This window comes from Streptosporangium sp. NPDC049248, from assembly GCF_040678965.1.
Classification (GTDB): domain Bacteria; phylum Actinomycetota; class Actinomycetes; order Streptosporangiales; family Streptosporangiaceae; genus Streptosporangium; species Streptosporangium fukuiense.
Genome location: NZ_JBFAQY010000029.1, coordinates 1 through 57,671 on the forward strand (window position 1 = coordinate 1; position 57,671 = coordinate 57,671).

At 69.4% G+C, this 57,671-nt stretch carries 47 protein-coding genes (1 of these 47 running past the window's edge); 20 read left to right on the forward strand and 27 right to left on the reverse strand.

What is annotated here, in order from left to right; genetic code table 11:
* Positions 1-482: 482 nt before the first annotated feature.
* The 4 genes from AB0K21_RS35775 to AB0K21_RS35790 form a co-directional block, all read right to left on the reverse strand.
* Positions 483-1,655 (reverse strand): hypothetical protein, encoded by a 1,173-nt coding sequence (locus AB0K21_RS35775; protein WP_364156215.1) that lies wholly within the window; start codon positions 1,653-1,655, stop codon positions 483-485.
* 129 nt (positions 1,656-1,784) lie between these two features.
* The gene (locus tag AB0K21_RS35780) at positions 1,785-3,020 is read right to left on the reverse strand and encodes a serine protease (protein ID WP_343973286.1); all 1,236 of its coding nucleotides are present in this window, start codon (positions 3,018-3,020) and stop codon (positions 1,785-1,787) included.
* A gap of 216 nt (positions 3,021-3,236) precedes the next feature.
* Positions 3,237-4,796, reverse strand: coding sequence for a hypothetical protein (locus tag AB0K21_RS35785; protein ID WP_364156218.1), 1,560 nt, complete (start codon positions 4,794-4,796; stop codon positions 3,237-3,239).
* A gap of 380 nt (positions 4,797-5,176) precedes the next feature.
* Positions 5,177-6,292, reverse strand: a complete 1,116-nt coding sequence (locus AB0K21_RS35790) for a serine protease (protein WP_364156221.1) — start codon at positions 6,290-6,292, stop codon at positions 5,177-5,179.
* 318 nt (positions 6,293-6,610) lie between these two features.
* Between AB0K21_RS35790 and AB0K21_RS35795 the strand changes: the two genes are divergently transcribed.
* From AB0K21_RS35795 to AB0K21_RS35810, 4 genes are all read left to right on the forward strand, one after another.
* Positions 6,611-8,071, forward strand: a complete 1,461-nt coding sequence (locus AB0K21_RS35795) for an acetyl-CoA synthetase (protein WP_343973278.1) — start codon at positions 6,611-6,613, stop codon at positions 8,069-8,071.
* Positions 8,072-8,175: 104 nt separating this feature from the next.
* Positions 8,176-9,063, forward strand: a complete 888-nt coding sequence (locus AB0K21_RS35800) for a hypothetical protein (protein WP_343973276.1) — start codon at positions 8,176-8,178, stop codon at positions 9,061-9,063.
* Positions 9,064-9,072: 9 nt separating this feature from the next.
* Complete coding sequence (locus AB0K21_RS35805) at positions 9,073-10,035, forward strand: zinc-binding dehydrogenase (protein ID WP_364156225.1); 963 nt, start codon at positions 9,073-9,075, stop codon at positions 10,033-10,035.
* A gap of 118 nt (positions 10,036-10,153) precedes the next feature.
* A complete protein-coding gene (locus AB0K21_RS35810; protein WP_343973272.1) occupies positions 10,154-11,143 on the forward strand; it encodes an oxygenase MpaB family protein in 990 nt (329 codons plus the stop codon).
* A gap of 84 nt (positions 11,144-11,227) precedes the next feature.
* Here the strand turns inward: AB0K21_RS35810 and AB0K21_RS35815 are convergent, their stop codons facing one another.
* The 9 genes from AB0K21_RS35815 to AB0K21_RS35855 form a co-directional block, all read right to left on the reverse strand.
* A complete protein-coding gene (locus AB0K21_RS35815; RefSeq protein WP_343973269.1) occupies positions 11,228-11,938 on the reverse strand; it encodes a helix-turn-helix transcriptional regulator in 711 nt (236 codons plus the stop codon).
* Complete coding sequence (locus AB0K21_RS35820) at positions 11,935-12,732, reverse strand: DUF4097 family beta strand repeat-containing protein (protein WP_343973266.1); 798 nt, start codon at positions 12,730-12,732, stop codon at positions 11,935-11,937. The genes AB0K21_RS35815 and AB0K21_RS35820 overlap by 4 nt, the downstream gene beginning before the upstream one ends.
* A gap of 69 nt (positions 12,733-12,801) precedes the next feature.
* Entirely contained in the window at positions 12,802-12,978 is a 177-nt protein-coding gene (locus AB0K21_RS35825; RefSeq protein WP_343973263.1) for a DUF6104 family protein, read from the reverse strand.
* A 113-nt stretch (positions 12,979-13,091) separates the two neighbouring features.
* Positions 13,092-16,799: a multifunctional oxoglutarate decarboxylase/oxoglutarate dehydrogenase thiamine pyrophosphate-binding subunit/dihydrolipoyllysine-residue succinyltransferase subunit gene (locus tag AB0K21_RS35830; protein WP_343973260.1), complete on the reverse strand. Its 3,708-nt coding sequence runs from the start codon at positions 16,797-16,799 to the stop codon at positions 13,092-13,094.
* 194 nt (positions 16,800-16,993) lie between these two features.
* Positions 16,994-17,659, reverse strand: coding sequence for a phenylalanine--tRNA ligase beta subunit-related protein (locus AB0K21_RS35835; RefSeq protein WP_343973257.1), 666 nt, complete (start codon positions 17,657-17,659; stop codon positions 16,994-16,996).
* A gap of 129 nt (positions 17,660-17,788) precedes the next feature.
* Positions 17,789-18,067: a helix-turn-helix domain-containing protein gene (locus tag AB0K21_RS35840; RefSeq protein WP_364156232.1), complete on the reverse strand. Its 279-nt coding sequence runs from the start codon at positions 18,065-18,067 to the stop codon at positions 17,789-17,791.
* 7 nt (positions 18,068-18,074) lie between these two features.
* The gene (locus tag AB0K21_RS35845; RefSeq protein ID WP_343973251.1) at positions 18,075-18,461 is read right to left on the reverse strand and encodes a type II toxin-antitoxin system RelE/ParE family toxin; all 387 of its coding nucleotides are present in this window, start codon (positions 18,459-18,461) and stop codon (positions 18,075-18,077) included.
* A gap of 105 nt (positions 18,462-18,566) precedes the next feature.
* Entirely contained in the window at positions 18,567-21,116 is a 2,550-nt protein-coding gene (locus AB0K21_RS35850) for a glycoside hydrolase family 9 protein (protein WP_343973248.1), read from the reverse strand.
* Positions 21,117-21,320: 204 nt separating this feature from the next.
* Positions 21,321-22,214 carry a glutathione S-transferase C-terminal domain-containing protein gene (locus AB0K21_RS35855; protein WP_364156236.1) on the reverse strand — a complete coding sequence of 298 codons (894 nt, stop codon included), beginning with the start codon at positions 22,212-22,214 and terminating at the stop codon, positions 21,321-21,323.
* Positions 22,215-22,395: 181 nt separating this feature from the next.
* On the opposite strand from AB0K21_RS35855, the gene AB0K21_RS35860 reads away from it, so the two are divergent.
* Together AB0K21_RS35860 and AB0K21_RS35865 are read left to right on the forward strand one after the other, a co-directional pair.
* Positions 22,396-22,917, forward strand: a complete 522-nt coding sequence (locus AB0K21_RS35860) for an NADPH-dependent FMN reductase (protein ID WP_343973242.1) — start codon at positions 22,396-22,398, stop codon at positions 22,915-22,917.
* Between the two features lie 119 nt (positions 22,918-23,036).
* The gene (locus AB0K21_RS35865) at positions 23,037-23,543 is read left to right on the forward strand and encodes a flavin reductase family protein (RefSeq protein WP_343973239.1); all 507 of its coding nucleotides are present in this window, start codon (positions 23,037-23,039) and stop codon (positions 23,541-23,543) included.
* Between the two features lie 261 nt (positions 23,544-23,804).
* Here AB0K21_RS35865 and AB0K21_RS35870 read toward each other — a convergent pair whose 3' ends face one another.
* Positions 23,805-24,863: a dihydrodipicolinate reductase gene (locus AB0K21_RS35870; protein ID WP_343973236.1), complete on the reverse strand. Its 1,059-nt coding sequence runs from the start codon at positions 24,861-24,863 to the stop codon at positions 23,805-23,807.
* A gap of 298 nt (positions 24,864-25,161) precedes the next feature.
* On the opposite strand from AB0K21_RS35870, the gene AB0K21_RS35875 reads away from it, so the two are divergent.
* The 6 genes from AB0K21_RS35875 (at position 25,162) to AB0K21_RS35900 (ending at position 32,609) form a co-directional block, all read left to right on the forward strand.
* Positions 25,162-26,058 (forward strand): SDR family oxidoreductase, encoded by an 897-nt coding sequence (locus AB0K21_RS35875; RefSeq protein WP_343973233.1) that lies wholly within the window; start codon positions 25,162-25,164, stop codon positions 26,056-26,058.
* Positions 26,059-26,403: 345 nt separating this feature from the next.
* Positions 26,404-27,912: a sugar ABC transporter ATP-binding protein gene (locus AB0K21_RS35880; protein WP_343973230.1), complete on the forward strand. Its 1,509-nt coding sequence runs from the start codon at positions 26,404-26,406 to the stop codon at positions 27,910-27,912.
* 100 nt (positions 27,913-28,012) lie between these two features.
* Positions 28,013-29,020: an ABC transporter permease gene (locus AB0K21_RS35885; RefSeq protein ID WP_343973227.1), complete on the forward strand. Its 1,008-nt coding sequence runs from the start codon at positions 28,013-28,015 to the stop codon at positions 29,018-29,020.
* Positions 29,021-29,225: 205 nt separating this feature from the next.
* On the forward strand, positions 29,226-30,290 hold the full coding sequence (locus AB0K21_RS35890; protein ID WP_364156243.1) for an ABC transporter substrate-binding protein: 1,065 nt from the start codon (positions 29,226-29,228) through the stop codon (positions 30,288-30,290).
* Complete coding sequence (locus AB0K21_RS35895) at positions 30,290-31,537, forward strand: Gfo/Idh/MocA family oxidoreductase (RefSeq protein WP_364156246.1); 1,248 nt, start codon at positions 30,290-30,292, stop codon at positions 31,535-31,537. The genes AB0K21_RS35890 and AB0K21_RS35895 overlap by 1 nt, the downstream gene beginning before the upstream one ends.
* 64 nt (positions 31,538-31,601) lie before the next feature.
* On the forward strand, positions 31,602-32,609 hold the full coding sequence (locus AB0K21_RS35900; RefSeq protein WP_343973218.1) for a sugar phosphate isomerase/epimerase family protein: 1,008 nt from the start codon (positions 31,602-31,604) through the stop codon (positions 32,607-32,609).
* A gap of 105 nt (positions 32,610-32,714) precedes the next feature.
* Here AB0K21_RS35900 and AB0K21_RS35905 read toward each other — a convergent pair whose 3' ends face one another.
* The 3 genes from AB0K21_RS35905 to AB0K21_RS35915 are packed head-to-tail and all read right to left on the reverse strand — an operon-like array spanning position 32,715 to position 34,479.
* Positions 32,715-33,800 carry a Zn-dependent alcohol dehydrogenase gene (locus tag AB0K21_RS35905; protein ID WP_343973215.1) on the reverse strand — a complete coding sequence of 362 codons (1,086 nt, stop codon included), beginning with the start codon at positions 33,798-33,800 and terminating at the stop codon, positions 32,715-32,717.
* Positions 33,801-33,810: 10 nt separating this feature from the next.
* Positions 33,811-34,005 (reverse strand): ferredoxin, encoded by a 195-nt coding sequence (locus tag AB0K21_RS35910; protein ID WP_030913934.1) that lies wholly within the window; start codon positions 34,003-34,005, stop codon positions 33,811-33,813.
* A gap of 9 nt (positions 34,006-34,014) precedes the next feature.
* Positions 34,015-34,479 carry a pyridoxamine 5'-phosphate oxidase family protein gene (locus AB0K21_RS35915; RefSeq protein WP_364156251.1) on the reverse strand — a complete coding sequence of 155 codons (465 nt, stop codon included), beginning with the start codon at positions 34,477-34,479 and terminating at the stop codon, positions 34,015-34,017.
* Between the two features lie 77 nt (positions 34,480-34,556).
* Between AB0K21_RS35915 and AB0K21_RS35920 the strand changes: the two genes are divergently transcribed.
* A complete protein-coding gene (locus tag AB0K21_RS35920) occupies positions 34,557-35,204 on the forward strand; it encodes a class I SAM-dependent methyltransferase (protein WP_343973210.1) in 648 nt (215 codons plus the stop codon).
* Here AB0K21_RS35920 and AB0K21_RS35925 read toward each other — a convergent pair.
* The 6 genes from AB0K21_RS35925 to AB0K21_RS35950 form a co-directional block, all read right to left on the reverse strand.
* Entirely contained in the window at positions 35,111-36,079 is a 969-nt protein-coding gene (locus AB0K21_RS35925; RefSeq protein WP_343973207.1) for an enediyne biosynthesis protein UnbU, read from the reverse strand. The two genes, AB0K21_RS35920 and AB0K21_RS35925, sit on opposite strands and share 94 nt — an antisense overlap.
* Positions 36,080-36,192: 113 nt before the next feature.
* On the reverse strand, positions 36,193-38,196 hold the full coding sequence (locus AB0K21_RS35930) for a CRTAC1 family protein (RefSeq protein ID WP_364156256.1): 2,004 nt from the start codon (positions 38,194-38,196) through the stop codon (positions 36,193-36,195).
* A gap of 85 nt (positions 38,197-38,281) precedes the next feature.
* Positions 38,282-39,202, reverse strand: coding sequence for a DUF1702 family protein (locus tag AB0K21_RS35935; RefSeq protein ID WP_343973201.1), 921 nt, complete (start codon positions 39,200-39,202; stop codon positions 38,282-38,284).
* A 378-nt stretch (positions 39,203-39,580) separates the two neighbouring features.
* Complete coding sequence (locus AB0K21_RS35940) at positions 39,581-40,624, reverse strand: prenyltransferase (RefSeq protein WP_364156260.1); 1,044 nt, start codon at positions 40,622-40,624, stop codon at positions 39,581-39,583.
* Positions 40,621-41,334 (reverse strand): methyltransferase domain-containing protein, encoded by a 714-nt coding sequence (locus AB0K21_RS35945; RefSeq protein ID WP_343973195.1) that lies wholly within the window; start codon positions 41,332-41,334, stop codon positions 40,621-40,623. The genes AB0K21_RS35940 and AB0K21_RS35945 overlap by 4 nt, the downstream gene beginning before the upstream one ends.
* 40 nt (positions 41,335-41,374) lie before the next feature.
* Positions 41,375-42,619, reverse strand: coding sequence for a glycosyltransferase family 4 protein (locus AB0K21_RS35950; RefSeq protein WP_343973192.1), 1,245 nt, complete (start codon positions 42,617-42,619; stop codon positions 41,375-41,377).
* Between the two features lie 291 nt (positions 42,620-42,910).
* Between AB0K21_RS35950 and AB0K21_RS35955 the strand changes: the two genes are divergently transcribed.
* Positions 42,911-43,939: a GDP-mannose 4,6-dehydratase gene (locus tag AB0K21_RS35955; RefSeq protein WP_343973189.1), complete on the forward strand. Its 1,029-nt coding sequence runs from the start codon at positions 42,911-42,913 to the stop codon at positions 43,937-43,939.
* A 110-nt stretch (positions 43,940-44,049) separates the two neighbouring features.
* A complete protein-coding gene (locus AB0K21_RS35960; protein WP_364156265.1) occupies positions 44,050-46,137 on the forward strand; it encodes a serine/threonine-protein kinase in 2,088 nt (695 codons plus the stop codon).
* A gap of 121 nt (positions 46,138-46,258) precedes the next feature.
* On the opposite strand, the gene AB0K21_RS35965 is transcribed toward AB0K21_RS35960, so the two are convergent.
* From AB0K21_RS35965 to AB0K21_RS35980, 4 genes are all read right to left on the reverse strand, one after another.
* Positions 46,259-47,545: an MFS transporter gene (locus AB0K21_RS35965; RefSeq protein ID WP_364156268.1), complete on the reverse strand. Its 1,287-nt coding sequence runs from the start codon at positions 47,543-47,545 to the stop codon at positions 46,259-46,261.
* A gap of 398 nt (positions 47,546-47,943) precedes the next feature.
* Positions 47,944-48,420 (reverse strand): DNA-binding protein, encoded by a 477-nt coding sequence (locus AB0K21_RS35970; RefSeq protein ID WP_364156271.1) that lies wholly within the window; start codon positions 48,418-48,420, stop codon positions 47,944-47,946.
* A 117-nt stretch (positions 48,421-48,537) separates the two neighbouring features.
* Positions 48,538-49,743, reverse strand: a complete 1,206-nt coding sequence (locus tag AB0K21_RS35975; RefSeq protein WP_364156274.1) for a cytochrome P450 — start codon at positions 49,741-49,743, stop codon at positions 48,538-48,540.
* Positions 49,744-49,965: 222 nt separating this feature from the next.
* Entirely contained in the window at positions 49,966-52,311 is a 2,346-nt protein-coding gene (locus AB0K21_RS35980) for a glycoside hydrolase family 95 protein (protein ID WP_364156277.1), read from the reverse strand.
* A 439-nt stretch (positions 52,312-52,750) separates the two neighbouring features.
* Here AB0K21_RS35980 and AB0K21_RS35985 point away from each other — a divergent pair, with 439 nt between their 5' ends.
* The 5 genes from AB0K21_RS35985 to AB0K21_RS36005 all read left to right on the forward strand — a co-directional run.
* On the forward strand, positions 52,751-53,596 hold the full coding sequence (locus AB0K21_RS35985) for a fumarylacetoacetate hydrolase family protein (RefSeq protein ID WP_364156280.1): 846 nt from the start codon (positions 52,751-52,753) through the stop codon (positions 53,594-53,596).
* Positions 53,593-54,900 (forward strand): L-fuconate dehydratase, encoded by a 1,308-nt coding sequence (locus tag AB0K21_RS35990; RefSeq protein WP_364156283.1) that lies wholly within the window; start codon positions 53,593-53,595, stop codon positions 54,898-54,900. Before AB0K21_RS35985 ends, AB0K21_RS35990 begins: the two co-directional genes overlap by 4 nt.
* Positions 54,893-55,639 (forward strand): SDR family oxidoreductase, encoded by a 747-nt coding sequence (locus AB0K21_RS35995; protein WP_343973167.1) that lies wholly within the window; start codon positions 54,893-54,895, stop codon positions 55,637-55,639. The genes AB0K21_RS35990 and AB0K21_RS35995 overlap by 8 nt, the downstream gene beginning before the upstream one ends.
* 125 nt (positions 55,640-55,764) lie before the next feature.
* Positions 55,765-56,823 (forward strand): sugar ABC transporter substrate-binding protein, encoded by a 1,059-nt coding sequence (locus AB0K21_RS36000; protein WP_343973164.1) that lies wholly within the window; start codon positions 55,765-55,767, stop codon positions 56,821-56,823.
* Positions 56,823-57,671: the 5' portion of a sugar ABC transporter ATP-binding protein gene (locus AB0K21_RS36005; protein WP_343973161.1), read on the forward strand. 645 nt of this gene lie beyond the right edge of the window; only the first 849 of its 1,494 coding nucleotides appear in the window; its start codon is at positions 56,823-56,825; its stop codon lies off the right edge, out of view. Before AB0K21_RS36000 ends, AB0K21_RS36005 begins: the two co-directional genes overlap by 1 nt.

Genomic DNA, 57,671 nt, shown 5'->3' on the forward strand with positions numbered 1-57,671 from the left:
CGCTTCAAGGGGAACTCCTTGGTCTGATGTGGAACGCTTCTTGCGTCCCATGCGTCAGTAAAGGGAATGCCAGAAACATACAGCGTCGATCTTGAAGACCGGAAGCCGCTTTGAGGGGGAAGAGGCGGATCTGGAGTGCCGAGATCGTTTCGTGATGTTTAAGTGGTCCTGATGCCGATGCTGTAACCAAAACTTGCTCAAGGTGTTTACGCAGCTAGACATGATGTTGGGATGAAGGTGGCGAATGTGACGTGAGTGCCCACTTACTGTGAGCCACCATCCCCCTGTGACATAGATCACATCAATTTGATGGCACCGATTCCGCCGTGGGCACGTCTAACGTCTCCTTCAGGGGCCGATCCGGCTTTCGCGTCAACTCGCAACCCGGCTTCCGGCCCCTCCGAGCCGAGCTCTTCCCGCCCCGGAAACGGGTGCGGGACCCGGCGCGTGGCGCCGGGTCCCGCTGTTCGAAGGTGTGCGAACTACTTGTAGAGCTCCCCGTTCGGGCCGACGATCCTGCCGGACCACACGTTGGCGGCCTTGCGGTAGATGTCGGCCGTCTCACCGTCGAAGTACGGCGAGGTGATCAGGTCGTAGCGGTCGTTCTGGTCCTGGTCGCCGAGGAGGCTGGTGACGCCGTTGACGTAGCCCAGACGCTGGGCACTGCTGTACTGCGTCAACCACGGGCCACCGTCGGAGCCGGGGGTGAAGGCGCCCTTGAGGCCGACGTGCTCCTCGACCTTGTGCGCCGCGGAGACGTACTCCTTGCCTGACGGCTTGCCGTACAGGTACTTGGGGGTCACGCCGCTGTAGGGCCGGTCGCCGTCGGGGTGCGGGGCGGCGGGGTAACCGAAGACATAGACGGGCTTGCCGGTCCTCTGGTTCCAGGTGAAGCCCTGGCCGCCGACGTTGTCACCCAGGCGGCCGACATCCTTGGAGAGCAGGATGTAGTAGTGCGAGCCACGCGACCACTTGGGGCCGCTGAACCCCGCGTACTCGGCCTTGGTGACCTGCTTGACGCCGTTGAAGGCGACTCCGTTGTAGACGGTGACGAAGGCGTAGTCCTTGTCGTAGTCCTCGTAGTTGGCGAAGTCGTAGTGCGTCCACGCCGACTTGCCGACGTAGATGCCCCACGGGGTCTTGCCCTGGTAGTAGCCGGGGACGAAGACCCACTTGTCGAGGGTGTCGCTGTTGCTGTCGGGGTCGTAGACGCAGTGGCCGGCCGTGGCGACCAGGTTGCGGTACTTGCCCTGGATCGAGGTGGCCGAGCACCACCGGTACTGCCCGTTGACGACGAAGAACACCTTGCCGATGGTCTTGGGCAGGTTGACGTTCTTGGCGAGTGAGGGGGTGGGCTTCTGCGAGCCGGTCGGGCCGACGGTACCGGGCCTGCCGTCGGGGGAGAAACCGCCACCGACCTTCATCTTCGGGGCGCCGGGGTCCACGTTGTAGACGGTCGCCTTCTTGAGGGCGGCGAAGTTCGAGGCTGCCCAGAAGTTGATGACCGAGACCGCCGAGGAGTTGTTCCTGGCCATCGGGTCGGTCGCCCAGTCGGGGGCGGCCTGGGCGGTGCCCGCCAGGGGGCCGACCAGGGTGGTGGCCAGCAGGGCGGTGGCGGCTGCGGAGCCACCGAGGGAAAGACGAGAGTGCTTCAAAAGACGAGCTCCTTGCGCTGCAACGTTCCCGGACATCCGGGAACTGCGGGACGACAAGCTACGAACCTATGCAGGGATCGCCGGGCCAAACGTCGACTAAGGCTCTCTTAAGGCTCTCTTAAGGTGTCGTTATGTTCGGGGCGCCTGCTGGGTGGCCGCCCAGTGATAGGCGACGTAGGTCGACGCGATGAAGTACGGGGAGGAGATCCGGTCGTATCTGCGGTCGGTGTCGGTGTCCCAGGCGAAGCTGTTGACGCCGTTGAGGTAGCCGAGCGCGGTCCTGTTGTCGTAGGAGATCAGCCAGGGGCCGCCGCTCGCGCCGGTGGTGAACCCGCAGGTCAGGGCGATACCCTGCTCGACCAGACGAGCGGGGGCCTTCACCTTTTCTGTGCGCCCGTCGCACGACTTCAGCCGCTGGCCGTCGTAGGGCCTGCTGCCGTCGGGATGCGGGGCGGCGGGGTAGCCGAAGGCGAGGGTGAACAGGCCGGTGCCCCGGTTGGTCGCCAGGCCCTGTCCGCCGACGTTGTCCTCCAGGCTTCCGACACTTTCCATCTCGTAGCTGCCGGCGGTCTTGCCCGCCTTCCACCTGAAGCCGTCGTGCACGGTGACGAACGCGTAGTCGTAGTCGTAGTCACCCCTGCCGACGAAGTCCTCATGCAGGTTGAGCGAGTGACCGACATAGATCCCGTACGGGGTGTCGCCCTTGTTGTAGCCGGGGATGAAGATCCAGTACTCGGCCTGGCTGCCCGTCTTGGCGTCGTAGGCGCAGTGTCCGGCCGTCGCGACCAGGTTGCGGTTGGCCGCCGCCACCGAGGAGGCGGAGCACCAGTAGTCCTTGTTGCCGATCCGGAAGAACACCTTGCCGACGGTCAGCGGGGAGCCGCCGGAGCCAGGAGCCCGCTTCTTCGGGAGGGTGGGCCTGACCAGGGGGGCGGTCCCCTTGGGCTTGGCGGAGTTCTTCCCGCCGCTGGTCGTGGCGGTGGTCTCCTCGGTCCTGGCTGTCGCGTCGCCTGTCTCCCCGGCGGCGGCGGCCGTGGCGTTTCCGGTGGTGGTGCTTCCGGCCGTGGCGCTTCCGGCACTGGGGGACGGCGAGGTGGTGGTGCCGGATTTCCCACTGGGTGCCGCCGGTACCCCGGGTGTCGCGGGCACATTGTCCATGGCCTGCTTGAGCCTGGCCGGGCTCCAGTACTCCGCGATCCGTCTCATGTCGGCGGCGCTCTTGGTCAGCGGGATCGAGGTGATACCGCTGGGCACCGTGTTCAGCGGACCCGCCGCGGCGCTCCCGGCGAATGCCGACGTCACGGTCACACAGGCGGCGACCAGCGTCCCGAGTGTGGCCGTGAGCCGCCGTACGCGGGAGGACATGAGGAAGATTCCTTTCGGGAGGCCGGAGTTTCAGGGGACTACCAGGGATGCAAGGGGTGATTTTTCCAGATCAACTTGGTTTTGGGCAGTTCGCTGGACCGATCCGCTCATACTCCGTTATCTGGCCAGTGTGCCCGAGGGTGTATAAGCACCCCGTGAAGGTACGGAAAGGGCCCGGTGCGTACCGGGCCCTTCCTGGTTCACGCGAACTGCGTCCTAGGCCGGGAGCTTCCCGGTCCAGAGGTTGGCCGCGTGCTTGTAGATGCCGTACGTCTCACCGTTGAAGTACGGGGTGGTGACGCGGTCGTAGCGGCCGTTCTTGTCGCTGTCGACGGTCAGGCTCACCACGCCGTTGAGGTAGCCGGTCCGCTTGCTGTTCTTGTACTGCAGCAGGAAGGGGCCACCGCTGGCGCCGGGGGTGAAGGCGCACTTGATCGCCTGGTGCTCCTCGGCCTTGTAGGCCGCGACGACGGGCGCGGCGACGGTCGTGCCGTAGCACCACTTCTGGGTGTGACCGGAGTACGGCTTGTCGCCGTCCAGGTGGGCCGAGGTCGGGTAGCCGAACGTGAAGACCTTCTTGCCCAGCTTCTGGTTCCAGCTGAAGCCCTGGCCACCGACATTGTCGCCGAGGCGGCCGGCGTCGGCCACCGTCGAGATGTAGTGGCGGAAGATCACATACTTCACCGACGCGGTCTTCTTGATGTACTTCACCACGTAGTAGTGGGTGATGGTGTAGTTGCCCTTGTCGTCGACCTTCTTATAGCCCGGACCCTTGTATGCGTCGTAGTCGGCCTTGGTGACGTTCTCGACACGGCTCTCGAGCTTGGAGCCGGCCTTGGGCCAGTCGCCCTGCGGCAGATCCTTGCCCTTGAGCGTGACCTTGTCGTTCTTCAGGCCGTAGACCTCACCGGTGACCTTCTCCCAGGCCCACTTGTCCGTCTCCGACGCGACGGCGAGGGCGCCCTTGTACTGGGGGCCGACCTCGTCCTCGGAGGAGATGTTCTCGACCTTGCCGATGCCACCCTTCTGGGTCCACCTGTCGTAGGTCTCGAAGTCGACGGTCTTGGCGTCCTCGCGGCCAACCCCGCCCTTGTCGACGTGCGCCTTGAAGGTCTTGTAGTCGACCTCCTTCTCCGGCTGCTGCTTGACGCCGTTGTAGACGTTGACGAAGGCGTAGTCGTAGTCGTAGTCCTCGTAGACCGTGAAGTCGTCGTGGGTGTTGACCTTGGCGCCGACGTAGATGCCCCAGGGCGCCTTGCCCTGGTAGTAGCCGGGGATGAACACGAAGTTGTCGAACGGCTTGTTCGTGTCGGTGTCGTAGACGCAGTGGCCGGCGGTGGCGACCAGGTTGCGGTACTTCGACTGCACGGAGCTGCCGGAGCACCAGCGCTCCTGCCCCTTGTTGTCGACGAAGAAGACCTTGCCGACGGTGATCGGGAGGTTCACGTTCCGCGACTTGCCGGCGGACTTGCCGCCCTCACCGGTGGGGGCGACAACGCCGGGCTTGCCGTCGGCGGCCGCCCTGGCGGCGCCGGTCTTCTTCAGCTTCGCCGAGACGGTGGAGTCGGAGAGGTAGGTCTTCGCCGACTTCAGCTTCGAGGCGGTCCAGTAGCCCGCGATGGCCTTCGCGTTACCGGAGGGGGTGAGCGCCGCCGACTTGATGTCGGGGTCGGCGGTGCTCGCCTGTGCGGTGGCGGGGAGGGAGGCGCCGATCATCGCGGCCGCCGCGAGGGCACCGCCGAGGGGAAGGATCAGACGCTTGGCTCGGGGGTTCAATGAAGCTCCTTCTTTGTCATGGACCACTCGGGACGCGATCCACGCATGCGTAAAGAGACAAGAGGTGACCGTACTCGGCAAAGATGGGTTAAAGAGCTACAAAACGGGCAGAGGCTTGGACCGATATGATTTCGTTACCAAATCCATGGAACCGGAAATCGGTCCTGCCCGTCTGATCTTGCCTTGTTGGGCCGAGGAGCCTCGTACGGCCTTTTTTGGCGTGTGAACTGCGGAAACCCGTTGCCTCGGCGGCGGGCGTCCGCTTGTCCTTGGAACGCTCCGGGACAGGGCGATGACCGTCGACGCGAGCAGGGACCCGGTCCTGAGACCGGGCCCCTCCTCATCCGGCAGGTCGAACCCTCACGGGACGGTCGCGCGGGTCAGTCGGTCCAGCGGTTGGCCGCGGCCTTGTAGACCTTGTAGGTGTCGCTGTTGAAGTACGGCGAGGAGATCTTGTCGTACCGGTCGTTCTTGTCGGTGTCCCAGGCGACGCTGTTGACGCCGATCAGGTAGCCGGTCCGGCTGGAGCTCTTGTACTTGTAGAGCCACGGGCCGCCGCTCGCGCCCGCGGTGAAGGCGCACTTGAAGCCGATGTGCTCCTGGACGTTGTACTTCGGCGCGGCCGGCATGGCGCCGGTCTTGCCGTAGCACCACTTCATCGTGCGGCCGGAGAAGGGCTTGTCGCCGTCGGGGTGCAGTCCGGCCGGGTAGCCGAAGGCGAAGACCGTGTTCTTGATCTTCTGGTTCCAGGCGAAGCCCTGGCCGCCGACGTTGTCGCCGAGCCGTCCGACCTTCTTGATGATCGGCTGCCACTTGCCCTCCTTGTCCTTCTCCCAGTTCACCTTGAACCCGGAGTGGACGTTGACGAAGGCGTAGTCGTAGTCGTAGTCCTCCTTCACCACGAAGTCGTCGTGCGCGTTGAACCACTTGGCCGCGTAGATGCCGTAGGGGTTCTTGCCGTCCCACGCCTGGTCGCCGTCCCAGTAGGACGGAATGAAGATCCAGTTGTCGTAGAACTGGTTGGTCTTCACGTCGTAGACGCAGTGCGCGGAGGTGGCGACCACGTTGCGGTACTTGCCCTGGACGGAGCTGCCGGAGCAGTACTTCCAGCTCTTCGGGTCCGCCGGGTTGGCGCCGGGCAGGGTGAAGAAGACGCGGCCGACGGTGTTGGGCAGGTTGACGTGCTTGCTCTTGGCGGACTTGGCGCCCTCCTCGCCGATCGGCGGGACCGCTCCGCCGGGGCCGTCGGGGCCCGCGGCGCCGGAGGCCTTGCCGCCCTTGATGCTCAGGTCGAGGTCGCCGGTGGCGTCCGTGGCCTTGCGCATGCGCTCGGGCGACCAGAAGGAGGTGGCCTCCGTGGCCGTCTCCGAGGCCGGGGAACTGACCACGTCGCTGGGGGCTTGAGCGGCGTTGGCGCCTGTGGTGGCGCCGATCACTCCGGCGATCATGAGAACGCCGGTGAGGGGGATCGTGAGGCGCCGTGCTCGGGAATTCATGGAGCTCCTTTCACGCTCGGCGTGGAGACGGGACCTCTCCTCGCCGGGAAAACGATCGGAACGTTACTGACTGAATCGAGCGGTCGGCGAGGAATTGACGGGAAAAAGCATCGAATGGTTCCAGGCGATGCAATCCCGTTATTTAAATAGCGATTTGTTATGGTTTAACGAATAGGCATCTTTGCAGGTCATAGCGGGTTCTGTGGGCCTCTGTGGACATCTGTGGCACCATCGGTAACAGCGATTACCGAAGGTTTCTCAAGTAACTCCGGCACCCCCGGCCTATTAAACCGAATTATGTTCTGGTTGGATGTCGGCATGAGTGGAGATCCCCGTACCCCATGCCTCGTCGGCGTCGCCCAGCACACGGTCCGCGTCCAGCCGGGGCCCGAGCCGTTGGATCTGTGGGAACTCGTCGCCCGCGAGGCCGCCGCCGACGCCGGAGCCCCAGGTCTGCTGAACGCCCTCGACTCGATCCAGGTCGTCTACACCGAGTCCTGGCAGTACGACGACCCGACGGCCAGGCTCGCCGAACGGCTCGGCGCCGCTCCCCGCCACCGGGCCTACTCCAAGGTGAGCGGCACGGCACCGCAACTGCTCCTCGGAGAGGCGGCCTCGATGATCGCCAGAGGCGAGATGGACGCCGCCCTGGTCGCCGGGGCCGAGGCGCTGGCCACGCGCAGGGCCCTGCGCAGGGCGGGGGAGCGCGTGGCGTGGAGCCATCCGGCGAATCCCAAGCCGCCCTACGGCTGGGAGCGGCCCCCGCACCCGGCCGAGCTGGCCCACGAGCTGTTCCTGCCCGTACACACCTACGCGATCATGGAAACGGCCCGGCGGGCGGCGGCGGGCGAGTCCATCGAGGAGGAGCGGGCGGCGCGAGGGCTGATGATGGCCCCGATGACCGAGATCGCCGCGGCCAACCCGCACGCCTGGTACCGGGAGGTCGCGAAGCCCTCGGAACTGGTCACCCCGGCCGCGGACAACCGGTTCGTCGGCTGGCCCTACACCAGGCGCACCGTCGCGGTCATGGAGGTGGACCAGGCCGCCGCCGCGATCCTGGTCAGCGACGGGCTCGCCGACCGGCTCGGCATCCCCCGAGACAAACGCGTCTACCTGCGGGGATGGTCCTACGCCGAGGACACCTGGGAGGTGGCGGCCCGTCCCGCGCTCGGCTCCTCGCCGGCCATGGCCGCCGCGGCGCGGGCGGCCTTCGAGCGGGCGGGGACCGGCCTCGACGAGATGTCCGCGTTGGACCTCTACAGCTGTTTCGCGATCGCGCTCCGCGCCGCCTGCGCCGCCGTGGAACTCGACCCGCTCGACCCGCGAGGGCTGACCGTCACCGGTGGCCTGCCGTACGCGGGAGGTCCGGCCAGTGACTACGTCCTGCACTCCACGGCGGCGATGGCCGAGCGCCTGCGGGCCGCGCCGGGCCACGGGCTGGTCACCGGGGTCGGCATGCACCTGACCAAGCACACCTACGCGGTCTGGTCCACCGAGCCCGGAGGCGTCCCGGGTGACGCCGCACCGGTGTACGTCGCGGAACCGGTGCCGATCGCGGACTCCTACGAGGGTTCCGCGACCGTCGCCGGATACACGGTCGCACACGGCAGGGACGGAGCGGCCGAACGCGGCGTCCTGATCGCCGACCTTCCCGGCGGCGGCCGGGCACACGCCCACGTCCGCCACCCCGACCTGATCGCCGAGGCCGAGTCGCGGGAACTGGTCGGCACCGAGGTGCGCCTGGTCCCCGAAGGGCCGGTGAACGTCGCGACCTGGTGATCCTCTCCCGACGGGCATCGACTCCGATTCGTGATGGCATCAAGACCGTCGAAACCCGAAGATGGAGCGAGAACCGTACCTTCTCGTAAGAGGCGGCCCAGGACGTGGCCGGTGAACCGCACGACATCATCGAGGCCAGGTCCCCGAGAGGACCACGGCGCTGGATCGGCGTGGCGGTGCTGGCCGCCCTCGTGCTGGTGCCGGTGGTGAGCCTGCTGGCAGGCCGGGAGCCGGACTCCGTTCCGCGACCTCCGCCGTCGGTGCCCGCCAGGGCGGAGGCCGTCGCGGAGGACGCACCCAACGTGCTCTACCCCCGGCCCCGGCACAGAGGCGGCAGGGAGATCCTCAACGTGGTCTTCCCCGACGGCTCGGCGGCGGAGGTCGGCTACCCGGCGGAACTGGGCCTGGCCGGGCTGGGGGTCCGGCCCGCGATGACGGGCAGGCTCGACGGGGAGGCCGGCACGTACCGGCAGCTGACCGTGCCGCAGGGAGGGCCGGCCGGAGTGGCGATGGGCAGGCCGATGATCCGGAAGCTGGCCGGGCAGGTCACACTCTGGCACCCGATGAGTCCCGTCGAGGGGGAGGTGCTGCTGTTCGCGTTCGACCCCTGGTTCGTGGCGCTGCGCGATCTCAAGGACGGCATGCCCTTCGAGCAGCGCATGCTCTGGGCGCGCAACCTGCGCGGCAGGGTGACCAGGGACGGCTACCTGGTGCTCGACGCCCAGGCTCCGGTGCGGCTGGCCCGGCCGGGGGAGACCTTCCGCGGCGAGCAGGTAGGGCCGCAGCTGTGGTTCGGCGGGGCCAGGGAGACGCTGCTCGTGCTGGCGCCGGTGCCCGGCTGTGACGTCGCGGCGATCGAACTCTCCGTGATCGAGCAGCGGCGTCGCTTCTCCGCCGAGACCTGCCAGGACGGGGTGTACGTGGCGGCCTCGGGAGAGCGAGGGCACGTAGAGAGGGCGGTCGCTGAAATAGTCGTCAGGCGGACAGCGTAGGGTGCGGCCATGTTCGCTGTAACCGCCACGCAGATCGATCCCGACAATCCGCTCGCCGGTCTCACCCTTGGTGAGCGCCCGGAACCCCAGGTCCCCGAGGGGTGGACCACCGTCACGGTGAGAGCGGTCTCGCTCAACCACCATGACCTTTTCACCCTGAAGGGCGTGGGCATCCGCGCGGAGCAGCTCCCGATGGTGCTCGGCACCGACGCGGCGGGGTACGACGAGGACGGCAACGAGGTCATCGTGCACTCGGTGATCGGCAGCGGTGCCGACGAGACGCTCGACCCGAAGCGTTCCCTGCTGTCGGAGAAGTACGACGGCACCTTCGCCGAGCGGGTCGTCGTGCCCAGGCGCAACCTCGTGCCCAAGCCCGCCGCGCTCAGCTTCGAGGAGGCCGCCTGCCTGCCGACGGCCTGGTTGACCGCCTACCGCATGCTGTTCGACAAGGCCGGGCTGGAGCCGGGCTCGACGGTGCTGGTCCAGGGCGCGGGCGGTGGCGTGGCCACCGCGCTGATCCTGCTGGGCCGGGCCGGGGGATACCGGATCTGGGCGACCAGCCGCTCTGAGAAGAAGCGGGCGCGGGCCCTGGAGCTGGGCGCCGACCAGGTGTTCGAGGACGGTGCCCGGCTGCCCGAGCGGGTCGACGCGGTGATGGAGACCGTCGGCCAGGCGACCTGGGCGCACTCGCTGAAGGCGCTGCGCCCCGGCGGGCGGATCGTGATCTCAGGCGCGACCAGCGGGGTGGTCCCGCCGGCCGAGCTGAACCGCATCTTCTTCCTCCAGCTCTCGGTGATCGGCTCCACCATGGGCAGCCGCGACCAACTGGGCAGGCTCGCCCGCTTCATGGAGCAGACGGGCACCCGCCCGCTGATCGACCGGGTCCTCCCGTTGACCGAGGCCCGCGAGGGCATCGCTGCCATGCACGAGGGTGAGCTCTTCGGGAAGGTCGTCTTCACGCTGCCGGGGTGAACGCGGTCCGCAGCCGGGCACCGATGTGTTCCCGGTCACGCACGTAAGTAATGGGTTACTTCTTGGCCTCTCGGGTGATAGAACACGGATGAGCGATGTATCACCCGGGAGGCCCGGAATGACCGACTCAATCGCGCGCCGCGACCCCGACGCACCGCGCGCCCCCCTCGCCGCGCCCGCCGGCTCCTCCGCACCCGGTGGTCCCGTCCCGACTCTCCCCGAGGCGGGGGACGACGGGCCCGCGCGCGGCGAACCCGAACCGTTCGGCCCCGGCGACCTGCTCTGGGACGGGATGGGCGACCAGCGGCTGATGTTCCTGCTCGGCGGCGGTCTCATCATGCAGGTCATGCACCCGGCGATCGGTGCCGCGGTCGGCCAGCAGTCGGTCTACCGGTCCGACCCGTGGGGACGGCTCACCCGCTCGCTCAACTCGCTGCAGACCTGGGTGTACGGAGGACCGCAGGCCATCGAGGAAGGTAAGCGCCTGCGTGAGATGCACAAGGACATCAGCGGTGTCGACGCACAGGGCAGGAGCTACCACGCGCTGAGCGCGGGACCGTACGCCTGGGTGCACCTGACCGCCTTCGAGCGCGCCGTCACCATGGCGAAGTACTTCGGCGAGCGGCCGTACACCCCGCAGGAGGAGCAGCGCCTGTACAAGGAGGTCATCCGCCTGGGCCGGATCCTGCGGGTCCCCGAGCGGATGTTCCCCGCCACGGTCGGCGACTACTGGACCTACTTCCACGACATGGTCGACAACACGCTGGAGAACCATCCGACGGCGCACGACGTGCTGGAGACCACGCTCACGGTGGGGGCACCGCCGCCGCTCCGGGGGCCGCTGCGGGCACTGTGGCGTCCGCTCGGTCTGACCTCGGGCCGGCTCAACCACTTCGTCACGGTCGGCACGCTGCCGGACGCGGTTCGCCGGAAGCTGGAACTGCCGTGGACCGCCAGGGACGAGGTGCGGCTGCGCCGTCTCGGCAGGGCGGTCGCCGCGACGATGCCACGCCTGCCCGAGCGGGCCAGATACCTGCCGATCGCCTATCACGCCAGGCGGGCGGCACGCGCACAGGAGCGGCTCGCCCGCGCCATGCGCGTCGCCTGAGGAAAGGCCGCCTGTCCCGTGCCGCCGGTCCGTGCGCGTCGCGTGGCGGGGGCGCGGACCGGCCGTCGGCGGGAAGGCGGATGGTCACCGGAGCGCTTCGCGGATGCGGCGGGCCGCGTCGTACAGGGCGTCCTGCGCGGTGGCCAGGGTCTCCTCGGTGACCTGCGCGTTCGACGCGTCCCGGTGGACCTCCTCGGCGAACTCGGCCAGCATCTGCCCGAGCCGGGCGTCGACGGCGTGTGACCCCTCGCCGGCGAAGCCGACGGCCCAGATCCGCTTCCAGTCGTCCTTCCACTCGCCGGTCTGGCGTTGCCACTCGTGCTTCTGGCGCTGCCACTCCGTCTTCTGCTCGTGCCAGGCCCTGCGCTGGTCCTGCCTGGCCTGCTTCTCCTCGTGCCTGGCGCCCTGGCGCACGTCACGCGCCATCTGGGTGAGCTCCTCGCGCAGCGACTTCACGGTGTCGCGCACGTCCTCCTTGACCTCGCGGGCGATGTCGCGGACCGAGTCGGAGATCTCCTGCTCCAGATCGGCGAGCTCGTCGAGGCGGTCGTTGAGCTCGGCGCGGCCCCGGTCGCTGATCGTGAAGACCTTCTTGCCGTTCACGACCTCGTGGGTGACCAGCCCCTCCTCCTCCAGGCGGGCCAGGCGCGGGTAGATCGTGCCGGGCGAGGGGGAGTAGACACCGAGAAAGCGATCCTGGAGCAGCCGGATCACCTCGTAACCGTGGCGGGGGCTCTCCTGGAGCAGCTTCAGGAGATAGAGCCGGAGCCTTCCATGACCGAAAACCGGGCTCATGCTTGGGCTCCCTTCAGCAGGGTGACATCGGCGGAGACGGTGTGCGCCGTCAGGGAGGCCATGCCGCCGCCGATCCGGCCGGTCAGCGACCTCGTGCCGGTCTGGATGGAGTGGTGGAGTTCGGAGAAGGCGGTGTCGAGCCTGCCCGAGGTGGAGCGGATCTTGACATCGGCGTCCACGGCGTGCGGGAGCCTGAGCACGATGTCGCCGGTGACGCTGTTCAGCGTCACGTGACCGGTCGGCGGGAGCTCCAGGTCGGCGGTGATCCGGCCGGAGACGGTGGTGACGCTGAGACGCCGGGGGGTGCCCTGCGCCACGGTCAGCTCGCCGGAGACGCTCTTGAACGACAGGTCCCCGACCAGGTCGCGGCTCTCCACGTCACCGGAGACGGTGTCGGCGTTGATCTCCCCGCTCACTCCGTCGAGCACGATGTCACCCGAGACGCCCCTGACCGAGGTGCGGTCCTCGAATCCGGAGACGACCGCGGAGGCGGAGACCACCCCCACGTTGATCGGGCAGTCCTTGGGCGCGGTCAGCGTCAGCGTCGCCCGGCGTCGCCCCGGGCGCAGCCAGCCCAGCAGGCCGTCCCAGGTCAGGTCCTTGTAGGTGACGGTGAGCGTGCCGTCGTCGTCGTGGGTGACGAGCAGCGGTGTGGTGTCCACCTCGGTGACCTCGAGCATGGCGGGGCCGTCGCCGGCCAGCACCGCCAGCCTGCCCGCCACGATGCGTACGTTCAGCTTTTTCACGGAGTCGAAGGTGAGCTGCTCTGGTTTCTCGATCGTCCACTGCCGCATGTTCGTGACCTCCTTGTGCATGACACGATATGTCGCGTCAGTCGGGAGGTCAAGATATATCGTGTTATTTCAGTCGTCCTCGTCTTCCAGCCGGGCCAGCCAGGTGGCCAGCCGTTCCACCGGAGTCTCGAAGTCGGGGTTCAGGTCGACGAACTCGCGCAGCCGCTCCGCCAGCCACCCGATGGTGACCTCCTCCTGGCCACGACGCTCGACGAGCTCCTCGATGCCCCGATCGGTGAAGTACATCGTTCTCCTCGTGGTGACACTTGCCATAACGGGGAAGTCCCCCGCAGAGGTTCCTGCGGGGGACTTCCGTGGTGACGCCTGCACTGCGGACCGCCGGTCGGCGGTCCTTCCTGCTAGACGAAGACCTCGCCCAGCATCTGCTGCAGCTCGGCCTCGTGGGCCGAGTGCGAGCCGGTCGCCGGGGAGGAGTTGGCCTTGCGGGAGACCCGCTTGATCGTACGGCCGCCGAAGACACCCGGATTCTCGGCCATCTTGAGCGCGAGGAACGGCCACGGACCCATGTTGAGCGGCTCGTCCTGCGCCCACACCAGCTCGACGTCGGCGGAGTAACGGCTCAGCTCGACCTCCAGCGGGTTGCCGGGGAACGGGTAGAGCCGCTCGAGACGGACGATCGCCACGTCGTTGCGGCCCTGCTTGTCGCGAGCCGCCGCCAGGTCGTAGTAGAGCTTGCCGGAGACCAGCACGACCTTGCGGACGCCGGCCGGGGCGACGGTGGTGTCGCCGAGCACCGGCTGGAACGACCCCGAGGTGAATTCGCTGACCGACGAGATCGCCGCCTTGTGCCGCAGCAGCGACTTGGGCGTGAACACCACCAGCGGGCGGTGCCGGTTCGACAGCGTCTGCCAGCGCAACAGGTGGAAGTAGTTGGCCGGCACCGTGGGCTGCGCGACGGTCATGTTGTCCTGGGCGCACATCTGCAGGAAGCGCTCGATGCGAGCCGAGGAGTGGTCGGGGCCCTGTCCCTCGTAGCCGTGCGGCAGCAGCAGGGTGACGCCGGAACGCTGGCCCCACTTCTGCTCGCCCGAGGTGAGGTACTCGTCGATGATCGACTGAGCGCCGTTCACGAAGTCGCCGAACTGCGCCTCCCAGGCGACCAGCGCCTCGGGCCGTTCCACGCTGTAGCCGTACTCGAAGCCGAGCGCGGCGTACTCGCTCAGCAGGGAGTCGTAGACGTAGAACTTCGTGGTGCCCTGGTTGAACGCCTTGAGCGGGGTGTGCTCCTCACCGGTGACCCGGTCGACCAGCACGGCGTGCCGCTGGGTGAACGTGCCGCGCCGGGAGTCCTGGCCGACGAGGCGGACCGGGTGGCCGTCGATCAGCAGCGATCCGAACGCCAGGGTCTCGCCCATGCCCCAGTCGATACGCTCCTCGGTGACCATCTGCCCGCGACGCTGCAGCACCGGCAGCAGGCGCGGGTGGACGGTGAAGCCCTCGGGCATGTTGAGCTGGGTCTCCACGATCCGCTTGACGGTCTCCTCGGAGATGGCCGTCTTGACGTCCTCGTGGGACCAGGGGATGGTCTCCATGTCGATCGGGCGGGAGAACTCGTCCGTCGGCTCGTTGGCCGCCGCCCGGGTCTCGGCGAAGGCGTTCTCCAGCTTGGCCTGGTAGTCGCGGAGCGCGCCCTCGGCCTCCTCGACCGTGATGTCGCCCCGGCCGATCAGCGCCTCGGTGTAGAGCTTGCGGGTGGAGCGCTTGGCGTCGATCAGGTCGTACATCAGCGGCTGGGTGAAGCCCGGGTTGTCCATCTCGTTGTGGCCGCGACGCCGGTAGCAGATCAGGTCGATCACGACGTCCTTGCGGAACGCCTGGCGGTACTCGAAGGCCAGGCGGCCGACCCGGACCACGGCCTCGGGGTCGTCGCCGTTGACATGGAAGATCGGGGCCTGGATCATCCGGGCCACGTCGGTGGCGTACACGCTGGAACGCGAGCTGGCCGGGCTGGTGGTGAAGCCGACCTGGTTGTTGACCACGATGTGCACGGTGCCGCCGGTGCGGTAGCCGCGCAGCTGCGACAGGTTGAGGGTCTCGGCCACCACGCCCTGGCCCGCGAAGGCCGCGTCGCCGTGGACGAGCACGGGCAGGACCGTGAAGCCCTCCTCGCCGCGCTCCAGGAGGTCCTGCTTGGCGCGGACCACGCCCTCCAGAACCGGGTCGACCGTCTCCAGGTGGGAGGGGTTGGCCACGACCGAGGTCCTGAGCTTGGAACCGTCGGGCGAGACGAAGTCGCCGCTGGCACCCAGGTGGTACTTGACGTCACCGGAGCCGTGGGCGCTGCGCGGGTCGATGTTGCCCTCGAACTCGCCGAAGATCTGCCCGTACGACTTGCCGACGATGTTGGCCAGCACGTTGAGTCGACCTCGGTGGGCCATGCCGACCACGGCCTCGTCGAGCCGCTCCTCGGCCGCGGCGCTCAGCACCGAGTCGAGCAGCGGGATCAGCGACTCGCCGCCCTCCAGCGAGAAGCGCTTCTGCCCCACGAACTTCGTCTGCAGGAACGTCTCGAACGCCTCGGCGGTGTTCAGCCGCTCCAGGACACGCAGCTGCTCGGTGCGGTCGGGCTTGGCGTGCGGCCGCTCGACGCGCGCCTGGATCCAGGCCCGCTCCTCGGGGTTCTGCATGTGCATGTACTCCACGCCGATGGTCCGGCAGTAGGAGTCGCGCAGCACGCCGAGAATGTCGCGCAGCTTCATCAGGGGCCGGCCGCCGAAACCGCCGGTGGCGAACTCGCGCTCCAGGTCCCAGAGGGTCAGACCGTGCGACTTGATGTCCAGGTCGGGGTGCTTGCGCTGCTTGTACTCCAGCGGGTCGGTGTCCGCCATCAGGTGGCCGCGGACCCGGAAGGCGTGGATCAGCTCTATGACCCGCGCGGACTTCGCCACGTCGTCGTCGTGCGTGGTGGAGATGTCCTGGACCCAGCGGATCGGCTCGTACGGGATCCGGAGGGCCTCGAAGATCTCGTCGTAGAAGCCGTCCTCGCCCAGCAGCAGCCGGTGGACCTGCCGCAGGAAGTCGCCGGACTGGGCACCCTGGATGATCCGGTGGTCGTAGGTGCTGGTGAGCGTCATGACCTTGCTCACCGCGAGGCGGGAGAGCGTGTCGGGGGAGGCGCCCTGGTACTCCGCGGGGTACTCCATCGCGCCGACGCCGATGATCGTGCCCTGTCCCGGCATCAGGCGCGGCACCGAGTGCACGGTGCCGATGGTGCCCGGGTTGGTCAGCGAGATCGTGGTGCCGGCGAAGTCGTCGACCCCCAGCTTGCCCGCCCTGGCCTTGCGCACCACGTCCTCATAGGCGACCCAGAACTGGCGGAAGTCCATCTGCTCGGTCGCCTTGATCGACGGGACCAGGAGCTGACGGGTGCCGTCGCTCTTGGCGACGTCGATGGCCAGGCCCAGATTGACGTGCTCGTGCTTGACCAGCGCCGGCTTGCCGTCGACCTCGGCGTAGGAGTGGTTCATCTCCGGCAGGACCTTGAGGGCCTTGATCACCGCGTAGCCGATGAGATGGGTGAACGACACCTTGCCGCCGCGACCGCGCGACAGGTGGTTGTTGATCACGATCCGGTTGTCGATCAGCAGCTTCGCCGGGACCGCGCGCACGCTGGTCGCCGTCGGAACCACAAGGCTGGCCTCCATGTTGGCGGCAGTCCTCGCGGCCGCGCCGCGTAGTCGAACTTCCTCGGCACCGGCGGGCAACTGCGTCTCCTGCTTGGATCGGTCCGCCGGGGCGGCCTTGGCCGCCGCCGGCGCTGGGGTCGTCGTCACGGGGGCCGCGGCGGCCGGAGCCGCGCTGGCCGGGGCTGGGGTGGCCGGGGTCGAGGAAGCGGTGGGTGTCGGAGGAGTGGACGCGGCGGTCGCCGCACCCGGGGGAGCGACTCTGCCGGCCCCTGCATCAGGGCTGTAGTCGGCAAAGAAGCTCCACCAGGCCCGGTCGACCGACTCGGGGTCCTGGAGGTATTTCTGGTACAGCTCGTCGACCAGCCACTCGTTCTGGCCAAAGGCTGCCAGCGGGTTTGTCCGCGACGACTCAGACGACACGGCGGAAATCGCCCTCTTCCGCAGATCGGCGTTGATGATAGAGAACCTGTCCAAGGCTACTCGCCTCGGCCCGGACCTGCGCCACTCTGGCCGCAGCTTCCTTGTCGATCCTCTCAGACTCGTTTAAAACGGTCACCTCCTGGGTAGCCGTTTCGCCCGCTGAGTCGCTGGTCAGCTGGATTCGGGGAGCTTTGTCAGTCAAATCCGACCAGTCGGAATTCTGTCCGTATCTCCGGGGTAACATCTTCGAGCAGGCCGACCAGTTCGTCTCCGGCGGTCCGCAACTCCTCGATGGACAGGGGTGCGAGTCGCTCCAGCAGGAACAGCGCGTCCGTCGTCTCCTCGGTGATCCGGGTGCGGACGCACTGCCGCCAGTTCCACCGGCGGCAGGTGACTCCCCTGTCGTCCCGCCAGACGACCTCGCCGATCTCCGGGTGGTCGATCGCCGGCTCGCCTCTCTCGACGACCTCGAACGGCTCGTCACCGGCCGCGCGCACCAGCCTCGCCGTCCCCTCGTAGCGGGTCAGGTCCTCTCCGCCGATCGGCAGGCCGTGCCTGATGCTGATCGCGTTGTAGGCGTCGACCACCCGGTTGATCTCCGGCGGCGGCATCCGCCTGACCAGGGCGTCCACCGAGGGTCGGGTCCGCTGGGGCTTGGCGCCGAATGCCCGGTACGTTTCCCGCCACGCCTCGACCCTCGCGTCGTCGGCCGCCACCGCCTTCTCGGCGGCCTCCGCCAGCCAGGCCCTCGACCTGTCGTCCGTCGGCCCGTTGCGCAGCCCGTACACCCCTATCACCAGCACCGCGAAGTCCGGCCTGAGCGCGCTGACGGCGGGGTCCACCCAGATGTCCTCGATCACTCCCCCAGCTTAGGCCGCTCACAGTCCCGCACTTTGGAGGGGCGAGATATTCGATAGACGTCGGGGTTTCGAAAACTGTGCACACCTGGACCCCGAATCGGTGGCCTCCGCGGGTCGACCGTGGCCGCGTCAGGCGGTCGCGTGAGGTCTGAACGTGACGCTCAACTCGGCGTCCAGCGCTCTCGCCAGACGTCGGAGCAGTGTCAACGTCGGGGTGACCCCCCCGGTTTCCAGGCGGGACACCTGCGGTTGCGTCATGCCGGCACGCTCGGCCAGCTCCGCCTGCGAGAGGCCGAGCTCCATTCGGCGGTTGTAGACCTGTTGCCCCAGCAGCAAAGCCTCACGGGCTTCCTGGTAGGCATCGGCCCGGCGCTCGGCGCCGGTCCGTTTCCACGTGCTGTGAGCCATACCCCAATCAGTCCTTCCAGACGCGGTCGTAGACCTCTGAAGCGACCACATGAAGATTCTCACATTCGACCTGTGCTCGACGAGCGCGTTCAACCTGACCGGTCTCCCTGCGGCGTGTCTTGGTGAAGACGGTGAGAAGGACGATTCGCCGTCGCGGGGCGAGCCAGTAGGTGATCCTGACCTGCCGGCGCGTGAGTGAGAGGCGTAGCTCACGCACTTTGCCGCCAAGGTGCTTGGAGTATGGCTCGTCCAGCGTCTCAGCCTGTTCTGAGAGGAGGTCGGCCAAGGCCTCGACCTTGACATAGTCGCGCTCGGAGAGTGACTCAAGCCAAGATCGGATCTCGGGCTCGATCTCGATGACATATAGCCTCACGGCCGTGAGACTATATGTCATCGATTATATAATCCGTGATACGTCGGGGTTGATAACCACAGGGCATCGATGCGGACGCCCGACTAGGGGCATATGGGGTAGACCCCGCCGGTGACAGGTGCCTGGTTACGCCGGTCGCCCGCAGAGGGTGCCGTTGAGGAGGAGGCGTTCCGGCTTGGGGTTGGGGCCGGGGGCGTCGGCGCCGATGAAGCCGAAGGTGACCGAGTCACCGGGCCTGATGGTCTTGTTCCAGCTGAGGTTCCTGGCGGTCACGGTCGCGCCGTCCTGGGAGATGTCGGCGCTCCAGTGCCGCCGGACGGTCTGGCCGCCGAGGAAGGACCACTTCAGGGTCCAGCCGTCGATGGCCTTCCTGCCGGTGTTGGTGACGGTGACCTGGGTGTTGAACCCCTCGGGCCACTGGCCGTGGTTGGTGTAGGTCACCTTGCACTCACCGGCGGCGGCGGGGGTGTCCAGGTAGGAGGCGATCCAGGCGAGCGGGGAGTTCCAGTTGATGGTCAGCTCGTTGGTGGACCACGACTCGATGTCGTCGATGTAGCAGAACTGGGGCGCGCAACCCCTGAGCTTGGCCTGGGCCACCGGGTCCTGAATGCTGGAGTTCGGGCCGCCGGCCAGGGTGCCGCGCGGCGGGTTGGGCAGGGACGGGTCGAGCTGACGGGCGTACCAGCGGCTGTGCTGGTTCTTGGCGGCGACCTCGCCGTAGCCGGTCACGTACGACTGGTTGAGGGCGTTGCGCCCGAAGAGGTAGTCCAGCCCCTCCAGCACCCCGTCGCGATACTTCGCCTCGCCGCTGAGGTCGTGGGCGACGGCCATCACGACCATGTTGTTGAGCACCAGGCTGTTGGAGCCCCAGTCGTAGGTCGACGGGTTGTACGGGACGCCGTAGGGGTGGGCCCGCTGGGCGGCGAGATAACCGTCGGCGCCCTCCAGCACCGATTGGCGCACCCGTGCCCGGTCGGGGAGCGCGTTGGGCACCGCGGCCAGCTGCAGGCGGCCGAGCTGGGCGGTGCTGCCCCAGTCGAAGCCGCGCTCGCGCCAGATGTCGCCGGTGTGGTGCGGCGAGGCGAGCACGTAGTCCCTGAACTCCTTCTCGGCGGTGGTGAGATAGAGCTCGGCGGCGGCCCAGTAGAACTCGTCGGTCACGTTGTTGTCGTCGTAGGCGCCGCCGCCCACCCCGTCGGAGGCGTCGGCGTACCGCGCGGGGTCGGCCTTGGCCGCGGCCCAGGCCTTCCTGGCGGCGGCGAGGTTGCGCGCGGCGAACGCGGCGTCGTACGGGGCGAAGAGCCGCGCCGCCTGGGCCGCGGTGGCGGCCAGGTTGAGGGTGGCGGCGGTGGAGACCGGGTGCAGCTCGCGCCGCTGCGCGTCGAGGTGGGGCAGGAGCGGCAGGCCCGTCCACGCGGCGTCGTGGATCTTGTGGTGGGCCATCCCCGCGTGTGGCCTGCCGTCCGGGACCTGCATGCTGAGCAGGAACTCCTGCTCCCAGCGGGCCTCGTCGAGGATGTCGGGGACCCCGTTCCCGCTCTCGGGGATGTCGAGGTCGCCGTCGGAGTGGATGCCGTCGGCCTTGGCGCGCTCGAAGGCGGACATCAGCTGGTGGACGGAGATGCCGCCGTTGACGACGTACTTGCCGTGGTCGCCCGCGTCGTACCAGCCACCCTTGACGTTCAGCGTGTAGTCGCAGACGCCCGGCTGGCAGGGCACCTCGACGTCGCCCTGGTTGGGGGCCACGCCCGCGTGCCCGGCGGGCCTGCCGTAGCCGGGGCGGAGGGTGTCGAGGATCGGGATGCCGCTGCGCTGGGTGTAGTAGAACTTCAGCGCGTCATTCCTGAGCTCGTCGTAGACGTCGGCGCCGATGTCGAACGGGCGGCTGGTCTCGCCGTCGGCCTCCAGCGTGTAGCCGGTGCCGGGGGCGATGCCGGTGCCGGGGGCCGTGCCGAAGTCGATCGAGTGCGTGTTCTGGCCGGAGCTTCCGTCGACGCCGCGCGGGACGGTGTCGCCCTGGGCGACGAGCTGCCCGCCGCGCCGGAGCCTCCAGCCCACCGGCTCCGTCTCCTCGGTGACGAGCGTGGCCCTCTTCGGCCCGGTGGGCAGGTAGCCGACCATGTTCACCCGGACCCGGGGCCCGGTGTCCGGCCGGTAGACGTCGGGTTCGGCTCCGCCTTTCAGGGAGACGTCGTCCACGCAGAACCTCCACGGGGTGGCGCTGCCCCCGAGTTGGAACGCCACCTGCGCGCCTGGCAGGTCCACCGGTGAGGTGAAGGTGTAGCGGTAGTCGTTGCCCGACACGCTCAGCTCGGGGTTGGCCGACAGGTACTGGGTGTAGGGGTCGACCGGGAGCTGGACGAGGGCCCTGGCGACGCGGCCGGGCGTCGCGACGCCGAAGAAGGAGAACTCGTACGTCTCGTCCTTGACCAGGGGGATGTCGTTCTGGCCGACGATGACGTCCCACGGGTTGACGGTGCCACCGGGGATGTCCGCGCAGAGCCGTCCGGCCTCGATCTCCAGCGCGGTGTTGCCGGTGCTCCACCAGGGGGCGGTGCCGGTGTCGAAGGTGCCGTTGACGATCTGTTCGGGACCGTCCGCGGCGGCGGGCAGTGGGGTCAGGGTCACCAGGGCGGCGGCCGTGGCGAGAGCGAGCCAGGCAGGTGGTCTGATCACGGGGGGTCCTTTACGCAGGGGATGCGCCTCGCGGTGGGAGCGCCGGGTGGGAGCGTCCCTGTGGGAGCGCTCCCACCGCGAGGATGTGCCGATGTTTCCAGCGCGTTTCGCCCGCAGTCAATCGTCCCCCCTCCGGGGCCGCCCGCTGACCGGGTGAATGACCGATTTGCCCGATGAAACTTTCAGGGCTTCCGGGGGACCGCGTCAGGGAGCGGTCCAGTCGATCTCCGGCCCCCGGGGCACGATCCCGCTCGGGTTGACGTTCGTCTGCGTCACGAAGTAATGCCGTTTGATCTGGTCGAAGTCGGTCGTGTCGCGGAACGCGGGAACGGCGTACAGCTCGCGGGCGTAGGCCCACAGGGCCGGGTAGTCGACGAGCCGTCGCACCGAGCACTTGAAGTGCGAGTTGTAGACCGCGTCGAACCTGGCGAGCGTGGGGTAGAGCCGCACGTCGCTCTCGGTGAGCGCGTCGCCGTGCAGGTGGCGCCGGCCGGTCAGGCGCTCCTCCAGCAGGTCGAGCGTGGCGAACACGCCGGCGACCGCCTCGTCGTACGCCTCCTGGGAGCGGGCGAACCCGGCCCGGTAGACACCGTTGTTGAGGCCGTGGAAGATCACTTCGTTCAGCGCGTCGATCTCCTCGCGCAGTTCCTCGGGGTAGAGGTCGGGTGCGCCCTCGGCGTGCCACGGCGCGAAGGCCGTCTCCAGGGTGAGGGTGATCTGCGGGTAGTCGTTGGTGACCAGGCGCTCGGCGGCGATGTCCCAGACACAGGGCACCGTGTAGCGGCCCTGGTAGCCGGGATCGGTCGCCAGGTAGAGCTCGGAGAGGTACTCCACCCCCGTCACCGGATCGCCGCCGGGCATCCGCCAGCCCTTCTCGTCCCTGATCGGATCGACGATCGTCACCCCGACCACCTCCCGCAGGCCCAGCAGCTCGCGGACGATGAGCGAGCGGTGCGCCCACGGGCAGGCGTAGGAGGCGTAGATCTGGTAGCGGCCGGGCTCCGGCGGATGCTCGCCGCCCGCCTCGATCCGCGTCGTGAACCGGTTCTGCTGCCTGACGAAGCGGCCGTCGCCGGAGATCTCCTTTTCCAGCTTCATGGTATGACGGTACGGGATCTCGAATAGAACATGGTTCGGTTGAGAGGGTCGGGGGAGCCGGGCCCTCCAAGGATTTCATGCAAAACAAGTAGGAAATATTGACTTAGCCCGGAGGGGTGCGTAACTTGTCCGGTATGAGCTGCTATCTGACCCGTTTCGACCAGAAAGCATCGGTGGCCTCATGAGCATCGTGACCGTGCTGGGAAACCCGCGACCCGGGTCGCGTACTCACGGAGCGGCCAACTCGGCGGCGGAGGCCGTGGCCCGGCGGATCGGGGTTCGGGAGGCTCCCGAGGTCGTCGATCTGGCGGTCCTGGCTCCGCTGCTGTTCGCCCCGGAGACGGCGCCGGAGGTGAGGGCCGCGTTGGAACTGGTCGCGGGTGCCGATGTGCTGGTGGTGGCCAGCCCGACCTACAAGGCCACCTACACCGGCCTGCTCAAGGCGTTCCTCGACCGGCTGCCGGGTGGCGCCCTCGCCTCGGCCGTCGCGCTTCCGCTGCTGGTGATGGGGGACGCCAAGCACTCTCTGGCGGTGGAGGTCCACCTCCGGCCGCTGCTGGTGGAGCTGGGCGCCGTCGTTCCCACGCCGGGCCTCGCGCTGCTGGAATCGCAGCTCGCCGACCTCGACGCGGTCCTCGGCCCCTGGGTCGACCGGGTCGCCCCGCAGGTGGCGGCGGCACTCGGGCAGCGGGCTCCCGCGTGACGCCGGGAAGAGAAGGCGGCATTAATGGGTTCTGAGAAGTGTCTTTTATTCCTCGGAGGGGGAAAAGTGACCAAGTGGAGCATCTTGGCGGTACCCCACCCGTCCCTGGGAGAGGTGTCATGACCGAGACCCTGTCCGGCCGAGCGGTCGACGCGGAGCGGTTCCGGCAGGCGCTGGCCGTTCACGCGGCCGGGGTCGTCGTCGTCACGGCGCAGTTCGAGGGCGTACCGGTCGGTCTCACGGCCACCTCGTTCTCATCCGTCAGTCTTACGCCCCCGCTGGTCTCCTTCTACGTGGACCAGTCGTCGAGCACCTGGCCCTGGCTCCGGCAGGCCGATCACTTCGCGGTGAACGTGCTGGCCAGCGATCAGGCCGAGCTGGCCGCGCGCTTCGCGAGGAAGGGCGTCGACCGCTTCGCCGCACCCACCTCCTGGGTGCCGGGGCACCTGGGCGTCCCGCTGCTGGACGGTGTCTCGGCCCACCTGGTCTGTGCCCCCCACTCAACCGTCGACATCGGTGATCACATCCTGGTCGTCGGACTCGTCACCGAGACGAGCCTCGAACCCGGCGGTCGCCCGCTCCTGTACCACCAGGGTCGTTTCGGGCGTTTCACCCCGCACTCCTGATTGTTGAGGGGAATTTCCGTTTGGTCGGGTAAGGGGATGTTCCATGAGCTCTGACCTTCGGTGTCCCGGTGAATTCGATGGCCGATTTCCGGATGAGGGAACGCGGCGCGGGTGACCGACGCGCCGACTGGGCGGAGAATCCGCTTATTTCGGCAAAAGTGTTAAATACCGGATAGCTCTAATCGGCGGCGGCGGGTGTCCCGGTCGCGGTACGGCCGGCCTGCCGCGGGGCTCGCCCGCGCGATGCCCGGCGGTGCTTCCTCAGGCGAGGCGGACGGTGCCCCGGCCGGTGGTCAGGGGGAGGTCCAGGGCGGTACGGATGCCCGGTGGGGCGGCGCAGAGGGCGGCCACGGAGTTCACGGCATGGGCGGCGGCGCCGGCCAGCCCGTGGGAGATCTCGCTGACGGTGAGCATCAGCTGGGGCATGCCCTCGATGTGGACGCTGAAGCCTGGGTCGGCCCAGCGTGCCACCCGGGTGGCGTCGGCCTTGTAGACGCATTCCACGGTCATCAGGGGGCGGCCGCGGACCAGCCCGCTGAACATCCAGCGAGAGGCGCACACGGTGCCCGCCCTGACCAGCCCCGCGGCGATCTCGAACTCCTCTGAGGCGAGTTCGAACTCGTCGCTCTCCTCGACCTCGTCGAGGGTCACGCCGAGGTTGTCGGCGACGAACTGGACGCTCTCGGCGAACAGCGAGCGCTGGAAGGCGCGGAAGGGACGCACTCCGGCGGTGTAGTCCTTGGCCGAGCGGGTGAAGCCGAACAGGTCCACCACGATCTGCCGGGAGGGGTGACCCCGGAAGTCGGACGACTCCCGGACGTAGATGTGGTCGACCCTGCTGGACAGGCCGGTCAGCGTGAGCGGCAGCATGTCGCTCATGAAACCGGGATTGACGCCCGTGCCGTGCAGGGACGTTCCTCCCGCCCGGCAGGCGGCCTCCAGGCGGGCCACCACCGTCGGGCCATAGCACTTGGGGTAGACGAACCCGGTGGTGGTGATGACGTTCTTGCCGCTGGCGAGCAGCGCGCAGATGGTCTCCACGTCGTTCGGATGGCCCCCGCCGAAGTAGAAGGTCGGCAGCGGCATGTGCAGCACGCAGTCGGCCTCCAGGGCGAGGATCTCCTCGACGTCGTCGGTGCAGAGGACACCGGCCTCGGGAAGTCCCACGAGGAGCCCCGCGTCCCGTCCCACCTTGTCCGGGTCGTAGACCAGCACCCCGACCAGTTCGAACTCCGGCCGGGTGATGAGGCTGCGCAGGGAGTATCTGCCGACTGCGCCGGTGGCCCATTGGATCACGCGCAGGGGCGGCGATAAGGACATATGGGGCCTCCAGCCCGAATTGTTGGGCGGGGCCCTGTTGGGAAATGAGGGGTGTCATCATTGACCCTCGCCCGTATGGGGCAGAAACTTTAGCAGAAATTAACACGCTCGCTTACTATGCGCAATGATCTCCTATTTTTTGGTTACCGCCCTGGGGATTTTGGGGCCTTTATCCGAAAGGTGGTCGGCCGCTTCCGGGGGCGTCGCCGGAGGTCCGGGGCGCCCGTGATGGCATCGCCGGGGGCGAGCAAGCTATTGTTCGGAGGACTAGAATTATGTTCTCGTAGGAGGGTTGCGGATGTCAGAGCTGCGGTTTGACGGCAGGGTCGCGGTCATCACCGGCGCCGGACACGGTCTCGGCCGTTCGCACGCGCTGTCGCTCGCCGAGCGCGGTGCCAAGGTGGTCGTCAATGACCTGGGCGGGGCGCTGGACGGCACCGGGGCCTCCACCGGACCCGCCGCCGAGGTGGTCGAGCTGATCAGGAAGAACGGTGGCGAGGCGGCCGCCAGCACCGACAACGTCGCGACCCCCGAGGGGGCCAAGGCGATCGTCCAGACCGCGATCGACGCCTTCGGGCGGCTGGACATCGTCGTCAACAACGCCGGCATCCTGCGGGACAAGTCCTTCGGCAAGATGAGCGTCGAGGAGTTCGACCAGGTTCTCGCCGTCCACGTCCGCGGTTCGTTCCTGGTCAGCCGGGAGGCGTTCCCGTACCTCAAGGAGCAGGGGTACGGCCGGATCGTCAACACCTCCTCGCCCGCCGGGCTGTTCGGCAACTTCGGCCAGGCCAACTACTCCACGGCCAAGATGGGCCTGGTCGGCCTCACCAAGACGCTCGGTATCGAGGGGGCCAGGGCCGGGATCAAGGCCAACGCGATCGCGCCGGTCGCCTGGACCCGGATGACCGAGGAACTCCTCCCCGCCGAGTTCGAGGCCAAGTTCACCGCGGAGCGGGTCAGCACCCTGGTGACCTTCCTGGCGCACGAGGCCTGTGAGACCAGCGGCGAGGTCTTCAGCGTCGGCGGCGGCCGGATCGCCCGGGTGTTCGTGGCCGAGGGGCCCGGCTGGCGGCAGGACGACCACACGGTGGAGGACATCCGCGACAACTGGCAGGCGATCCTCGCCGAGCAGCCGTACCTGACCCCGACCACTCTCGGCCAGCAGGCGAGCGCCTCCATGAAGGCCATGCTCTGACACCGCGGGCCGCGTTCCGGCGGTCCTGAGGCTCAAGGGGCGCTCCCACGCCGGGGGCGCCCCTTCTGCTGTCCGCGCCGGGGGCGGGGCCGGGACTTTTGCTGATTTCTGCAAAAGTCGACGGACTGTTAGTTAAAAGCTCTTCACAAATCCAGCCGAAGAGGGTTAGCTTCTGCACATCCCACTCCGGGCGAGGAGGTGCTGTGAGTCGGGTCACCACGGTCGCCGCGTGCGAGACGCGCTCACGTGCGGAACCCGACAGGCTCGTCGAGCCGCACCCGGCGGAGCGGGTGGGGCCTGCGGCGATCACGTCCTCTCGGCCCGACGACGAACCAGTGAGGCCCCATGTCCGAAGCCACCCCCCTGCTGCGCATGCGGGGGATCGTCAAGCAGTTCCCCGGTGTGCGTGCCCTGGACGGCGTCGACCTGGAGGTGCTGCCCGGTGAGGTGCACTGCCTGCTCGGCCAGAACGGCGCCGGGAAGTCCACTCTGATCAAGACCCTGGCGGGCGCTCACCAGCCCGACGAGGGCACCATCACGTTGAACGGCGCGGACGTGCGGCTGTCGAGCCCGATCGCCGCGATCAGGCTCGGCATCTCCACGATCTACCAGGAGCTCGATCTGGTGGACGGGCTGAGTGTGGCGGAGAACGTCTTCCTCGGACACGAGCCGGCCCGGCTGGGGTTCGTCGGACGGGGGAGGGCGGCGCGGGCGACGCGGGAGCTGCTGGCCCGGCTGGGGCACGGTGAGATCCACCCGTCGACGGAGGTGGGACGGCTGTCGCCGGCGGCCAAGCAGGTGGTGAGCATGGCGCGGGCGCTGTCACACGACACCCGGTTGATCATCATGGACGAGCCGTCGGCGGCGCTGGCCCATGACGAGGTGGGCAACCTGTTCCGGATCATCCGGGAGCTGACCGCCCAGGGGGTCGCGGTGGTCTACATCTCGCACCGGCTGGAGGAGATCCGCGAGATCGGGGATCGGGTGACGGTGCTCAAGGACGGTCGCACGGTCGCGGTGGGGCTGCCGGCCAAGCAGACTCCGACCTCGCGGGTGGTGGCGTTGATGACCGGCCGCGAGGTCGAGTACGTCTTCCCGCCGCGCCGCGCGGAACGCGTCGCGGGGGCCGAGGTGCTGCGGGTCGAGAGGCTCACCGTGCCCGGCGTCTTCGCCGACGTGTCGTTCTCGGTGCGGGCGGGGGAGATCGTGGGGCTGGCCGGACTGGTCGGCTCGGGCCGCTCGGAGATCATCGAGGCGGTGTACGGGGCGCGGAGGTTCTCGGGGCAGGTGCTCCTGGAGGGGCGGCCGGTGCGCGGGGGCGGTACGACGGGCACGGTCCGGCTGGGGATGGGGCTGGCCCCGGAGGAGCGCAAGGCGCAGGCCCTGCTGCTGGACCAGAGCGTGTCGCGCAACATCAGCCTGGCCAGCCTGGGCCGCTACTCGCGGCTGGGATGGATGGACCGCCGCCGCGAGGCCGCGGACGCGCGGGAGATGGTGCGGGCCCTGGACATCCGGCCGGCCGATCCCGAGCGGCCGGTCAAGACGCTTTCCGGTGGCAACCAGCAGAAGGCGGTGCTGGCGCGGTGGCTGCTCAACGACCGCAAGCTGCTGCTGCTGGACGAGCCTACCCGGGGGGTGGACGTGGGGGCTCGGGCGGAGCTGTACGCGCTGGTGCGGCGGCTGGCCGATGAGGGGATCGGGGTGTTGCTGGTCTCCAGCGAGGTGCCCGAGGTGCTGGGGCTGGCCGATCGGGTGCTGGTCCTGCGGGAGGGCCGGGTCATCCGCGAGGCCGGCGCCGGTGAGCTGGACGAACACGCCGTCCTCGACATGATCATGGAAGGAAGTGCCCTGTGACATCCCTGTCGACCGGGAGCACCGGGACTGGTGAAAGGAACCGGCAGGTCCTCATGAACGTCATCTCTCGTCGCTTCGAGAACACCCCGGCGGGGCTCCGGTGAAGTCGCCCGCGGACGAGCGCGTCGAGGCGCCGGTCCGTGAACCCGCCGTGGCGAGCCCACTGACCCGTCTCGGGGAGATGCGCCACCTCGGGCTGGTGGTCGCGCTGGTACTGCTGGCGGTGGTGGGCCTGGTCACGGTGCCCGACACCTTCGCGACCACCTCCAACCTGGTGAGCATCCTGTCGCTGGCCGCGACCATCGGAGTGATCACGGTCGGCATGACCTTCGTGATCATCGGTGGGGGCATCGACCTGTCGGTGGGCGCGGTGATGGCGCTGGCGTCGGTGTGGGCGACCACGCTGGCCACCCAGTCCTACGGCCCGCTCGTGATGATCGTGTGCGCGGTGCTGGTCGGTACCGGGGCGGGCCTGGTCAACGGGCTGCTGATCTCCTACGGGCGGATGGTGCCCTTCATCGCGACGCTGGCGATGCTGGTGGCCGCCAGGGGACTGGCCCAGCGGATGTCCGACCGGCGCACCCAGCTGGTGCAGCAGGGCAACGAGATGATCGTGGAGCTGTCGACGACCCGGGTGTTGGGCATCCCGCTGCTGGTCTACATCTTCGCGCTGGTGGTACTGGCCGGATGGGTGGTGCTGAACCGCACCACGTTCGGCCGGCGCACCTACGCGGTGGGCGGCAACCCCGAGGCGGCCAGGCTGGCGGGCATCGACGTGCGCCGCCACACGGTGTTGCTGTACGCGCTGTCGGGGCTGTGCTGCGGGATCGCGGCGGTTCTGATCATGGCCAGGACCACGACGGGTTCCTCCACGCACGGAGATCTGTACGAGCTGGACGCGATCGCGGCGGTCATCATCGGCGGCACGCTGCTGACCGGGGGGCGCGGGTCGATCATCGGATCGATCCTGGGTCTGCTGATCTTCACTGTGATCACGAACCTGTTCATTCTCAACGGGCTCAACACCAGCGACCAGTTGGTGGCCAAGGGCCTGATCATCGTGGTGGCGGTGCTGCTCCAGCGGCGCGCCCTCACCTCACGAACCTGAGCCCGGTCCGGTGGATCTTCCGTATCCCGAGGCCAGGAGGCGTCTCACCACGTTTCCGCAGCCTCGGGAGAGACCGGCCGGCCGGTCCTCGCCGCGGCAGGATCCGCCGGACAGAGCCTGAACCCGCGTCCCGCGGACCGGTCAGGGGTCCGCGGGGCGCGCCACGCCTCCACCTCCCAGTTCCCCCCCAAGAAGGAGCAGGATCATGACAGAGAACGTCGCTCGCAGGGGTTTCCTGCTCGGCGGTGCGGTCATCGGCGCGGGTGCGCTGGTGACCGCGTGCACCGGCAACGAGGTGGCCGCACCGGCCGGCGCGGCGAGCTCGGCGCCGGCGCCGGCGGCCGCGACCGGCGGTAACGACGCGCCCGGCGACAAGGTGGTCATCGGCTTCTCGGCACCCGCGGCCGATCACGGCTGGATCGCCGCGATCGCCAAGAACGCCGAGGCCACGGCCAAGCAGTACGCCGACATCGAGTTCAAGCCGGTCGAGCCGACCAATGACATCAACGCGCAGATCTCCGCGGTGGAGTCGCTGATCGCGGCGAAGGTCGCCGCCCTGGTGATCCTGCCGAACGACGGCCAGCAGCTCAACCAGATCGCCCGCCAGGCCTCGGACGCGGGCATCCCGGTGATCAACCTGGACCGGGTCTTCCCCGACAAGCTGTCGTACCGCACCTGGATCGGCGGCGACAACTACGGCATGGGCGTCGCGGCCGGCCACTACATCGGCAAGAAGCTCAAGGACAAGGGGGTGGCCGACCCGGTGATCCTGGAGATCCAGGGCATCGCGACGCTGCCGCTGACCCAGGACCGCAGCAAGGGGTTCGAGGACGCGCTGAAGACGTACGGGTTCGCGGTGACGGCCAAGCAGGACGCGCAGTTCACCGTGGAGTCGGGGACCAAGGTCGCGGCGAACCTGATGCAGGCGCACAAGAAGATCGACGCGATCTGGAACCACGACGACGACCAGGGCATCGGCGTGCTGGCCGCGATCAAGGAGGCCGGGCGCAGCGAGTTCTTCATGGTCGGTGGCGCCGGGTCGGCCAACGCGATGCGCGACATCAAGGCGGGTACGGGGGTGCTGGAGGCGACGGTGACCTACAGTCCCACGATGGCCTCCTCGGCGATCAAGCTGGCCCGCCTGATCGCCCAGGGCAAGGGGATGAGCGATCTGGTGGAGAACCAGGTACCCCAGTCGATCACCCTGGCCTCGGAGACGATCACCAAGGAGAACGTGGACGCCTACCTGCCGCTGGGATTCGAGTCCTGATGGCTCAGACGGACGAGGCCACGCCCGGATCGACGCCGACACCGGGGCCGGCGCCGGGAACGGCGGGAGGGGAACGCCCGAGGCTGGGCATCGGCATGGTCGGCTACGCGTTCATGGGCCGGGTGCACTCCCAGGCCTGGCGTAGCGCGCCGGCGTTCTTCGACCTGCCGGTCCGGCCGGTGATGGCGGCGCTGTGCGGCCGCTCGGCCGAGGGCACGGCACGGGCGGCCGAGCAGATGGGCTGGGCGGCGGTCGAGACCGACTGGCGCGAGCTGATCGCCCGTGAGGACGTCGACGTGGTCGACATCTGCACCCCCGGTGATTCGCACGCGCGGATCGCGATCGCCGCGCTGGAGGCCGGCAAGCACGTGCTGTGCGAGAAACCGCTGGCCAACACGGTCGCCGAGGCCGAGGCGATGGCGGACGCGGCACGGGCGGCCGCGGCCCGCGGGGTCCACGCGATGGTGGCGTTCAACTACCGGCGGGTGCCCGCGATCGCGCTCGCCGCCCGCTGGGTGGCAGAGGGGAGGCTGGGCGAGATCCGGCACGTGCGGGCGCAGTACCTGCAGGACTGGATCGTCGATCCGGACTTCCCGCTGGTGTGGCGGCTGCGAAGGGAACTCGCCGGGTCCGGGGCGCTGGGCGACATCGGCGCGCACATCATCGACACCGCGCAGTTCATCACCGGTCAGCACCTGACGCAGGTCTCGGCGCTGACCGAGACCTTCATCACCCGGCGCCCGCTGGCCGAGACCTCCGCCGGGCTGTCGGCCGGCGCCGGCGGTGCCGAGACGGGGGAGGTGGACGTCGATGACGCGGCGCTGTTCATCGGCAGGTTCAGCGGTGGCGCGCTGGCCTCGTTCGAGGCCACCCGGTTCGCCACCGGGCGTAAGAACGCGCTGCGCATCGAGATCAACGGCTCGGCCGCCAGCGTGGCGTTCGACTTCGAGGCCATGAACGAGCTCTGGTTTCACGACCACGCCCTGCCCGCCGAGGAGGCGGGGTTCCGCCGGGTGCTGGTCACCGAGCCGGGACACCCGTACGCGGGAGCGTGGTGGCCACCGGGTCACGGCCTTGGCTACGAGCACACCTTCACCCACGAGGTGAAGGACTTCGTACAGGCGATCGCCTCCGGCGCCGCGCCGTCCCCGTCGTTCGACGACGGGTTGCGGGTCCAGCGCGTGCTGGCCGCGGTCGAGCGCAGCGCCGCCGACCAGAGCCGGCTGACAGCGGTACGGCAGACGTGAGCGGGCCGGCGGTGCGCCACACCGTCGGCCAGGAGAGAACAGGTCCATCAACCGTGGAGGACGTATGAGCAGGCCGATCACCTTGTTCACCGGCCAGTGGGCCGATCTGCCCTTCGAGGAGGTCTGCCGGCTGGCCTCGGGCTGGGGATACGACGGGCTGGAGATCGCCTGCTGGGGCGATCACTTCGAGGTCGACAAGGCCTTGTCCGACGACTCCTACGTCGAGCGCAAACTGGAAGTGCTGGCCAGGCACAACCTCAAGGTGTGGACCATCTCCAACCACCTGCTCGGCCAGGCCGTGTGTGACAGTCCCATCGACGAGCGGCACAAGGGCATCCTGCCCGCGCGGATCTGGGGCGACGGTGAACCCGAGGGGGTGCGCCGACGCGCGGCCGAGGAGATGAAGGACACGGCTCGGGCGGCGGCCAGGCTCGGTGTGGACACCGTGGTCGGCTTCACCGGATCGTCCATCTGGCACACCGTGGCGATGTTCCCGCCGGTGCCGTCCGCGATGATCGAGGCCGGCTACGCCGATTTCGCCGCCAGGTGGAACCCGATCCTGGACGTCTTCGACGAGGTCGGGGTGCGTTTCGCCCACGAGGTGCATCCGAGCGAGATCGCCTATGACTACCACAGCACGGTACGGACCCTGGAGGCCGTCGGGCACCGGCCCGCGTTCGGGCTGAACTGGGACCCCTCGCACATGGTGTGGCAGGAGATCGACCCGGTCGGCTTCATCCTGGACTTCGCCGACCGGATCTACCACGTCGACTGCAAGGACGCCAAGGTCCGCACCGGTGACGGCCGCCGCGGCCGGTTGGCCTCGCACCTGCCCTGGGGCGATCTGCGCCGGGGCTGGGACTTCGTCTCCACCGGCCGGGGCGACGTGCCGTGGGAGGACTGTTTCCGCGCGCTGAACGCGATCGGTTACACCGGGCCGATCTCCATCGAGTGGGAGGACGCGGGCATGGACCGCCTGGACGGCGCCCCCGACGCGCTGGCCGTGATCCGCGGGTTCAACGCCATCACCCCGCCCTCGGCCGCCTTCGACGCGGCCTTCTCCTCCGACTGAGACACGCGGGGCCGATGTGCCGGAGGCATGCCGGTGACCCGGCCGGGTCACCGGTCCGCCCTGCTCAGGTGGGCGGCCCGGTGGCCCGGTGCGCGGGTTCGGCGCTCAGTCCATGACGACGATCTGGCGCAGCACCTCGCCGCCCCTGAGCGCCGCCACGGCGTCGTTGAGGTCGGCCAGCTTGATGCGGGAGCTGATCATGCTCTCCAGGTCGAGCTTGCCGGCCTTGTAGAGTCCCGCGAAGAACGGGAAGTCGCGCCGGACGTCCGAGCCGCCGTACAGCGAGCTGAGGATGTTCTTGCCCTCGAACAGCAGGCTGAAGGCGCTCAGCGGGACGTTGTCGTCCATCGCGCCCGCGCCCACCACGATCATGTCGCCACCCCGGCGGGTCGCCTGCCAGGCCGTCATGATGGCGGCGGACTTGCCGACGGCCTCGAAGCCGTAGTCGAACCCGGCACCGCCGGTGAGCGTGCCGAGCGCGTCCATCAGCTGGTCGGGGGTGATGGCGTGGGTCGCGCCGACCTTCTTGGCGAGGGCGTGCTTGGACTCCAGCGGGTCGATCGCCAGGATCGTGGTGGCGCCGGAGATGCGGGCACCCTGGATCACCGAGAGGCCGATGCCGCCGGCGCCGACCACGGCGACCGTCGAGCCGGCCTTCACCTTGGCCGTGTTGAGCGCCGCGCCGACGCCGGTGGTGATCCCGCAGCCGATCAGGGCCGCCGCCTCGAAGGGCACCTCGGGGTCGACCTTGATCGCGCCCTGCCAGGGCACGACGATCTCCTCGGACCAGGTGCCGCACCCGGCCATGCCGAACGCCGGGGTGTCGCCGCCGTAGCGGAAGCGGGCGTTGACGAAGCTGTCCATCACGTAGGTCATGCACAGGAACGGCTGGTGCACCAGACAGTTCGCGCAGGTGCCGCAGGCCGGGGTCCAGTTGATGATGACGTGGTCGCCTGGCTGCACCGTGGTCACGTGGTCGCCGACCTCGACGACCTCTCCGGCGCCCTCGTGGCCGGGGATGACCGGCAGTGGCATGGGCAGCACGCCGCTGATCACCGACAGGTCGGAGTGGCAGACGCCGGTGGCCCTGACCTTGACGCGGACGTCCGTCGGGCCCATCGGGGCGAGGGTGAAGTCATCGCGGATGTCGAGCTTGTCGTCGCCGACGGCATGCAGAAGCGCACCACGCATGGGGGACCTCCTAGTTCTCCTCAACGGAGAGTGCGGCTTTGGGACAGGACCGCACGGCGTGCCGGACGCGGTCCATCATCTCCGGCGGCGGCTCAGGCAGCAGCAGGTGCAGCTGGTCGTCGTCGTCGAGTTCGAAGACCTCCGGGGCGAGTCCCATGCAGATCGCATTGGCCTCGCAGACCAGATAGTCGACTTTGATTTTCATGCGGGCCTCCTAGCCGGGAATGGCGAGCTTACGGTGATCCCAAGAGATCACACGAGTGGGCTCGACCACAAAGGCGACCCTTTTGCGGCCGGTGTAGGCCACGTATTCGGTGAGCGACTCCTCCGCGTCGGGCATCCCGGCCATCCGTCTGGCCACGTTCATGCCGACGTCGAGGATGCCCTCGGGGTCGTCGATCCTCCGAGCCTCCCCGTACACCAGTACGCCGCGCAGGTCGGAGTATTCCTCCCCGGCCTCGATCAGGCAGCTCACCCTGGCGTCGCGCTGGATGTTGAGTGTCTTCTGGGCCTTGCCGTAGGTCCAGAAGGAGATCTTGCCCTCGGTCAACCCGTAGAACATGGTCACCATGTGTGGGGTGCCGTCCGGATTGATGGTGCCGAGCTGCAGCTTCCGCGACTCACCGACGAAAGCCGTCACCTCGTCGTCGGACATCACGATGCGGGCGCGCTGGTTCACGGTGCAAAGTAGAACACGTTCCACAAGGTCGGGCAAGGGCCAATCGGAATGTTGTTCGGTATGGGTAGTCTGCTGGGATGAGCAACGCCACCATGCCCGCCGACCTGCTGTACGCCGCCCAGCACGCCAAGGGCTTCATGCCGCACGAGGAGGGATTCGCGCTGTTCGAGACCGCCGTCGAGTACGGCCCGCGCGGCCCGATCTGCGAGATCGGCAGCTACTGCGGGAAGTCGGCGGTCTACCTCGGCGCGGGGGCCCGGCAGGCCGGGTCCGTGGTCTTCACGGTGGACCACCACCGGGGCTCCGAGGAGATCCAGCCCGGGTGGGCTCACCACGACCCCACCTTGATGGACCCCCGCTTCGGCAAGATGGACTCGCTGCCCACCTTCCGCACCACCATCGCCTCCGCGGGTCTGGAGGAGGAGGTCATCGCGATCGTCGGCAGGTCCGAGCGCGTCGCCGGGCTGTGGAACACCCCGCTGGCGATGCTCTTCATCGACGGCGGCCACTCCGAGCTCCCGGTGACCAAGGACTACGAGGGGTGGGCGCCGCACGTCATGCAGGGCGGCGCCCTGGTCTTCCACGACGTCTACCCGGACCCGGCCACGGGCGGGCAGGCGCCGTACCGCGTCTACCAGCGGGCGCTTGCCTCCGGCGCGTTCAGGGAGGTCCGGCAGGAGGGTTCGCTGCGGGTGCTCGAACGGATCGGCCCCGGCATCGGCTGACCTCCCCGTGCGGGGCGCCCGGTGCCGGGCGGGCGGCGGAGCCGTTTCAGCTCCCGGCCCGCGCAGACGATCACAGGGGCGAGGAACAGCCCGAAGACGACGTGGAACTGGACAAGCAGCCCGTAGACCGCCGCCGTGGCCAGGCCGAACCCGACCTGGTCGCGCGCCCTGACCGGGGACGTGCCCGGATCGGTGATCACGTAGCCGGTGTAGAGGGCGAAGACGGTCCCGGTCATCGGCAGCAGGGCGCCGACCGCCGACACGTCGCCCAGGCCGCCCCTGAGACACGCCTGTAGGGCGAACCCGCCCGCCCAGCCCAGGACCAGCGGCAGCCTGCCGGCGGGTCCGGCGTTCGCCAGCACGCCCCCTGCCAGTACGGCCAGCGGCACGATCAGGTCGAGAGGACCCGAGACCCACGCGGTGAACTGGTAGGCGGGGGCGAGGCCGACCCACGGGAACAGCAGCAGCACGGCGACGATCCCGAAGGCCACCGGATTCAGGAACGCGACGCCGGGCGCGTCCCCGCCGGTGCGCCTCGCCGGTCTCGTCGTTCCCGCCCCATCGGCCGTGCGCGCCGGCTCCGGCGCCCGCACGCGGAAGAGGTACGTGCTGCCGACGCCGATCAGGACGGCGAGCACGATCGGCATCAGACGCCCGTTGCCGTACAGCAGCATCGCGCAGAGCAGGCCGCGGATGTAGGAGGGCAGGAAGAAGTCGGCGACCCGGTCGCGGGGCACCCCGAGATAGCGGGCCGGGCGCCGCCACGCCCACGCCTCCACGGTCTCCAGCGCGAACTCGGTGGCCACGCCGGTGAGCGCGCCGACCACCGGCGCCAGGCAGGACTGCTCGAAGCCGAGCACGGTGTGCCCGAGCACGGTGAGCAGGGTGAGGGACCACGCCGACCGGCGGAGCGCCCTGCCTAGGCTCGGACCGGAGACCCGCGGTTTCGCTGTCCGGGGTTTCGCTGTCTCGGGGGGTGGGGCGGCGCTCACGGACGGCGGACCTCCGAGGCCCGGCCGTCGGCCAGCAGGATCCGGTGCCAGCCGGGCTCCACGGACACCGACGCGGTACGGGCGCCGCCGCAGGCGTCCCTCCAGGAGATCTCGACGGGGACGGGGGAGTCCGGCAGGTGGTCGCCCAGACCGAACAGCAGCTCGGGCGCGGAGAAGCCGTTGTGCCCGTTGGCGGGGTAGAGCTGCCTGCTGCGCATGCCCCCGCCGGGCAGGCGCACCGTGGCGACGGCCCCGATGGCGGGCCGGGTCGGCCCGGGGCGTGTCCACTCCAGGCGTGCCGCTCGGGACCGCTCCGGTCCGGAGCGTGGCGCGGCGGATGGGCGGCAGGGGCCCGCCGGCAGACGGAGCCGCAGGCCCACGAACGGTGCCGTCGGGCCGTGGTTGCCGTAGAGCACCGACTCCGACCACTGGTTGGCGACCGCGAAGTCCAGTCGCCCGTCGTCGTCGACGTCGCCCACCGCGAAGGCCCGGCTGACCGTGCCGTCGCTGTCGCCGCCGACCCCGGCCCGCCGGGCCACGTCCGCGTAGCGGCCGTCCTGACCCCTGGTGAAGAAGGTGTTGGTGTCGCGGCCCGACAGGTCGTCTCCGGCCCGGATGCTCGGCCAGAGCGCGGGACGGGAGAGGAACAGGTCGTTCGCCGACGCGGCCTCCTGCAGTTGCGCCCACCGGTCGACCTCACCCCTGACGAACCCGGTCGCGTGCATGATCTCGTCGTCGCCGTCGTTGTCGAAGTCGGCGGCCTTGACGTCCCAGGACCAGCCACTGCGGCTCAGCCCCAGTTCCTCACCGAGGTCTTCGTAGGGCGCGTGACCGCCGTGCAGGTCGCCGGGCCGGGACACGAAGGCGAAGTTGCCCTGGTGCAGCGCGTGGTCCTCGGTGAGGTTGCTCACCAGGATGTCCGGCCTGCCGTCGGCGTTGAGGTCGGTGAAGCCGACGCCCATCCCCTTGAACGAGTCGCGGCCGACGACCCTGGAGGCGGGAGTCGTCAGGTGCCTGGTGCCTCTGGCCTCGGTGAACCGGATCCGGCCGGGCACCGACTCGTTGACCAGCAGCCGGTCGGGGCCGAAGTCGCAGGCCAGGTACAGCTCGGGCCGCCCGTCGCCGTCCAGGTCCTGGGTGCCCAGCGCCAGCGTCCAGCCTCCGTTCCCGACCTCGTCGAACACCCCCTCGGCCTCGGTGAACCGTGCCGGTCCGCTCGCCAGGTAGAGCCGGGCGCCGCCGCCGTTGGCGGCGGCGGACAGCGAGTCGGGCATCACCGCGCTGCCGGGGTCAGCGTCGTTGGGGTCACCGTCTTTGGAGGCACCGTCTTTGGAGGCACCGTCGGTGGAGGCGCCGTCGCCGAGCACCCGGACGCCGTCGGGGAAGTAGTCGCCGAAGACCAGGTCGAGGCGGCCGTCCCCGTCGAAGTCACCGGTCGTGGCGGCGCTGGTGTTCCAGATCTCCGGCTCGGTGGTCAGCGCGCGGTGGCGGAAGGCGGTTCCGGAAGGGGGTACCCCGGGCACGCGCAGGAAGAGCGAGGGGGAGCGGCCCCAGTAGTAGACGACCAGATCCTGCCAGCCGTCCTGGTCGAGGTCGGCGGGCAGGCACCCGGTCGGCGCCTCGTACCGCCTGCGATCCGGGGGGACCAGCGTGAACGGCCGGTAACCCCGGGGCGTCCCCGGTGCCCGCCTGACGGTCACCGTGTCATGGCGGGGATCGACCAGGCACAGGTCGTCGGCGACGACCTCGTTGTCCACGTCGAACAGCGCCACCCCGGCGCCCAGCGACGACACCCAGCCCTGGAGACCGGCGTATCCCGCCGCGACCGGCCGCAGGGTACGGTCACCGGGTCCCGGGGGCGGCCCGAGCGGCCTCGCGTGGAAGGAGAAGTCGGCCGACGTCTCCGCGACCGAGGTGTCCGGCAGGCCGGTCAGCCGCCACCCGGCGGCGGCGGCGATCAGGGCGAGGGCTCCCGCCGCGTACCTGCGAACCCCTGACATCGCTCTCACCGCCCCTTCGAGCCGCAGGTGACGATCCCGGCCGCGACCGGTCCGGCATCGTCCGCGTCCCCTCTTCGAGTCGCGGTCAAGAATCGCGGTCGCGCCGTGCCCAGGCCTTCCGGATTCCCGCCCGCCAGGCCTGGTAGTGGTCGCCGCTGTGCGCGTTGTGGCCCAGCGCGACGAGCGCGGTGTCGGTCCAGGCCGCCGCCTCGTCCACTTCGGCACCGCACAGCACGGGGGCGGCGGCGACGGTGTGTTCGGGGACCACGGCCGAGATCAGCCGGGAGGCGCAGGCGAAGGCGCACCCCTGGGCGAGGTGGGCGCGGAAACCGTCCTCGGCCGCGGCGGAGGCCAGCCGCCCCAGGTCCGCGGCGCTCGCACCCCCGGTGTACGTGGCGGCCAGGCCCACGCCGCTCCACAGGTCGGCGCGGCGCCCCGCGGGAAACTCGGCGATGCGCAGCACGACGTCAGCCGTCCCCGCGCACTCGTGGAACCAGAGCATCCGCCCCAGTCCCTGATCGAAGATCGCTCTCCGGGTCCGGTCCATGAGCCCGGCCGTCCGCTGGCGTCCCACCGTGCGGTCCGCGGAGAAGAAACCCTGGTGGAAGCCGAAGCCGTCGTGGGCCAGCCAGCGCAGCAGCGGGTGCACCGAGCGGACGCCCCACATCGGCCGTAGCCGCATCCGGGCGTACGCCCGGCCGGTGCCCATGTGGATGAGGTGCGGGTAGCGCATCCCCGGCCCGCTCAGCAGCTCCCGCAGGCGGCGCCCGCCGGTGAGGGTGAGCACGTCGAGGGTGGCGCAGGCCATGCCCGCGCCCTCGTACCCGAAACCGCGCAGGTCCTCGCGGAGGTCGTCGATCCGCTCGGCCTCACCGGCGACCACCGCGTTGAACCCGGTCGTGAACGACCGCTCCGCGCCCTCCAGCCGCTCGCGCGCCGGCCCCAGCCGGAACCGCCGTACCCCGAACCCCACCCGGGCGGGGTTCTGCCACAGCAGCCGGGTCACGCCGTTCGGCCTGGGCGGCGCCGACGTCCCCGGAGCCGGCGCCCTCGGCTCGGAAAGGTCGGGCCCCGGAGGGCCGGGCTCGGAGAAGTCCGGCCGGGGAGAGGGGACCGGGGATTCCTGCGGGCCCGGATGCTCGGCGGGGTCCGGAGGGCCGGCCGAGCCCGTGGGCTCGGGTCGCCGCGGGGGTGCCGGGTCAGGGGTGCCCTCCGGGACGGCCTCCGCGCCGGCCGTCTCGGTGTCATCGCTCTGAGCTACCGTCCGAGTGCCCTCCGCATTACTCACGGACCCGAACGTAGTGAGCCGCATTCAGCCCTTCAAGCACCACGTTTCTGATTCCGTGCAAAGAAAACGCCGACGGCACGGCCGAGAGCCGGGGGTTCAGCTCCGGGAGCGGGCGTGGCTGCAGCCGCAGGCGGCGGTGGGGCGGTCGGTCAGGTACTTGCCCGCGTCGCGGAAGATGCCCGCGGCGGGGGTGTGCCCGGCCAGCGCGTCGGCGGCGAGTACGACCGCGGCCGCGGTGTAGGCGGAGCGCTCGTGGGGGAACCACTTCTCGTTCGCGAACTGCCAGCCGGTCCAGTACGAGCCGTCCTCGTGCCGCAGGTGCTGCATGTCCGAGAAGAGCTTCCGCGCCCGGTTCCGGTCGCCCAGCGCGTCGAGGGTGAGCACCAGCTCGCACGTCTCGGCACCGGTCACCCACGGCTGGTCGGAGACGCAGCGGATGCCGAGGTCCGGCTCCACGAACGTGTCCCACTCCTCGGCCAGCCGGGCCCGCGCGGCCGGGCCGCGCACCGCGCCGCCCAGGATCGGGTAGTACCAGTCCATCGAGAAGCGGCTCTTGTCGGCGAACGCCTCGGGGTGGGCGACCAGCACGTGGCCGAGCTGGTCGGCGGCCAGCTCCCAGTCGGGCTGCGGGTCGCCCAGGTGCTCGCCGAGCAGTACGCCGCAGCGCAGGCCCTGGTGGATGGAGGCGCAGCCGGTCAGCAGCGCGTACTCGGCGGGCCTGCCGTCGGCCGCGCGCTCCCAGGCGATCTCGCCCCGAGTGGTCTGCAGACCGACCACGAAGTCCAGCGCCGCCCGGACCACCGGCCACATCCGCCGGGTGAAGTCCTCGTCGGAGGTCACCAGCAGCTCGTGCCAGACGCCGACCGCGATGTAGGCGGCGTGGTTGGACTCCCCGCCCTGCTCGACGGCCTCGCCCCCGACCAGCTTCATCGGCCAGGAACCGTCGGAGCGCTGGGTGCGGACCAGCCAGTCGTATCCCCGGCGGGCCGGGCCGGTCAGCCCCGCCACACTCATCGCCATCAGGCACTCGACATGGTTCCAGGCGTCCACGTGCCCCTCGGGCCAGGGAATGCCGCCGTCGGGCTCCTGCACCGCCGCGATGCTCTGGGCGGTCTGCACGACCTGTTCCCAGGAGATCATGCGGGCTTCCGGACGTAGAGCACCACGCTCTTGCCGATGAGCGGGTTGAGTACGGCCTCGGCGATCCTGGTGGCGGCGGGACGTTTCATGATGTCCCAGACCAGCAGCTCGTGGTAGGCCTTGGCCAGCGGGTGGTCGTCGTTGTCGACGCCGACCGCGCACTTGATCCACCAGTACGGCGCGTGCAGGCCGTGGGCGTGGTGGTGCGGGCCGATGGTGAAGCCGGTCGACTTGAGCTTCGCGCTCAGCTCGGCCAGCGTGTAGATGCGGACGTGCCCGCCGGGAGCGGTGTGGTACGCCTCGTCGAGTGCCCAGCAGATCCGTTCCGGCAGGAAGCTCGGCACCGTGATGGCCGCCTGGCCACCCGGCTTGAGGACCCGGAAGATCTCCCGCATCGCGGCCATGTCGTCGGGGATGTGCTCCAGCACCTCGGCCGCGATCACCCGGTCGAAGGCGCCGTCCTCGAACGGCATGTCGAGCGCGTCGCCCGTCACGGTGTCCGCCGTCGCCCCGGGTGGCACCTCACCGGCCTTGTCCATCGCGGCGAACATGTTCGCCACGCCTTCCAGCTCCCCCGCGTCCATGTCGAAGGCCACCACGTCGGCACCGCGCCGCAATACCTCGAACGCGTGGCGTCCGCCGCCACACCCCAGGTCCAGCACCCGGGTTCCCGGACCCACGGGCAACCGGTCGAAGTCGACAGTCAGCACTGGCCGCTCCTTGTGAGAGGTGATCGTTTCAGGGTGTCGGTCACTTCGCGCGGTGGGCCTGGATGGCCTCGTGGTAGGCCTCCACGGTCCGCCTGGCGACGACGTTCCAGGTGAAGCGCTCCATGACCCGGTCGTAGCCCTTCTTGCCCACCGCGGCCCGCTCCTCGGGAGAGTCGTGCAGGCGGCGCAGCACCGCGGCCAGCTCCTCGGGGTCGCCGGGGGCCACCTGTACGGCGGCGTCGCCGACGACCTCGGGCAGCGCCCCGGTGCGGCTGGCGACCAGCGGGGTGCCGCAGGCCATGTGCTCGACGGCGGGCAGCGAGAAGCCCTCGTACAGGGAGGGGACGACCGAGATCTCCGAGGTGGCGATCAGCTCGCCCAGCTCGGTGTCGGAGATGCCGTGCACGAACCTGACCCGGTCCCGCAGCGCCAGCTCGCCGACGAGCTTCTCGGTCGGGCCGCCGGGAGTGGGCTTGCTGACCACCGTCAGGTGGACGTCGCGCTCGGTGGCGAGCTTCGCCACGGCCCGCAGCAGCGTCGCGACCCCCTTCATCGGGGAGTCGGCGCTGGCCACCGCGACGATGGAGCCGGGCCGCTTGGGAAGCTCCGGGCGCGGGTGGAAGTAGCGGGTGTCGACGCCCAGCGGGATGAGCCGCATGTTCTTCTGGGGCACGTTGAAGTCGCGGTGGATGTCGGCGAGGGAGGACTCGCTGACGGTCAGGATCGGGCTGAGCCGCGGCGCGACCTTGGCCTGCATGCGCACGAAGCCGTACCAGCGTCGCATGGAGAGCTTCTTGCGCAGCGGAGCCGCCTTCAGCTCGATGCGCCGGTCCACGCTGATCGGGTGGTGGATGGTCCCGACCACGGGGAACAGCTTCTGGATGCCGAGCAGTCCGTAGCCGAGGGTCTGGTTGTCCTGCACCACGTCGAAGTCGCCGACGCGCTTCTTCAGCTCGCGGTGCGCCCGCAGGGTGAAGGTCAGCGGCTCGGGAAACCCGGCGGTCCACATGGTGCCGACCTCGAGCAGGTCGATCCAGTCGCGGTACTCGCGGAGCCCGGGAGTACGGAAGGGGTCCTCGTCGCGGTACAGGTCCAGGCTGGGGACCTTGGTGAGGATGACGCCCTCGTCGAGCTCCGGGTAGGGCTGGCCGGAGAGGACCTCCACGCTGTGCCCGAGGGCGACCAGCTCGCGGCTGAGGTGACGCAGGTAGACGCCCTGCCCACCGCAGGTCGGCTTGCTGCGATACGACAGCAGTGCCACCCGCAGTGATTCAGCACCCGGCACGGCAACCCCTTTCTCACCCTGCCCGAAAGGGGACAGGTACCGTGAAAGATGACCTTAGTCCTCGGACACTACCATTCGGTAGCTCTGTTGTACCTGATGTGGAATTGTTCCTAGGGTGTGCTTCACCGGGCGCGAGCTGGGAGGTTAACCTGACCGAACAGGATTCGGTGGAACGCGTTCTAGGTGCGCCGTGGGGGAGATAGTGCCCACACGGGGGTGGGACGGTACATTCGCCAATCAAACGGCATAAGACCAGGCATAGGTCCCGCCCCCGCAAGCGAGGAGGACGCGTTGGCCAGGCGCGCGCTGATCACAGGTATCACCGGGCAGGACGGTTCCTATCTGGCCGAGTGCCTGCTCAGTCAGGGCTACGAGGTCTTCGGCCTGGCCCGAGGGCAGGCCAACCCGCGCGTCTCACGGCTCCGCAAGCTCCTGCAGGACGTTCAGCTCGTCCGGGGTGACCTGCTCGACCAGGGTTCGTTGATCTCCGCGGTCGAGAAGGTCCAGCCCGACGAGGTCTACAACCTGGGCGCCATCTCGTTCGTCCCCATGTCGTGGGAGCAGGCCGAGCTCACCGGCGAGGTGACCGGCATGGGCGTGCTGCGCATGCTGGAGGCCATCCGGGTCTGCTCCGGGATCTCCTCCTCGCGTACGGCCGCCGGATCCGGGCAGATCCGGTTCTACCAGGCGTCGTCCTCGGAGATGTTCGGCCAGGTTCGCGAGACCCCGCAGACCGAGATCACCCCCTTCCACCCCCGCTCGCCGTACGGCGTGGCCAAGGCGTACGGGCACTTCCTGACGCAGAACTACCGCGAGTCTTACGGCATGTACGCGGTGTCGGGGATCCTGTTCAACCACGAGTCCCCGCGCAGGGGCGCCGAGTTCGTCACCAGGAAGGTGAGCCTCGGCGTGGCCAGGATCAAGCTCGGCCTCGCCTCGGAGCTGCGCCTGGGCAACATGGAGGCGCGTCGCGACTGGGGGTTCGCCGGGGACTACGTCCGCGCGATGCACCTGATGCTCCAGACGGACACGCCCGAGGACTACGTGATCGGCACCGGCCGCACCCAAACCGTCCGCGACCTGACCGAGGCCGCCTTCGCCGCCGCCGGGCTCGACTGGGAGCGGTACGTCGTCACCGACCAGACCCTGCACCGCCCCGCCGAGGTCGACCTGCTCTGCGCGGACCCGAAGAAGGCCCGCGTCCAGCTCGGCTGGGAGCCCTCGGTCACCTTCGAGGAACTGGTGGCGATGATGGTCGAATCGGACGTCAAGCTGCTCTCCGACGGCGGCGACCCCGACCAGGACTCCTCCTGGCCCTGATCTCCGGAGCCGTAGGGCTTCTGCTGCGGCAGGGGGCCGCCTATCGTCGTTCCTTGGATCGGCGGTGACTCCGGCCGTCCGCCGGCGGGGGCGTGGAGACGAGGTGAGCGATGTCCGAGCCGGGCCCGCTGACCGTGGGCGACCCCGAGCGGATCGGCGGCTACCGGCTGGGCGGGGTGCTGGGCGACGGAGGTCAGGGAGTGGTCTACCTCGGCCACGACCCTGCGGACCGCAAGGTCGCGATCAAGGTGTTGCACGTCCGGATGGCGGCCGACCCCAAGGTGCGCGAGCGGTTCATGCGCGAGGCGGAGATCACCCGCCGGGTCGCGGCGTTCTGTACCGCCCAGGTGCTGGACGGGGGGATCGTCGGCGATCGGCCCTATCTGGTCAGTGAGTACATCCCCGGGCCCTCGCTGAAGGAACTGGTCACCGGCGACGGGCCGCGGACCGGCAGCGGCCTGGACCGGCTCGCGGTCGCCACCCTGACGGCGCTGGCCGCGATCCACCGGGCCGGGATCATCCACCGTGATTTCAAACCCGATAACGTGATCATGGGCCCGGAGGGGCCGGTGGTCATCGACTTCGGAATCGCCCGGGTACTGGCCGCCACCACGCGTTCGGGGCTGGTGGGCACCCCCGCCTACCTGTCGCCGGAGCAGCTCGACGGTCACCAGGCCGGTACGGCGTCGGACGTGTTCAGCTGGGCCGCCACCATGGTGTTCGCCGCCACGGGGCATCCGGCGTTCCCCGGCGCCATCCCGGCGGCGGTGATGAACGCCGTCTCCAACCGCGAACCCGACCTCGCCGGGGTGCCCGAGCGTATCCGCCCGCTGCTGGCCGCCTGCCTGGCCAAGGACCCCGGCGTCCGGCCCACCGTGGCCGACCTGCTCGCCGTCCTCACCCGTGAGGAGCCCGGCACGGTGGAGTCCGGCACGGTGGAGTCCAGTACGGTGGATCACCGGCCGCGCGGCCCCGCCCCGCCGCCTCCGGCGTCCCGTGTCCCGCGCCGTTCCGTCAGGGGGCGCCTGGTGGCCGCGGCGGTGATCGCCGCCGCTCTCGTCCCGGCCGCCGTGGTCTTCTGGCCGTGGCGACCGGAGTCCCCCGAAGTCTCCGCGTCGCCGTCCACGACCCCCTCCGGAACCCCGGCTCTCTCGGTACCGTCCTCATCCGCCACGGGTTCCTCCGGGACCTCCGCTCCGTCGCCCGGTCGGACTCAGCAGGCCGTTCCCTTCGGCATGCCGGTCGGTGAACCGTTCACCGGGCACACCGGGGGAGTCCACTCGATGGCGGTGACGGAGCTGGCGGGGCGGCCGGTCGTCGTCTCCGGCGGTGGTGGCGACGAGAGTCGCACCGTGCGGGTGTGGGATCTGGCCACCCGTAAGCAGATCGGCAGGCCGTTCACCGGCTACGCGGTCACGGTGGCGGAGTTGGCGGGGCGGCCGGTCGTCGTCTCCGGCGACCACGACGGGCTGCGGGTGTGGGACCTGGCCACCCGCGAGCAGATCGGCGGGCTGCTCACCGGCCCCGGTACGAGGCTCACGTCAGTGCTGGTGGCGGAGCCGGCGGGGCGGCCGGTCGTCATCGCCACCGGCAACGGAAGGATATACATGTGGGATCTGGCCACCCACCGGCGGATCGGCGCCCCGTTCGCCGCCCACACCGCTTCCGTCGAGTCGATGGCGGTGGCGGAGCTGGAGGGGAGGCCGGTTCTCGTCTGCGGCGGCTACAACGAGATGCGGGTGTGGGATCTGAGCACCCGCGAGCAGATCGGCGAGCCGTTCACCGGATACACCGACGACGACGTGACGGTGAAGGTGGCGGTGGCGGAGCTGGCGGGGCGGCCGGTCGTCGTCTCCGGCGTCGCGGGTGGCGAGGATCACACCGTGCGGGTGTGGGACCTGGCCACCCACGAGCAGATCGGCAGGCCGTTCACCGGGCACACCTCGGGGGTCGAATCGGTGCTGGTGACGGAGTCGGCGGGCCGCCCGGTCGTCGTCTCCGGTGGCTACGACGGGGTGCGGGTGTGGGATCTGGCCACCCGCGAGCAGATCGGCAGGCCGTCCACCGGCCGCACCCAGGAGATCAATACGATGCTGGTGACGCGACTGCAGGGGCGGCCGGTCGTCGTCTCCGGCGACTTCGACGGAGAGATACGGGTATGGAGCCTGACTCCGCCCTCCCCCGCGCCCGGCTCCTGATCCCGGCGGGAGACCTTTCAGCGCCCGGCACAGTCTGGACTCGTCTCCGGTGATCGCCGTCCGTCCGGTCACGCGGCCGACCAGGTCGAGGAACCGCTGAAGACCGTCATCCGGCCAAGGATCAGCTCTCCCCGTGCCGCAGGTCCTGCCGGCGGATGAACAGCGAGGCGACGAGGGAGATGACGGCGCCCGCGGCGGCGTACCAGCCGACCCAGTCCGGGTGGCCGGAACCGGTCATGGCCTCGGCGACGAGCGGGAAGGTGCCGCCGAAGGCGGCGACGGCCAGGGAGGTGGAGAGGCCGATGGCTATCGCCCGGATGTGGACGGGGAACAGCAGCCCGCCGACCACGTTGAGCACGGCCAGCGCCGGGGCGACGCCGATCACGTAGAGGCAGGCGACGAGCAGGAAGGGCAGCGCGCCCGACAGGAGCAGTGACATCAGCGGCACGGTCGCCACGGCCAGGTAGCCCAGCCCGACGCGGGTGAGCGTCAGGGGGGACAGCCGGTCGGAGAGCTTTCCGAAGACCACCATGGCGACGAACTGGACGGCGATCGCGACCATGATGAGGGAGGACGCCGCCGCCGCGGAGACGACCCCGGCCTTGGCCGCGAACTGGGGCAGGTAGAGCGTGCCGAAGTAGAGGCTCATCGTGCTGCCGACGGTCATGAAGAACACGGCGAGCAGCTTGCGCAGGTTGGCGCGGAGCAGCGGAAGCACCTTGGGACGCGCGCCGGAGGCACGTGTTCTGACGAACTCCTCCGGCTCGTCCACCGACCGGCGGATCCACAGGGCCGCCAGCCCGAGAACCGCGCCGAACAGGAAGCCGTACCGCCAGGCGCCGTTCTCGAGCCCCTCCTTGCCGAAGCCGGCGAGCAGGACGGCGAGCACCGCGAAGGACAGTAGCTGCCCGAGCATGCCGCCGCCGTAGGAGACGGCACTGTAGAGGAACCGGCGCGCGCGCGGTGCCGTCTCGGTCACGAAGGCCGCCGAACTGGCCAGTTCGCCCGAGACCGACAGCCCCATCGCGAACCGTACGATGACGATGAGCACCGCTCCGGTCGCGCCTGCCGTGGCGTAGGTGGGCGCGATGCCGATGAGAAGGCTGCCGATCGCGATCGTCATGACCGACAGGGTCATGACGAACCGGCGGCCGTGCGTGTCGGCGAGCCGGCCCATGACCGCGCTGCCCAGCGGCCGGGCCAGGAAGCCGACCGCGAATCCCAGGTAGGCGGCGAGCAGCTTGGTCAGCGGGTCGCCGCCGGGGAATATCTGCGCGGCGAAGTAGGGTGCGAGCACACCGTAGAGCGTCCAGTCGAAGAGTTCGACGACGCCGCCGACGGTCGCGGCGGCCAGTTCCCTGCGAGCGGACCGTACGGGCGTGTCCGCGGCGGCCGTTGTCGTGGACAAAAGTCCTCCAAGAGGCGGAGTAGGGGGTGCTGTGGGCGAGGTGGCATGGAATACGGGTGAGTGGAGGAACCCGTATCCCTTGATCCACGGACCTTCGAGCGGTGGTACCGGCAGGTAGGATTTCCCGGCCATCCTGCGTGTCCCCCTTGGGGCCTCCTAAGCGATTCCTTGCTGACGTCTTGGAAGCGACGACGGTGTGTTCGGGGTTTCCGATCGGCGGCCCGGGGCGCCGGTGCCCCGATGCTCGCCCGCACCCCTTCCCGCCTCTGGAATCCTCGCCGGAGGGTGCCGGGTGCGGGCGATCCAAGAGGATCCCAAGAGTGGGCGGGGAGTATGCGCCCCGGTCGCCGAAAGGTCCCCGCTCGCCGGCGGACGGCTTGGACGGCCCGGTGGTGGCCCTATCTCGGGATGGTGCGCCCGGCCGGCGACTCGTGTTCTTCGCTCGATCTGGCGGCGCGGCCCGCCAGGCGCTCATAGCGCTGCTTGGCGGCCTGGGGGGTGCCCAGGCCGAGGCCGAAGGCGATCTCCTGCCAGGTGAGGTCGCGGCCTCGCGCCATGAGCAGGAGCGCCGCCTCCAGCTCGTCCAGCTCCGCGCGGGCCCGGGGCAGCAGGGTCAGGGCGGCGGTGATGTCGGCGCGGTCCACCTCCGGCTCGCCCTCCTCGCGATGGGCGGCACCGCTCAGCAGGAACGACACGAGCCTGACGGCCTCGTGCGCGCCGAGGACCGTGGGGTGGACCTGCCGGTGGCGCTGGGCGTCGTCGGTCGCGTGGCGCTCGGTGATGCGTGACAGGGAGGCGTACTCGCGGTGCGCTCGCGCCCGGCTCGGATCCGGAGCCGTGAAGGTGTCGGCTGATTCATCGTGGTTCGTGGGCATGCGAACCACGATGAATCACTGAACGATCTATTGTCAACCATATGTGTTAAACAATTTGTTTAAAGACTGGAGATCGCCTCGCCTCCCGCGGACGTCATCGGTGATCGCGGCCGGACCTCAGGAGATGGAGACCGGCAGGTCCTTGATGCCGTTGATGAAGTTGGAGCGGAGCCGGCGGGCGGGGCCGGCCTGCTCCAGGTTCGGCAGCCGCTCGGCCAGCACCTCGAAGAGCACCCGCAGTTCCAGCTTGGCGAGGTGGTTGCCGAGGCAGAAGTGGGCACCGCCACCGCCGAAGCCGATGTGCGGGTTGGGGTCGCGGCCGATGTCGAAGGTGTAGGGGTCGGCGAAGACGTCCTCGTCCCGGTTGGCGGAGCTGTAGAAGACCACGACCTTGTCGTCGGCCTTGACCTCCTGGCCGCCGATCGTCGTGTCGACGGTGGCCGTACGGCGGAAGAGGTTCACCGGGGAGACCCAGCGGACGATCTCGTCGGCCGCGGTACCTGCCAGGGTGCGGTCGGCGACCAGGCGCCGCCACTGCTCGGGGTGTTCGAAGAAGGCGAGCATGCCGCCCGAGGCCGCGTTGCGGGTGGTCTCGTTGCCCGCGACCACGAGCAGCAGCACGAACAGGTCGAACTCCTCCTCGGTGAGGGTCTCCCCGGCGGCGTCGGGCATGATCAGCTTGGTGACGATGTCCTCGCGGGGTTGTTCCCGGCGCTCGGCGGCCAGGGTGTTGGCGTAGGCGTAGACCTCCATGGCCGCGTCCGTGCCCTCGGCGGGATCGGTCGCGTAGTCCGGGTCGTTCATGCCGATCATCCGGTTGGACCAGTTGAAGATCTTGTCCCGGTCCTCGACGGGGGCGCCGAGCAGCTCGCAGATCACGTACAGCGGCAACGGGGCGGAGATGTCCCTGACGAAGTCGACCGAACCGCGCGCCTTGGCCTCGTCCACCAGCTCGTGGCAGATGTCACGGATGTGCTGCTCCAGGGCGCCCATCATGCGGGGGGTGAAGCCCCGGTTGACCAGGGAGCGCCGACGGGTGTGCTCCGGCGGGTCCTGGTTGAGCATCATCATCCGCTGGAGGGCGCGCTCGTCCTCGGGCATCTCGTCGAAGAGCGCGAGCTTCCTGCTTGAGGAGAACAGGTCGGAGCGGCGGGAGACGTGCACCACGTCGGCGTGTTTGGTGACCGCCCAGAAACCCGGCCAGTCCCGCTCGGCGTCACCCGGGTGCGCGTAGACCGGCGCGTTCGCCCGTAGCCAGGCAAGCTGATCGTGCGGCGCGCCGTTCCGCCAGTAGAAGTCCTGGTCGACCAGATCGATGTCCATCGGTCCTCCTGTGCGAACCGGGTCCCCGGTCCTGTGACGCGGCTCGTTGTCGGTGCGGTCGGCGATGTGCCCTCCGGTCGCGAGGCGAGTTCCTCGCGGGACATCCGTCGTGGACGTGGCGAGCGCGGGGCCTGCCGATGTTCCCGCCTCCCGCCGGGGCACGCTGAACCGCCAGGCACTTGATCAAGCGCTTGGTTGGATTACTTTCTGAAACGTGTTCTATTACCTCAGGGGTGCCTCGTCAAGGGGGCGGTCCCTCGTGATCTCCTTGACGACCGTGTAGGACCTGCCCGCCTGGGCGTCGATGACCAGGACGTCGCCGTCACGGCCCGGGTCGAGTGTGCCGCCCCGATCGTCCAGGACATGGTAACCGCCGCCGATCATGTCCGCGCGGACCCGGAGAAGTCCGGTCCTTCCCGCTCGCAGGGTGATCCGGTCGGCCTCACCGTCCCGCCACGAGACGTCCACCGTCACGTCGCCCCAGGCACGCAGGCCGGTGACCGAGCCGGTGGGCCAGGCCGACGGCAGTGCGGGCAGCACGTGGACGGTGTCGTGCCGGCTCTGCAGCAGCATCTCGGCCATGCCGGAGGTGGCGCCGAAGTTGCCGTCGATCTGGAACGGCGGGTGGGTGTCCCACAGGTTGTCCAGCGTGGAGCCCCTGAGCTGCTCGCCGAGCATTCTGTGCGCGTGGTCGCCGTCCAGCAGGCGCGCCCAGAAGTTGATCTTCCATGCCTTGCTCCAGCCGGTGCCGCCGTCGCCCCGCGCGGTGAGTGAGACCCTGGCCGCCTCGGATTCGGGGGTTCCGGCCGTTATCCGCCGTCCGGGGTGCAGCGCGAACAGGTGGGAGACGTGCCGGTGGGTGTTGCCCCGGTCGTCCAGGTCCTCCTTCCACTCCTGGAGCTGTCCCCAGGAACCGATCCGGATGCCCGGGTCGAGCCTGGCCAGCGCGGCCGTCACCTCGGCCTGGAAGGCCTCGTCGGTCTCCAGCTCCTTCGCCGCCTCCAGGACGTTGGTCAGCAGGTCGAAGACGATCTGCTGGGACATCGAGGCGCCCGCCGTGAAGTCGCCCTGCTCGGGGGAGTAGCTGGGGGAGACCACGAGGGTGCCGTCACGCGGGTCGGTGTGCAGGGTGTCCAGCCAGAACTCGGCCGCGCCCTTCATCACCGGGTACGCGGTCTCGCGCAGGTACTCGGTGTCGCCGCTGAAGCGGTAGTGCTCGTACATCCGCTGGGTCAGCCACGCCGCCGCGTCCGGGAACCAGAACGCGGTGGCCCAGTCGTGCACGCCGGTGAAGCCGAACGGGTTGGTCTCGTTGTGCACCACCCAGCCGCGCGCCCCGAACATCTCCCGCGCGGTCTTCGCCCCGGGGGCGACCATCGACCGGATGTAGCGGTCGTACGGTTCGGTCGTCTCGGCGAGGTTGGTCTGCTCGGCGAGCCAGTAGTTCATCTGCAGGTTGATGTTGACGTGGTAGTCGGCCGACCAGGGAGGGTTGGTCGAGTCGTTCCACACGCCCTGCAGATTGGCCGGGAGCGACCCCTCCCTGGAGGAGGCGATCAGCAGGTAGCGGCCGTAGGCGAAGAACATCGCCTCCAGCGCCCGGTCGTCGGCCGAGGCGCCACCGGTGTACGCCGCGCGGAGCCTGTCGGTCGGGACGGCCGGGGCCCGCTGGCCGAGGTCGAGCCTGACCCGGTCGAACAGCTTCCGGTGGTCGGCCAGGTGATCGGACCTGAGCCTTTCGTACGACTTCCCGGCGGCCCTGTCGACCGCCGAGGTGACCCTGGCGTGCGGGTCGGCACCCCGGTAGGCGGGATGGACGTCGGCGTAGTCGGTGCCCGCGGACAGCACGAACACCGCGCTGTCGGCGCCCGCGACAGTGATCCGGTCGGTGCCGTCGGTGCGGGTGCCGCCCCGGGTGATCACCTGGACCTGCGACTCGAACCTCATGCCGTTGTCGGCGAGCGCGCCCCGGACCGTCAGGCGTCCCTTCGAGACCGAGACCCGCCTGTCGGAGCGGGGGGAGGAGGTGCGCAGCGTGAAGGAGACCTTGCCCTTCTCGTCGGCGGAGATCCGGCCGACGACGACGTTGCCGGGGTGGCTGGCGAAGTACTCGCGGGAGTAGGTCACGCCGTCCGAGGTGTAGCCGACCCTGGCGATCGCGTCGCGCAGGCTCAGCTCCCGGCGGTAGCCGGTGGCGGCCCCGGGAGTACCGGGCATGTCCAGCCAGAGGTCGCCGAAGGTCTGGTAGGCGCCGAACCCCCTCCTGGGCCGGCCGAGCCTGGCCGCCACCGCCGCGGGGGACACCTTGCCGTCGCGGTCGATCTCCGCCCGGACCTCGGCGATCGCGTTCGGCCTGGGGGAGGTCCAGTCGCCGAAGTCGTAGCCGTCGGAACCGGGGCCGCCGGTCCACAGGGACTTCTCGTTGAACTGGATCCGCTCGCCGCCGACGCCGCCGAACACCATGGCGCCCAGCGCGCCGTTGCCGATCGGCAGCGCCTGGGTCTCCCAGTCGGTGGCCGGGCTGTCGTACCAGAGCGTCAGGTCATCGGGTGTGTCCGCTCGTCTCATGTCCGCTGCCGGCTCCTCGTTCGCCGGACCGGGTCCGTACGGCCAGGTGGTGGGGGTGCCGGCGGCGAGGAGAACCGTGGTGAGACGTCGTCGTGGGGGCGAGGCAACGAACTCCTCCGATCACAGGACGGGACTGTTTCCAGGAGATGGCATCGAAACTCCACCGTAACAAGCATCATCCTCCGATGTCTGTAGCGAGTTGATCGCTTGAACCCTCGTCGCGGCGGCAAACACCGGGAATGATCTTCGCCCCTGTTCGCGCGGGTAAATCCGATGAATAGGGGCCGTGTTTAAGCGGCTATCCAGCATCTGCCCTGCTAGATGAGGTTTCTCCTCGATAACGGATCGGATGTATCCGGCTGTGAGGGGTTGACATCAAGGTTCGAAATCGTTCAGCATCGCGAGATAAGACATCGGATGTATCAACGAGAGGTGCGGTGTGAAGCTGCTGCGAGTGGGACCCGTCGGCCAGGAGCGACCGGCGGTCCTGGACGGGGCCGGTAATCTCCGCGAAATCTCGGAGGCGGAGATCGACGGGGCTTTCCTCGCTTCGCAGGGGGTGGCTCGCGTCCGGGAGGCGCTGGAGCGGGACGAACTGCCCGTGCTGAACGCCGAGGGACTGCGGATCGGCGCCCCGATCGCCCGGCCGGGCAAGATCGTGTGCATCGGGCTCAACTACCGCGACCACGCGGAGGAGACGAACGCCGCGATCCCGGCGGAGCCGGTCGTCTTCATGAAGGCCCCCAACACGATCGTCGGCCCCAACGACGAGGTGCTCATCCCCAGGGACAGCGTGAAGACCGACTGGGAGGTCGAGCTGGCGGTCGTCATCGGCGAGACGGCCCGCTACGTCGAGACGGACGAGGAGGCGCTGTCCAAGATCGCGGGCTACGCCATCTCCAACGACGTCTCCGAGCGCGAGTTCCAGCTGGAGCGCGGCGGCCAGTGGGACAAGGGCAAGTCCTGCGAGACCTTCAACCCGCTCGGCCCCTGGCTGGTCACCCCCGACGAGATCCCCGACCCGCAGGCCCTGGGCCTGCGCCTGTCGGTGGACGGCGTACGGCGCCAGAACGGCGACACCCGGAACATGGTCTTCACCGTGGCGGAGATCGTCCGCTACCTCAGCCGGTTCATGGTCCTCGAACCCGGTGACCTCATCAACACCGGCACCCCCGCCGGCGTCGCGCTCGGCCTGCCCGGCACCCCGTACCTGCGGGCGGGACAGGTCATGGAGCTGGAGATCGACGGCCTCGGCGCCCAGCGGCAGACGGCGGGACAGGCATGAGCGAGGGAGTGGGCGCGTACCGCATCACCTCGATGGAGACCCACGACATCCGCTTCCCCACCTCGCTGGAGCTCGACGGCTCCGACGCGATGAACCCAGACCCCGACTACTCGGCCGCCTACCTGGTGCTGAGGACCGACGACGGGTTCGAGGGCCACGGCTTCGCCTTCACCATCGGACGCGGCAACGAGGTGCAGACCTCCGCGATCAGGGCGCTGGAGCCGTACGTGCTCGGCAGGGACGTCGAGGACATGGGCGCGCTCTGGAAGGAGATGGTCCACGACTCCCAGCTGCGCTGGCTCGGCCCGGAGAAGGGCGTCATGCACATGGCGATCTCCGCCGTGGTCAACGCGCTCTGGGACCTGAAGGCCAAGCGGGCGGGCAGGCCGCTCTGGCTGCTGCTGGCCGAGATGTCGCCCGAGGAACTCGTCGAGCTGGTCGACTTCCGCTACCTCACCGACGCGCTCACCCCGCGGGAGGCGCTGGAGATCCTGCGCGCCGCCGAGCCCGGCAGGCGTGAGCGCGTCGCCCACCTGCGCGAGCACGGCTACCCGGCCTACACCACCTCACCGGGGTGGCTCGGCTACGACGACGACAAGCTGCGCCGCCTGTGCAAGGAGGCGATGGACGAGGGCTTCACCCAGATCAAGCTGAAGGTCGGCGCCGATCTGGAGGACGACCGGCGACGGATGCGCATCGCCCGCGACACCTGTGGCGACGACTTCCCCATCGCGATCGACGCCAACCAGCGCTGGGACGTCGACTCCGCCATCGCCTGGGTGAACGCCCTCGCGGAGTTCCGCCCGCACTGGGTGGAGGAGCCGACCAGCCCCGACGACGTGCTCGGCCACGCCGCCATCGCCAGGGGCATCGCGCCCATCCCGGTCGCCACCGGCGAGCACGTCCAGAACCGCATGGTCTTCAAGCAGCTCCTGCAGGCCGGCGCGATCTCCTACCTGCAGATCGACGCGGCCCGCGTCGCGGGGGTGAACGAGAACATCGCGATCCTGCTGCTCGCCGCCAAGTTCGGCGTCCCGGTCTGCCCGCACGCGGGCGGGGTCGGCCTGTGCGAGCTGGTACAGCACCTGTCGATGTTCGACTACGTCGCGGTCAGCGGCTCGATGGAGAACCGGGTGATCGAATACGTCGACCACCTGCACGAGCACTTCGTCGATCCCGTGGTGATCGAGAACGGCGCCTACGTCGCGCCGAGCCTGCCCGGTTTCGGCGCGACGATGCACGCCGCGTCGATCACCGACCACACCTATCCCAACGGTCCGGTATGGAGGTCCCTCAATGGCTGAGTTCGACGGCCTGCGTGCCCTGGTCACCGGTGGCGGATCCGGCATCGGCCTGGCCACCGCCACCCTGCTGGCCGAGCGGGGCGCACAGGTGGCCTGCCTGGACATCAACGCCTCCGATGGCCCGTTCGTCGAGGTCAGGGCGGACGTCACCGACGAGGAGGCGGTCCGCGCGGCCGTCTCACGGGCAGCGGAACAACTCGGCGGGCTGGATATTCTGGTGAACAACGCTGGGATCGGTGCCGCCGGGACGGTCGAGGACAACTCATACGAGGAGTGGTCGAGGGTCCTGGACGTCAACGTGCTGGGCGTCGTCCGGGTCACCCGGGCGGCACTGCCGCATCTGCGTCGCTCGGCACACGCCGCGATCGTCAACACCTGCTCGATCGCGGCCACGGCCGGGCTGCCCCAGCGGGCGCTGTACAGCGCGTCCAAGGGGGCGATCCAGTCGCTGACCCTGGCGATGGCCGCCGACCACATCCGCGAGGGAATCCGGGTCAACTGCGTCAACCCGGGCACCGCCGACACTCCCTGGGTGCGGCGCCTGCTCGACGTGGCGGAGGACCCGGCGGCCGAGCGTGCGGCCCTTGAAAGCCGCCAGCCGACGGGCCGCCTGGTGAGCGCCCCGGAGGTCGCCGCGGCGATCGCCTACCTCGCGAGCCCGCTCGCGGGGTCCACCACCGGCATGGCCCTGGCCGTGGACGGCGGGATGCAGGGGCTCCGGCTCCGGCCCAGATCCTGACCGGGTCCCAGGCCTCGGCCGCGGCCCGGACTCGCGCGGGTCACGACGGATCGACGGCGGGAGCCATCCCGCCAGATGAGATATCGCTCTAAAAGCAATTCATCCCCCCGAATAGAGGCAAAAGCATGAAAATCCGCCCCGCGGCGACAGGTGCGGCGCTGCTCGCGATCGCGTTCACCCTCTCCGCCTGTGGATCGTCGGAGTCCACCGGGACCGGCGCGGCCCAGCCCGCCGGCGAGGCCGGCGCCACGGGCGGCAAGGTCGGGATCGACTTCCCCCGCGCCGACTCCGACTTCTGGAACTCCTACAACAAGTACATCCCGCAGATGGCACCCGAGCTCGGCGTCGACCTGATGCCGCCGACCAACTCGCAGAACGACGTGGCCAAACTGGTGGCCAACGTCCAGGCCCTGTCCGGCCAGGGCGCCAAGGCGATCGTCATGGCCCCGCAGGACACCGGCGCGATCGCCTCCACGCTGCAGAACCTGGAGAACAAGAACATCCCGGTCGTCAGCGTGGACACCCGCCCCGACAAGGGCAAGGTCTACATGGTCGTGCGGGCCGACAACAAGGCGTACGGCACCAAGGCCTGCGAGTTCCTCGGCGAGAAGCTCGGCGGCAAGGGCAAGGTCGTCCAGCTCATGGGCGCGCTCTCGTCGATCAACGGCCGCGACCGGGCCGAGGCGTTCGGCGCCTGCATGAAGGAGAAGTTCCCCGGGATCACCGTCTTCAACGAGCCGACCGAGTGGGAGGGCACCAAGGCCGCCTCGATGCTGCAGACCCGCCTTGAGCAGCACCCGGACATCAAGGGCGTCTACATGCACGCCGGAGGCGTCCACCTGGCCCCCACCATCCAGGTGCTCAAGGCCAAGAACCTGATCGCGCCGCCGGAGGACCCCAAGCACGTCTTCGTGATCTCGAACGACGGCATCCCGCAGGAGTTCGAGGCCATCCGCAAGGGCGAGATCGACGCCACGCTCTCCCAGCCGGCCGACCTCTACGCCAAGTACGCGCTCTTCTACGCCAAGGCCGCGATCGACGGCAAGACCTTCCAGCCCGGCCCCACCGACCACGACAGCACGATCATCCAGCTGCCGAACGGCCTGGAGGACCAGCTTCCCGCCCCGCTGGTCACCAAGGAGAACGTGGACGACCAGGCTCTCTGGGGCAACCAGGTCAAGTGATGACTTCTTCCGTCAAGGCGGTCGAGGCGCTTGGGATCACCAAGCGCTTCGGCCCGACCACCGCTCTCAACGGCGCCGAGATCGCCATCACCGAAGGAGAGACGCACGCGCTGATCGGCAGGAACGGCGCGGGCAAGTCCACCCTGGTGTCGATCCTCACCGGGCTGCAGCGCCCCGACGAGGGCGAGGTCCGCTTCGCCGGGCAGCCCGCGCCGCCGCCGGCCGACCGGGACGCCTGGCGGCAGCGCGTCGCGTGCGTCTACCAGAAGTCGACGATCATCCCCACGCTCTCCGTCGCGGAGAACCTCTTCCTGAACCGCCAGACCGAGCGAGGCAGGATCAACTGGCGGTCCCTGCGCACCCGGGCCCGGCGGCTCCTGGAGCAGTACGGCGTGGACGTCGACGCGGAGACCATGGCCGGGGACCTCGGCGTCGAGCAGCGCCAGCTGCTGGAGATCGCGCGAGCACTGTCGTTCGGCGCCCGGTTCATCATCCTGGACGAACCCACCGCCCAGCTCGACGGCCCCGCCATCCAGCGGCTCTTCGACCGGATGCGCTCCCTGCGGGAGCAGGGCGTCACGATGATGTTCATCTCCCACCACCTTGAGGAGGTGTACGAGATCTGCCAGAGCGTCTCGGTCTTCCGCGACGCACGGCACATCGTCACCGCCGCGGTCGAGGACCTGCCGCACGACCGGCTCGTCGACGCGATGACCGGCGAGGCCACCGCCGCCTACGAGTACCGCACCCGCCCCCTCGCCTCTGCGGCCCCCGTGGTGCTGTCCACCCGGGGGCTCAGCCTCGCCGGCCGCTACCAGAACGTGGACCTGGACGTTCGCGCGGGCGAG

Coding starts and splice junctions, on each gene's coding strand:
- AB0K21_RS35780 (WP_343973286.1), bottom strand. CDS start 3,020: ATGTCCTCCCGCGTACGGCGGCTCACGGCCACACTCGGGACGCTGGTC.
- AB0K21_RS35790 (WP_364156221.1), bottom strand. CDS start 6,292: ATGAATTCCCGAGCACGGCGCCTCACGATCCCCCTCACCGGCGTTCTC.
- AB0K21_RS35795 (WP_343973278.1), top strand. CDS start 6,611: ATGAGTGGAGATCCCCGTACCCCATGCCTCGTCGGCGTCGCCCAGCAC.
- AB0K21_RS35805 (WP_364156225.1), top strand. CDS start 9,073: ATGTTCGCTGTAACCGCCACGCAGATCGATCCCGACAATCCGCTCGCC.
- AB0K21_RS35810 (WP_343973272.1), top strand. CDS start 10,154: ATGACCGACTCAATCGCGCGCCGCGACCCCGACGCACCGCGCGCCCCC.
- AB0K21_RS35815 (WP_343973269.1), bottom strand. CDS start 11,938: ATGAGCCCGGTTTTCGGTCATGGAAGGCTCCGGCTCTATCTCCTGAAG.
- AB0K21_RS35820 (WP_343973266.1), bottom strand. CDS start 12,732: ATGCGGCAGTGGACGATCGAGAAACCAGAGCAGCTCACCTTCGACTCC.
- AB0K21_RS35825 (WP_343973263.1), bottom strand. CDS start 12,978: ATGTACTTCACCGATCGGGGCATCGAGGAGCTCGTCGAGCGTCGTGGC.
- AB0K21_RS35840 (WP_364156232.1), bottom strand. CDS start 18,067: ATGGCTCACAGCACGTGGAAACGGACCGGCGCCGAGCGCCGGGCCGAT.
- AB0K21_RS35845 (WP_343973251.1), bottom strand. CDS start 18,461: ATGACATATAGTCTCACGGCCGTGAGGCTATATGTCATCGAGATCGAG.
- AB0K21_RS35855 (WP_364156236.1), bottom strand. CDS start 22,214: ATGAAGCTGGAAAAGGAGATCTCCGGCGACGGCCGCTTCGTCAGGCAG.
- AB0K21_RS35860 (WP_343973242.1), top strand. CDS start 22,396: ATGAGCATCGTGACCGTGCTGGGAAACCCGCGACCCGGGTCGCGTACT.
- AB0K21_RS35865 (WP_343973239.1), top strand. CDS start 23,037: ATGACCGAGACCCTGTCCGGCCGAGCGGTCGACGCGGAGCGGTTCCGG.
- AB0K21_RS35870 (WP_343973236.1), bottom strand. CDS start 24,863: ATGTCCTTATCGCCGCCCCTGCGCGTGATCCAATGGGCCACCGGCGCA.
- AB0K21_RS35875 (WP_343973233.1), top strand. CDS start 25,162: ATGTCAGAGCTGCGGTTTGACGGCAGGGTCGCGGTCATCACCGGCGCC.
- AB0K21_RS35880 (WP_343973230.1), top strand. CDS start 26,404: ATGTCCGAAGCCACCCCCCTGCTGCGCATGCGGGGGATCGTCAAGCAG.
- AB0K21_RS35890 (WP_364156243.1), top strand. CDS start 29,226: ATGACAGAGAACGTCGCTCGCAGGGGTTTCCTGCTCGGCGGTGCGGTC.
- AB0K21_RS35895 (WP_364156246.1), top strand. CDS start 30,290: ATGGCTCAGACGGACGAGGCCACGCCCGGATCGACGCCGACACCGGGG.
- AB0K21_RS35900 (WP_343973218.1), top strand. CDS start 31,602: ATGAGCAGGCCGATCACCTTGTTCACCGGCCAGTGGGCCGATCTGCCC.
- AB0K21_RS35905 (WP_343973215.1), bottom strand. CDS start 33,800: ATGCGTGGTGCGCTTCTGCATGCCGTCGGCGACGACAAGCTCGACATC.
- AB0K21_RS35910 (WP_030913934.1), bottom strand. CDS start 34,005: ATGAAAATCAAAGTCGACTATCTGGTCTGCGAGGCCAATGCGATCTGC.
- AB0K21_RS35920 (WP_343973210.1), top strand. CDS start 34,557: ATGAGCAACGCCACCATGCCCGCCGACCTGCTGTACGCCGCCCAGCAC.
- AB0K21_RS35930 (WP_364156256.1), bottom strand. CDS start 38,196: ATGTCAGGGGTTCGCAGGTACGCGGCGGGAGCCCTCGCCCTGATCGCC.
- AB0K21_RS35940 (WP_364156260.1), bottom strand. CDS start 40,624: ATGATCTCCTGGGAACAGGTCGTGCAGACCGCCCAGAGCATCGCGGCG.
- AB0K21_RS35960 (WP_364156265.1), top strand. CDS start 44,050: ATGTCCGAGCCGGGCCCGCTGACCGTGGGCGACCCCGAGCGGATCGGC.
- AB0K21_RS35970 (WP_364156271.1), bottom strand. CDS start 48,420: ATGCCCACGAACCACGATGAATCAGCCGACACCTTCACGGCTCCGGAT.
- AB0K21_RS35975 (WP_364156274.1), bottom strand. CDS start 49,743: ATGGACATCGATCTGGTCGACCAGGACTTCTACTGGCGGAACGGCGCG.
- AB0K21_RS35980 (WP_364156277.1), bottom strand. CDS start 52,311: ATGAGACGAGCGGACACACCCGATGACCTGACGCTCTGGTACGACAGC.
- AB0K21_RS35990 (WP_364156283.1), top strand. CDS start 53,593: ATGAGCGAGGGAGTGGGCGCGTACCGCATCACCTCGATGGAGACCCAC.
- AB0K21_RS35995 (WP_343973167.1), top strand. CDS start 54,893: ATGGCTGAGTTCGACGGCCTGCGTGCCCTGGTCACCGGTGGCGGATCC.
- AB0K21_RS36000 (WP_343973164.1), top strand. CDS start 55,765: ATGAAAATCCGCCCCGCGGCGACAGGTGCGGCGCTGCTCGCGATCGCG.